Source organism: Caproiciproducens sp., from assembly GCF_053840905.1.
On the sequence record NZ_JBNLXQ010000002.1, the window covers coordinates 114,302 to 158,099 of the forward strand.

49 protein-coding genes (1 of these 49 only partly in view) are annotated in these 43,798 nt (G+C 52.9%); 17 read left to right on the forward strand and 32 right to left on the reverse strand.

All coding sequences use genetic code 11. The features are described 5' to 3' along the window. The 13 genes from ylxM to ACQGQ5_RS02325 form a co-directional block, all read right to left on the reverse strand. On the reverse strand, positions 1-253 hold the 5' portion of the coding sequence (ylxM, locus tag ACQGQ5_RS02265; RefSeq protein WP_455734977.1) for a YlxM family DNA-binding protein. 110 nt of this gene lie to the left of the window's left edge; 253 of the gene's 363 nt are visible here — the first part of the coding sequence; it begins with the start codon at positions 251-253; the stop codon falls past the left edge of the window. 127 nt (positions 254-380) lie between these two features. Beyond that, positions 381-1,007 (reverse strand): hypothetical protein, encoded by a 627-nt coding sequence (locus tag ACQGQ5_RS02270; RefSeq protein WP_455734978.1) that lies wholly within the window; start codon positions 1,005-1,007, stop codon positions 381-383. A gap of 61 nt (positions 1,008-1,068) precedes the next feature. After that, positions 1,069-1,482, reverse strand: a complete 414-nt coding sequence (locus ACQGQ5_RS02275) for an EamA family transporter (RefSeq protein ID WP_275712839.1) — start codon at positions 1,480-1,482, stop codon at positions 1,069-1,071. Positions 1,483-1,504: 22 nt separating this feature from the next. Next, positions 1,505-3,871, reverse strand: coding sequence for an endonuclease MutS2 (locus ACQGQ5_RS02280; RefSeq protein ID WP_455735139.1), 2,367 nt, complete (start codon positions 3,869-3,871; stop codon positions 1,505-1,507). Positions 3,872-4,095: 224 nt separating this feature from the next. After that, entirely contained in the window at positions 4,096-4,431 is a 336-nt protein-coding gene (locus ACQGQ5_RS02285) for a branched-chain amino acid transporter permease (protein ID WP_455734979.1), read from the reverse strand. After that, positions 4,428-5,072: an AzlC family ABC transporter permease gene (locus ACQGQ5_RS02290; RefSeq protein ID WP_455735140.1), complete on the reverse strand. Its 645-nt coding sequence runs from the start codon at positions 5,070-5,072 to the stop codon at positions 4,428-4,430. The genes ACQGQ5_RS02285 and ACQGQ5_RS02290 overlap by 4 nt, the downstream gene beginning before the upstream one ends. Positions 5,073-5,119: 47 nt before the next feature. Continuing rightward, positions 5,120-5,911, reverse strand: a complete 792-nt coding sequence (gene recO / locus ACQGQ5_RS02295) for a DNA repair protein RecO (RefSeq protein ID WP_455734980.1) — start codon at positions 5,909-5,911, stop codon at positions 5,120-5,122. Between the two features lie 235 nt (positions 5,912-6,146). Then, positions 6,147-7,070: a GTPase Era gene (era, locus tag ACQGQ5_RS02300; protein ID WP_455734981.1), complete on the reverse strand. Its 924-nt coding sequence runs from the start codon at positions 7,068-7,070 to the stop codon at positions 6,147-6,149. Between the two features lie 12 nt (positions 7,071-7,082). Continuing rightward, positions 7,083-7,565, reverse strand: a complete 483-nt coding sequence (locus ACQGQ5_RS02305) for a diacylglycerol kinase family protein (protein WP_455734982.1) — start codon at positions 7,563-7,565, stop codon at positions 7,083-7,085. A gap of 2 nt (positions 7,566-7,567) precedes the next feature. Then, the gene (gene ybeY, locus ACQGQ5_RS02310) at positions 7,568-8,077 is read right to left on the reverse strand and encodes an rRNA maturation RNase YbeY (protein ID WP_038323234.1); all 510 of its coding nucleotides are present in this window, start codon (positions 8,075-8,077) and stop codon (positions 7,568-7,570) included. 5 nt (positions 8,078-8,082) lie between these two features. After that, positions 8,083-9,042 carry a PhoH family protein gene (locus ACQGQ5_RS02315; RefSeq protein ID WP_455734983.1) on the reverse strand — a complete coding sequence of 320 codons (960 nt, stop codon included), beginning with the start codon at positions 9,040-9,042 and terminating at the stop codon, positions 8,083-8,085. Between the two features lie 124 nt (positions 9,043-9,166). Next, positions 9,167-10,348 (reverse strand): sporulation protein YqfD, encoded by a 1,182-nt coding sequence (gene yqfD, locus ACQGQ5_RS02320; protein WP_455734984.1) that lies wholly within the window; start codon positions 10,346-10,348, stop codon positions 9,167-9,169. A gap of 9 nt (positions 10,349-10,357) precedes the next feature. After that, positions 10,358-10,609 carry a YabP/YqfC family sporulation protein gene (locus ACQGQ5_RS02325; RefSeq protein WP_455734985.1) on the reverse strand — a complete coding sequence of 84 codons (252 nt, stop codon included), beginning with the start codon at positions 10,607-10,609 and terminating at the stop codon, positions 10,358-10,360. A gap of 110 nt (positions 10,610-10,719) precedes the next feature. On the opposite strand from ACQGQ5_RS02325, the gene ACQGQ5_RS02330 reads away from it, so the two are divergent. Continuing rightward, positions 10,720-11,781 (forward strand): nucleoside recognition domain-containing protein, encoded by a 1,062-nt coding sequence (locus ACQGQ5_RS02330; protein ID WP_455734986.1) that lies wholly within the window; start codon positions 10,720-10,722, stop codon positions 11,779-11,781. A 97-nt stretch (positions 11,782-11,878) separates the two neighbouring features. Then, on the forward strand, positions 11,879-12,100 hold the full coding sequence (locus tag ACQGQ5_RS02335) for a hypothetical protein (RefSeq protein ID WP_455734987.1): 222 nt from the start codon (positions 11,879-11,881) through the stop codon (positions 12,098-12,100). Between the two features lie 98 nt (positions 12,101-12,198). On the opposite strand, the gene ACQGQ5_RS02340 is transcribed toward ACQGQ5_RS02335, so the two are convergent. The 3 genes from ACQGQ5_RS02340 to ACQGQ5_RS02350 all read right to left on the reverse strand — a co-directional run bounded on the left by ACQGQ5_RS02340 (position 12,199) and on the right by ACQGQ5_RS02350 (position 16,266). Further along, positions 12,199-13,482 (reverse strand): MFS transporter, encoded by a 1,284-nt coding sequence (locus tag ACQGQ5_RS02340; RefSeq protein WP_455734988.1) that lies wholly within the window; start codon positions 13,480-13,482, stop codon positions 12,199-12,201. A gap of 28 nt (positions 13,483-13,510) precedes the next feature. Beyond that, the gene (locus ACQGQ5_RS02345) at positions 13,511-14,068 is read right to left on the reverse strand and encodes a winged helix-turn-helix domain-containing protein (protein WP_455734989.1); all 558 of its coding nucleotides are present in this window, start codon (positions 14,066-14,068) and stop codon (positions 13,511-13,513) included. 212 nt (positions 14,069-14,280) lie between these two features. Beyond that, positions 14,281-16,266, reverse strand: coding sequence for an FAD-dependent oxidoreductase (locus tag ACQGQ5_RS02350; RefSeq protein WP_455734990.1), 1,986 nt, complete (start codon positions 16,264-16,266; stop codon positions 14,281-14,283). Positions 16,267-16,448: 182 nt separating this feature from the next. Here ACQGQ5_RS02350 and ACQGQ5_RS02355 point away from each other — a divergent pair, with 182 nt between their 5' ends. Continuing rightward, on the forward strand, positions 16,449-16,988 hold the full coding sequence (locus ACQGQ5_RS02355) for a TetR/AcrR family transcriptional regulator C-terminal domain-containing protein (protein ID WP_455734991.1): 540 nt from the start codon (positions 16,449-16,451) through the stop codon (positions 16,986-16,988). Between the two features lie 179 nt (positions 16,989-17,167). Here the strand turns inward: ACQGQ5_RS02355 and ACQGQ5_RS02360 are convergent, their stop codons facing one another. Next, positions 17,168-20,359, reverse strand: a complete 3,192-nt coding sequence (locus ACQGQ5_RS02360) for a hypothetical protein (RefSeq protein WP_455734992.1) — start codon at positions 20,357-20,359, stop codon at positions 17,168-17,170. A gap of 257 nt (positions 20,360-20,616) precedes the next feature. Between ACQGQ5_RS02360 and ACQGQ5_RS02365 the strand changes: the two genes are divergently transcribed. Beyond that, the gene (locus tag ACQGQ5_RS02365; protein ID WP_455734993.1) at positions 20,617-20,913 is read left to right on the forward strand and encodes a helix-turn-helix domain-containing protein; all 297 of its coding nucleotides are present in this window, start codon (positions 20,617-20,619) and stop codon (positions 20,911-20,913) included. An 85-nt stretch (positions 20,914-20,998) separates the two neighbouring features. Here the strand turns inward: ACQGQ5_RS02365 and ACQGQ5_RS02370 are convergent, their stop codons facing one another. Next, on the reverse strand, positions 20,999-22,330 hold the full coding sequence (locus ACQGQ5_RS02370) for a DEAD/DEAH box helicase (RefSeq protein WP_455734994.1): 1,332 nt from the start codon (positions 22,328-22,330) through the stop codon (positions 20,999-21,001). Between the two features lie 197 nt (positions 22,331-22,527). Here ACQGQ5_RS02370 and ACQGQ5_RS02375 point away from each other — a divergent pair, with 197 nt between their 5' ends. From ACQGQ5_RS02375 to ACQGQ5_RS02385, 3 genes are all read left to right on the forward strand, one after another. Next, on the forward strand, positions 22,528-22,722 hold the full coding sequence (locus ACQGQ5_RS02375; protein ID WP_275712861.1) for a hypothetical protein: 195 nt from the start codon (positions 22,528-22,530) through the stop codon (positions 22,720-22,722). A gap of 27 nt (positions 22,723-22,749) precedes the next feature. Then, a complete protein-coding gene (locus ACQGQ5_RS02380) occupies positions 22,750-22,938 on the forward strand; it encodes a hypothetical protein (RefSeq protein WP_455734995.1) in 189 nt (62 codons plus the stop codon). A gap of 586 nt (positions 22,939-23,524) precedes the next feature. Then, positions 23,525-24,388 (forward strand): patatin-like phospholipase family protein, encoded by an 864-nt coding sequence (locus ACQGQ5_RS02385; RefSeq protein ID WP_455734996.1) that lies wholly within the window; start codon positions 23,525-23,527, stop codon positions 24,386-24,388. A gap of 75 nt (positions 24,389-24,463) precedes the next feature. Here ACQGQ5_RS02385 and ACQGQ5_RS02390 read toward each other — a convergent pair whose 3' ends face one another. Beyond that, positions 24,464-25,192 (reverse strand): LytR/AlgR family response regulator transcription factor, encoded by a 729-nt coding sequence (locus ACQGQ5_RS02390; RefSeq protein WP_455734997.1) that lies wholly within the window; start codon positions 25,190-25,192, stop codon positions 24,464-24,466. Positions 25,193-25,546: 354 nt separating this feature from the next. Between ACQGQ5_RS02390 and ACQGQ5_RS02395 the strand changes: the two genes are divergently transcribed. The 8 genes from ACQGQ5_RS02395 (at position 25,547) to ACQGQ5_RS02430 (ending at position 31,973) form a co-directional block, all read left to right on the forward strand. After that, complete coding sequence (locus tag ACQGQ5_RS02395; RefSeq protein ID WP_455734998.1) at positions 25,547-26,785, forward strand: BTAD domain-containing putative transcriptional regulator; 1,239 nt, start codon at positions 25,547-25,549, stop codon at positions 26,783-26,785. 215 nt (positions 26,786-27,000) lie between these two features. Next, positions 27,001-27,279, forward strand: coding sequence for a hypothetical protein (locus ACQGQ5_RS02400; RefSeq protein WP_455734999.1), 279 nt, complete (start codon positions 27,001-27,003; stop codon positions 27,277-27,279). Between the two features lie 27 nt (positions 27,280-27,306). Next, a complete protein-coding gene (locus tag ACQGQ5_RS02405; RefSeq protein ID WP_455735000.1) occupies positions 27,307-27,792 on the forward strand; it encodes a hypothetical protein in 486 nt (161 codons plus the stop codon). A 27-nt stretch (positions 27,793-27,819) separates the two neighbouring features. Beyond that, positions 27,820-28,479: a signal peptidase I gene (locus ACQGQ5_RS02410; protein ID WP_455735001.1), complete on the forward strand. Its 660-nt coding sequence runs from the start codon at positions 27,820-27,822 to the stop codon at positions 28,477-28,479. After that, on the forward strand, positions 28,476-29,135 hold the full coding sequence (locus tag ACQGQ5_RS02415; protein ID WP_455735002.1) for a SipW-dependent-type signal peptide-containing protein: 660 nt from the start codon (positions 28,476-28,478) through the stop codon (positions 29,133-29,135). The genes ACQGQ5_RS02410 and ACQGQ5_RS02415 overlap by 4 nt, the downstream gene beginning before the upstream one ends. Before the next feature lie 28 nt (positions 29,136-29,163). After that, positions 29,164-30,315 carry a TasA family protein gene (locus ACQGQ5_RS02420; protein ID WP_455735003.1) on the forward strand — a complete coding sequence of 384 codons (1,152 nt, stop codon included), beginning with the start codon at positions 29,164-29,166 and terminating at the stop codon, positions 30,313-30,315. A 108-nt stretch (positions 30,316-30,423) separates the two neighbouring features. Continuing rightward, positions 30,424-31,068: a TasA family protein gene (locus ACQGQ5_RS02425; protein WP_455735004.1), complete on the forward strand. Its 645-nt coding sequence runs from the start codon at positions 30,424-30,426 to the stop codon at positions 31,066-31,068. 83 nt (positions 31,069-31,151) lie between these two features. Next, positions 31,152-31,973 (forward strand): hypothetical protein, encoded by an 822-nt coding sequence (locus ACQGQ5_RS02430; RefSeq protein WP_455735005.1) that lies wholly within the window; start codon positions 31,152-31,154, stop codon positions 31,971-31,973. Between the two features lie 178 nt (positions 31,974-32,151). Here the strand turns inward: ACQGQ5_RS02430 and ACQGQ5_RS02435 are convergent, their stop codons facing one another. The 8 genes from ACQGQ5_RS02435 to ACQGQ5_RS02470 all read right to left on the reverse strand — a co-directional run bounded on the left by ACQGQ5_RS02435 (position 32,152) and on the right by ACQGQ5_RS02470 (position 38,107). Next, positions 32,152-32,409, reverse strand: coding sequence for an HPr family phosphocarrier protein (locus ACQGQ5_RS02435; RefSeq protein ID WP_275712882.1), 258 nt, complete (start codon positions 32,407-32,409; stop codon positions 32,152-32,154). A 67-nt stretch (positions 32,410-32,476) separates the two neighbouring features. Then, on the reverse strand, positions 32,477-33,541 hold the full coding sequence (locus tag ACQGQ5_RS02440) for a MupG family TIM beta-alpha barrel fold protein (protein ID WP_455735006.1): 1,065 nt from the start codon (positions 33,539-33,541) through the stop codon (positions 32,477-32,479). After that, complete coding sequence (gene murQ / locus ACQGQ5_RS02445) at positions 33,538-34,443, reverse strand: N-acetylmuramic acid 6-phosphate etherase (RefSeq protein ID WP_455735007.1); 906 nt, start codon at positions 34,441-34,443, stop codon at positions 33,538-33,540. Before murQ ends, ACQGQ5_RS02440 begins: the two co-directional genes overlap by 4 nt. Then, positions 34,443-34,790, reverse strand: coding sequence for a PTS lactose/cellobiose transporter subunit IIA (locus tag ACQGQ5_RS02450; RefSeq protein ID WP_455735008.1), 348 nt, complete (start codon positions 34,788-34,790; stop codon positions 34,443-34,445). Before ACQGQ5_RS02450 ends, murQ begins: the two co-directional genes overlap by 1 nt. Before the next feature lie 5 nt (positions 34,791-34,795). Beyond that, the gene (locus ACQGQ5_RS02455) at positions 34,796-35,098 is read right to left on the reverse strand and encodes a PTS sugar transporter subunit IIB (RefSeq protein WP_038323282.1); all 303 of its coding nucleotides are present in this window, start codon (positions 35,096-35,098) and stop codon (positions 34,796-34,798) included. A 27-nt stretch (positions 35,099-35,125) separates the two neighbouring features. Continuing rightward, a complete protein-coding gene (locus tag ACQGQ5_RS02460; RefSeq protein WP_455735009.1) occupies positions 35,126-35,800 on the reverse strand; it encodes a PIG-L deacetylase family protein in 675 nt (224 codons plus the stop codon). A gap of 17 nt (positions 35,801-35,817) precedes the next feature. After that, entirely contained in the window at positions 35,818-36,762 is a 945-nt protein-coding gene (locus ACQGQ5_RS02465; RefSeq protein ID WP_455735010.1) for a GNAT family N-acetyltransferase, read from the reverse strand. Further along, a complete protein-coding gene (locus ACQGQ5_RS02470; protein ID WP_455735011.1) occupies positions 36,755-38,107 on the reverse strand; it encodes a PTS sugar transporter subunit IIC in 1,353 nt (450 codons plus the stop codon). Before ACQGQ5_RS02470 ends, ACQGQ5_RS02465 begins: the two co-directional genes overlap by 8 nt. Positions 38,108-38,352: 245 nt before the next feature. Between ACQGQ5_RS02470 and ACQGQ5_RS02475 the strand changes: the two genes are divergently transcribed. Beyond that, positions 38,353-39,111, forward strand: a complete 759-nt coding sequence (locus tag ACQGQ5_RS02475) for a MurR/RpiR family transcriptional regulator (protein WP_455735012.1) — start codon at positions 38,353-38,355, stop codon at positions 39,109-39,111. Positions 39,112-39,245: 134 nt separating this feature from the next. On the opposite strand, the gene ACQGQ5_RS02480 is transcribed toward ACQGQ5_RS02475, so the two are convergent. Then, entirely contained in the window at positions 39,246-39,662 is a 417-nt protein-coding gene (locus tag ACQGQ5_RS02480) for a carboxymuconolactone decarboxylase family protein (protein WP_455735013.1), read from the reverse strand. Positions 39,663-39,797: 135 nt separating this feature from the next. On the opposite strand from ACQGQ5_RS02480, the gene ACQGQ5_RS02485 reads away from it, so the two are divergent. After that, a complete protein-coding gene (locus ACQGQ5_RS02485; protein ID WP_455735014.1) occupies positions 39,798-40,241 on the forward strand; it encodes an Lrp/AsnC family transcriptional regulator in 444 nt (147 codons plus the stop codon). Positions 40,242-40,397: 156 nt separating this feature from the next. Here ACQGQ5_RS02485 and ACQGQ5_RS02490 read toward each other — a convergent pair whose 3' ends face one another. The 4 genes from ACQGQ5_RS02490 to ACQGQ5_RS02505 all read right to left on the reverse strand — a co-directional run bounded on the left by ACQGQ5_RS02490 (position 40,398) and on the right by ACQGQ5_RS02505 (position 43,387). Further along, positions 40,398-41,279, reverse strand: a complete 882-nt coding sequence (locus ACQGQ5_RS02490) for a DegV family protein (protein WP_455735015.1) — start codon at positions 41,277-41,279, stop codon at positions 40,398-40,400. A 166-nt stretch (positions 41,280-41,445) separates the two neighbouring features. After that, entirely contained in the window at positions 41,446-42,258 is an 813-nt protein-coding gene (locus tag ACQGQ5_RS02495; protein ID WP_455735016.1) for a hypothetical protein, read from the reverse strand. 90 nt (positions 42,259-42,348) lie between these two features. After that, the gene (locus ACQGQ5_RS02500; RefSeq protein WP_455735017.1) at positions 42,349-42,918 is read right to left on the reverse strand and encodes a 50S ribosomal protein L25; all 570 of its coding nucleotides are present in this window, start codon (positions 42,916-42,918) and stop codon (positions 42,349-42,351) included. 250 nt (positions 42,919-43,168) lie between these two features. Continuing rightward, positions 43,169-43,387, reverse strand: coding sequence for a helix-turn-helix domain-containing protein (locus tag ACQGQ5_RS02505; RefSeq protein WP_455735018.1), 219 nt, complete (start codon positions 43,385-43,387; stop codon positions 43,169-43,171). Between the last annotated feature and the right edge of the window lie 411 nt (positions 43,388-43,798).

Below are 43,798 nucleotides of genomic sequence, written 5' to 3' on the forward strand. Positions count from 1 at the left end.
TGATGCGCTCCAGCCCGCTTCTCATTTCGCGGAAACGGCGGGCCAGGCCCAGGCGCTCCTCCATGTCCAGCAGCTGAAATTCGGCGCGTTTGATGGAATCGCGCACCCCCTGGCGAGTAATGCCCTGGTTGTCCGCGATTTCGGAAAGCGATAAATCCTCGTTGTAATAATATTCGATTACCTCGCGCTGTTTGTCGGTCAGCATATCCCCGTAAAAATCAAGCAATAACGATATTTCCAGATTTTTCGACATCCGATACCCCTCCGTTCAGCCTGTAAAGCAATTAACTTTACAGTTACGAATTATACAATAAAACGCGGCGCTTGTCAATAGGAAAAAAGGCCGAAGCGCCGCGCTTTTTATTTTTTACCGGGATCGATTACAGAATCGATTTCAGCTGCTCTTTCAGGTAATCCTCCAGTTTAGCCATATCCACAGAAAAATTCAGCAGGAATTTCCCGTCGCGGACCTCCAGCCCGCTGATGCTGCCGGGAGCGTCGTTCGGCATTCCATAGGTGCCGAACATCGGCGGCGGCAGGTACAGGACATTGCCCTCCCGCCCGGCGCCTTCCGGAAGGGAATCCGTGGCATGGGAAAGCGCCCACGCGGGGTCGACCGGCAAACGGCCGATTTTCAGGGAATTGACCTCGGCGCGGATCGTTTGTTTCGCGCTGTCCCAGCCGACCGTCAGGTTAGCGCTGACGCCCAGCTTCGTCCCTTTGTAGGAAACGGGCAGATAGGCGTCAACGGTGTTGTCGCTGTTGACGGTAAGCCGCACCCCGGAAACGGCGCGCTGTCCGTTCTGCGCAAGCTTTCGGGTCATCAGCGCGCCGGCCTCTTCCCCGGTCAGCTCCGCCGGCTTTCCGGTGCCGGCGGCGACAAGGAGCTTCGCGGCCGCCGCGGAAGAATCCGTTTCCCCGCCCGGCGCAAGGGGGGCGTTGGGGTCGTTCAGAGCCAGCGCAAACAGGATCCCGACGACCGCGAGCAGCAGAACAGGCACGGACACAAGAATGATCAGAGGCCCTTTTTTTCGGGTTTGCGTCGTTTTCAGGACAATCTCCCCCTCTTTACAGAATCAGGACGAACGTACCGGCAGTAATCAGAATTCCCCCGAGAATGGTCTTCATGTCTATTTTTTCATGCAGGAACAGAAACGCGAGGACAATTGTGATGACCACGCTGAATTTATCGATCGGAGCGACCTTGGAAACCGGGCCGATCTGGATCGCCTTGTAATAAAACAGCCAGGAAAGGCCCGTTGTGATGCCGGACAGGACCAAAAACAGCAGGCTTCTCTGCGTAATGTTTTTGATCCCGGTGTTCGCTCCGGTAAAAAAGACGATGCCCCACGCAAGAACCAGCACCACAACGGTTCTGACCGCTGTGGCGAGATTGGAATTGACATTCTCGATACCGATCTTTGCCAGAATCGACGTCAAAGCCGCAAACAGCGCGGACCCAACCGCGTAAACAACCCACATCACGCCGCCTCATCTCCAAATATTATTTTAATTCCACAATGGTAACGCCGGCTTCTCCTTCCCCGAACACGCCCAGCCGGTAGCTGCGCACGCTCGGGTGCCTTTTCAGGTGCTGCTGCACGGCCGCGCGCAGGGCCCCGGTTCCTTTGCCGTGGATGACGGTGAGCTGCTCAACGCCGCTGAGCAGCGCCGAATCGATAAACCGGTCGACATTCATAATGGCTTCTTCCGTCGTCTGCCCGCGCAGGTCCAGTTCGGTCGTCACCTTTGCCTGCGCCCTGCCGGTGACGTTCCTGGTAACGGTCCCGCGCTTTTCCTTCTCTTTTTTCCCCTGCACCAGCCGCAGATTGGAAAGCGGCACCCTCGTCTGGATGATGCCCGCCTGCACCAGAACGTTCCGGTTGTTTCCTTCCGGCAGCTGCAGCACCGTTCCCTGCTTGTCGATATCGTAAAGCAGGACGGTATCCCCTACCCGCAGCGGACGCGGCAGCGCATACGGGCCCTCGTCCTTTCTGCCGTGAACGGGATCGGCGGTTTCCTCCAGAACGCGCAGCCCGGCTTTCAGTCTTGCCTTCTGCTCCGCGGAAAGCGTTTTGTTCCGCTGTTTTTTCAGTTCTTCCATTTCGTTCAGAAGGGCGTCGATCTGTCCGCGGGTACGGGAAACCAGCTCGGAAGCCTGCTGACGCGCCTTCCCGATCTCTTTGTCCGCCTCGGCCTGGATGCCGCTGCGGATTTCCTGCGCCTCCTTCTGCGCCCGGACGGCTTCCAGACGCGCCTGCTCCGCTTTGGCGCGTTCGCCCTCCAGCTTCTGGCGGCTGGTTTCCAGGCTTTGGACCACGTCCTCAAACCGCGTGTTTTCACTGGATACCAGCTCTTTCGCGCGGTCGACAATTTCCTCTTCCATGCCAAGGCGCAGGGAAATAGCGAACGCGTTGGAGCGGCCCGGCACGCCGATCAGCAGCCGGTAGGTCGGCCGCAGCGTTTGTACGTCGAACTCGCAGCACGCGTTTTCCACGCCGTCTGTCTGCAGCGCATAGGCTTTCAGCTCCGCGTAGTGGGTCGTGGCGGCCACCCGCGCGCCCTTTTTGCGAAGGGCCTCCAGAATCGCCATCGCGAGCGCCGCGCCCTCGACCGGGTCGGTCCCCGCCCCCAGCTCATCCAGCAGAATCAGGCTGTTTTCATCCGCCTGACCGATGATCCGGATGATATTCGTCATATGCGCCGAAAAAGTGGACAGAGACTGTTCGATGCTCTGCTCGTCGCCGATGTCTGCCAGCACCTGACGGAAAACGGAAATCTCGCTGTTTTCCGCCACCGGCAGCATCAGCCCGCACATGGCCATCAGCGTAAGCAGGCCCACCGTTTTCAGCGACACCGTTTTCCCCCCCGTATTGGGGCCGGTAATCACCAGGGTATCAAAATGCACGCCGAGTTCAATGTCTGTGGGGACGACCCGGTACTTGTCAATCAGCGGATGGCGCGCCTTTTTCAGCAGGATTTTCCCCTTATCGTTCACCGCCGGAAGGCTGGCCTTCATCTTATAGCCCAGGCTCGCCTTGGCGAAAATCAGGTTCAGCTCCACCGCGGCGCGGTACCCGCTGATGATCCCGCTGGAAAAGTTGCCGGTTTCCGCCGAAAGCTCGGCGAGGATCCGCTCTATTTCCGCCTGCTCCCGCGACTGCAGCACCCGCACCTCGTTGTTGGCCTCGACGACCCCCATCGGCTCCACAAACACGGTCGCGCCGCTTGCGGAGGTATCGTGCACCAGCCCGGCGATTTCCCCGCGGAATTCCGCCTTGACCGGCACGACGAACCGGCCGCCGCGCAGGGTGACGATCGGGTCCTGCAGATATTTCTGATAGAGCGGGGAGCGGATCATTTTGTCGAGCTGTTCCCGGACGCGGGAGGACGCGGAACGGATTTTGCGGCGGATGGACGCGAGCGGAACGGACGCGTTGTCCGACATTTCCTCCTCGGAAAGAATCGCGCCGTAAATCCGGTCCTCCAGATATTTGTTGGGCATCAGGGAATCGAACCGCCAGTCCAGGCAGCTTTTTACCCCCGCGCTTTTCGAGCGCCAGTCCACGATCCCGCGCAACGTGCGCAGAACGCCCGCGATGCGCAGCAGCTCGGCCATGTTGAGCGTGCCGCCCGCTTCCGCGCGGCGCAGGGAATTGGTCATGTTGTACAGCCCGCCGAAGGACGGCGCGCCGAAGCGGGCCATCAGCGTAAAGGCCTCGTCCGTGTCGGCCAGAAGCCGCCGTACCTCGGAAAGGGAAACGGACGGGGTAAGCTGCAAAGCGAGCTCCGCCGCGTCCTCGCACGCCGTTTCAGCCGCCAGCAGCTTTCGTATTTTATCGAGCTCCAAAGCCCTGTAATGTCTTTGCATCGTATCTTCCATAAGTTACCTCTACCTATTTCTATGAAAATGAAGTTCTCTTTATCCATGATATAAAGGCCGCCGAAACATCCTCACCCCCTACCTGCCAAATCCCCTCCCATTTCAGGAAAACTGCCTATTTGCACTTTTATAAAAAGGGGAGGGGTCAGGGGTGGGGGCAAAACGCTCGAAGAGAAAGCGCTCCGGTCTCACCGGCATCGCCGGCGGTTTTGCTACACAAAAATAAACTGAGTGAAAAACATGTAAAGGAGCGTTCCTCCCCCAATGCTCAGAAGCGTATTGTGCTTCCACTTGTGCAGAAGGACCACCGTCGCCACGGAAATCAGCTCCGGCGCGCCGAACGGCGCCGAGAAAACGGAGATCCCCTTCAGGCAGTAGACGATCAGCATCCCCATCACCGCGCAGGGGAGCACCCTGCCCAGATAACGGACGAACGCCGGCGTTTCCTTCCCCTGCGGGAACAGGAGAAACGGCAGGGCGCGGGTAAACAGCGTGATCAGTGCGATCACGAAAATCAGGATCAGAGCCTGACCGGACGTCAGCGTCATACGGTTTCCTCCCTTTCAGCGGCTTTCCCGAAAAGGCCGAGGACGGCGGCGATCAGCGCCATGGAGGGCAGGATAAAATTCCCCGGCCCGAACACGGCAAGGCATAAAACGGAGCCGACCAGCCCGACAAGGGCAGGAAAATGGTTCCTGTTATTTTCCCACTGATCCACAAAGATAACCGTAAAAAGCGCCGTCATTACAAAATCGACGCCCTTTGTATTAAAGGAGACCAGAGAGCCGATCAGGCCGCCCGCCGCCGAACCGACGATCCAGTAAAGCTGGTCCAGAAGGGAAACCCAGAACAGAAACCGGTCCTCATCCACGCCCTCCGGCGCGCGGGCGCCGCACAGCAGGGAAAAGGTTTCATCCGTCAGGGAAAAAATCATGTAAGGCTTCTTCTTTCCCATGCTCCTGAACCTCTCCAGCATGGAAATCCCGTAAAAGGTATGTCGCGCGTTGACCATCAGGGTCATCAGCGCCGCCTGCAGCGGCAGAAACGGGCCGGACAAAAGTCCGATCGTCACAAACTGCATGGAGCCCGCGTAAATAAACACGCTCATCAGCACCGCCCAGTCCCAGCCGTACCCTTTGCTGTTCAGCAGGATTCCGAAGGCGGCGCCTAAAAAAAGATATCCGAGCATCACCGGAATGGTGCGCGGAAAAGCAGCGCGCAGCGCGTTTTTATGTTTCAAAAGGCTTTCCCCCAATCATTCTGACCGTTCGTTGATTCGTCCTCTGTTTTCATCCTTCTGTAAAATTCCAGCGTAGGGAAGCCGCGCTCCAAGGTGGATAAAACGTACTGCTCGCTCGCCGCGGAAAGCTCCTTCAGCCCCTGCTTTGACAGGCTGAAGGAAAAGAGCTTCTCAAAATCGGCGTAAATAATATGCCGCAGGCCGGTCAGCGCGCCGCGGCTCAGCCGGACGGCGGGCTCCGCGGAATCCGCAAAGCAGTCCCCGCAATCAATCAACCCCTTGCGGGGAAGGAAAAACATCTCCTCCGCCTCATAGCACGAGCAGCCGGAGCAGCAGATCAGATTGGGCATATACCCCGCGAGCGAGAGCATTCTCATTTCCACGATCGCCTTGAGCTGTGCGTTCGGCCTTGTCCCCTTGCACAGAAAGTGGAGGGAATTGAGCATTAAACGCAAAAAATCCCCGGCCTCGGCTTCCTGCGGCGCCAGCGCACCCGCCAGCTCACAAAAATATTGGGCAAGGGAAAGACGCTCGATATCCCTGCGAAGGTCAAAAAAAACTTCAATGGGCTGCGCGTCGTCAATTATGTATTTATCCCGCCCCTTGAAAATCGTGAGACGGGAATAACTGAAAAGCTGTGTCGCGGAAAGTTTGCTGTTTTTCAATTTTTTAGCCTGCTGCGCAAAAGCGCGTACAACCCCTTCCCCGCTTGTAAGTACGGTGACAAGGCGGTCGCTTTCACCCACGGAATTCTCCCTGATGATCAGGCCTTTGGTCTCTATCTGCATCCGCGCCCTCCCGCATCTGCCTTTCTTCATTACTGTGTTTGCATTGGCTGTAAATCAGATAATCGCTGATATTCCCGGTATGCTGAAAACAATTCCATGCTGTTTGCTCATCCATATTTTCCGCTCCCTTTTCATTTCCTGATTTAAGTATTTGCCTTAATTCAGCTTATATGAGCGGTAAATAAATGAATTAAACCCATAATCAGACAAATTTCACTGCAAAAATGTGCTTTGCCTAACCGTTGAAGGAGTTGCTGTCAAACCCAAGGCTGCGCAAAACCGCGGCGCGGTTGCGCCAGTCCTCTTTCACCTTTACCCAGAGCTTCAGGTTGATTTTACAGTCAAAAAAACGTTCCATATCGGCGCGGGCCAGCGTGCCGACTTTTTTCAGCATCGCCCCGTCCCTGCCGATAATGATTCCCTTATGGCTTTCCTTTTCGCAGAAAACCGTAGCCTCCATATCGGTGATGCCGCTTTTGTCCCCGCGCTCGCGCATGCTTTCCACCAGGACTGCAATGCCGTGCGGGACCTCTTTGCTGCACAGGCGCAGCAGCTTTTCCCGGATGATTTCCGCGGCCAGCACGCGCTCGGGCTGGTCGGTCAGCGTATCCTCCTCAAAAAAATGCCCGCCGGGCATCGCAAGCTTTTCCAGCTCGCCGGTAAGGTCCCCCACCCCGTTGCCGTCCATCGCCGAAACGGGAACCACGGCCTCGAAGTCGTAAAGCGCGGACAGTTCGGAGATCTGCGCCATCAAAACGCTCTTGTCCTGCAGCAGGTCGATTTTGTTGATCGCCAGCACCGCCGGGATTTCGATCGACTTGAACCGCTCGATCAGTTCCTGGTCCGCCGGCGAGATTTTTCTGCCCGCTTCCACTACCAGAAGGCAGGCGTCCACACCGGAAACGGACTCCGTAACGGAGCGCACCATGTATTCCCCAAGCTGATTGTGCGGCTTCAAAAGACCGGGCGTATCAATAAAGACCAGCTGGTATTCCCCTTTGGTCAGAACGCCCATGATCCGGGTACGCGTCGTCTGCGGTTTATTGGAAACGATAGCGACCTTCTGTCCGATCATCGCGTTCAAAAGGGACGATTTTCCCACGTTCGGGCGGCCTACTATCGCAATAAAAGCGGATTTTTCCTGTTTCTGATCCACCATGGACTCTTCTCCTTATTTCTCTCGTTTTTTTCTGATATAATCGCGGATGCCGGTGGGCCCCATAACGATATAAACAATGCTTGCCGCAGTCGCCGCAGCAAGCAGCAAAAGCGTGGGCGGGCTGGAGGCAAAATACCGGAGGATCCTTCCGAAGGCCTCGGGCTGCCAGAAAACGCACACGCCGACCGCAGCCGCGAAAACGGCACAGACCAGCACCGCGCCCGCCGCCATATCCTTGATAATGCGCACTACGGGGTGAAAGCTCGCCGCCGTCAGGTCGCAGAGCTCCTCCGCGACGGTATTGAACAGTTCGGCGGTCATCACCATGGCGGTTACAATCATAACAGCGGCATAGCTTGTCCGTGACATTTCAAAAAAGAACGAAAAGACAAATACATACAGTGCAGCCACCGTATGTATCCGCATATTCCGTTCATTATTGATGCAGTAGACGATCCCGCGAAAAGCATACCGAAAGCTTTTAAAAAAACGCAAGCTTATTCCTCATCCTCGTCCAATACATAGCTGCTTGTGCTGGGAAGGCCCAGCTGGGTCATGACCAGCTCTTCCTTCTCGCGCATATGGACCCGCTGGATCCCGCCGTTTTCATGGTCGTAGCCCAGCAGGTGCAGCATGGAGTGCACGGAAAGGTAGCCCACCTCGCGCTCAAGGCTGTGGCCGTAGCGTTCCGCCTGTTCCACCGCCTTTTCCATGGAAATGACGATGTCGCCCAGAATTTTCGCACCGGTGGAATGGTTGATGTCGTACACGCCGTTTTCCCCCATAGGGAAGGAAAGCACATCGGTCGGGACGTCCTTTCCGCGGTACTGCCTGTTCAATTCATGAATCTGCTCGTTATTTACAAAGGTGACGCTGATTTCTGCGGGCGATCCAAATTTTTCCATACGCAGCACAGCGTTGCAGCAGCGCCGAACCAGCATGCGCAAACCCGTAGGAATTTTAACCTCTTTCTGCTTATTTTCAATGATAACTCTCACTTTTTCCATGGCCTTTAATGCCCGACCTCCTCGTTTTTCTCATATGCTTTGATAATGTCCTGCACCAGTTTATGGCGAACGACATCTTTTTCATTGAACCGTACCTGTGCGATATCGTCAATGTCGCGCAGGATTTTCATGACGTCCTTCAGGCCGGACCTGCGCCCGTCCGGAAGGTCTATCTGGGTGATATCCCCTGTAATCACCATTTTGGAATTGAATCCCAAACGGGTGAGAAACATCTTCATCTGCTCCGGCGTCGTATTCTGCGCCTCGTCCAGAATAATAAAGCTGTCGTCAAGCGTTCTTCCGCGCATATACGCCAGCGGGGCCACTTCAATATTGCCGCGCTCCACATACTTCTGGTACGTTTCCGCGCCCAGCATGTCGAACAGCGCGTCGTACAGCGGGCGCAGGTACGGGTCCACCTTCTGCTGAAGGTCGCCCGGAAGAAAACCCAGCTTTTCCCCCGCTTCCACGGCGGGACGGGTCAGGATAATGCGGTTGACCTCCTGCGCGCGGAACGCCGTGACGGCAAGGGCCACGGCCAGATAGGTCTTTCCGGTTCCCGCGGGGCCGACCCCGATGGTGATCGTGTGGTCTTTAATCGACGTACAGTACTTTTTCTGCCCGAGTGTTTTTGCCTTGACCGGCTTCCCTTTGGACGTTATACAAATGCAGTCCCCCGCAAGTGTCCCGATTTTATCTTCGCTGCCTTCATTCACAAGGGAAATGCAGTAGCGGACGTTCTGCTCGCTTAACGCCTCTCCCCGGTTGACGAGGGACAGCAGGCTGTCGATTGCGCGGACGGCCGGCGCGACATCTTCCGGATCGCCGGAAACCTTGATTTCACTTCCGCGTCCGACAATGCCCACATGGTACTCTTTTTCGATCAGCCTGATATTTTCATCAAAGTTGCCGAAAAGAGCGACCGCCTGTTCCATGCGGTCAATGTTGATCCTTTGTTCAAACATTCTATCTCCTTTTGAAGATTTGCCCAGCGGTGGAAAACCTTCCCTCCGATAAATTAGGTCCATTATAACACAGTAAGCCTATTAAGTCACCATGATTCGTGACAAAAATATCATAAAAATATCATTATTTTATTAATATTTCCGATTCCCGGGCAATATTTTCTTCGCATTTTGCCTGAATGGTGTAAATCAGCTTTGCATCGGTAAATCTGGCGTCCTCGCTGGCGGAAATGATCTTCGCGTCCTTCAGTTCCTCCTTCTTTTTCTGTTCCATCCGCTCCTTTGCCTCGGCAAGCGCCCGCTCTTTTGTCAGCGTGATAGTTTCCGTTCTTTCCTCCGTCCACTTCTCCTCGTAAAAGCTCAGGGGCAGGACGGAATTCATCAGCTTCAGGTCCGTGCGGACGCCCTGTGTCCGGTAGTTTCCCTGCGGCTTTCCCGCAAAGGTGAGCGGCACGCGCGCGCCGAACAGGCACAGGCACCTGCGCGTGAGCGTTTTCCCCGTTGGCTTCACCTCGCTTCGCTTCAAATCGACTTCAGTCGAAAGGGTACGGGCGGTTTCGGCAACGATTTTCCCGGCCGCGTGCCTGAGCGTGGAGTAGCCGAGGTTATCCTCGACAACACAGCTGATCAGCAGCTGTCCCTCCACAACGGCGTCGCCCTCGCTGACCTGCGCGGTGCCGGTGTAAACGTCCATGGAAAGGATCTGGCCCGTACGGGCCGCCTTGATATTGCAGATCGTTTCGTGTTTGTCGCCGACAATCAGCGGCCGGTCGACCTTTTCCTCCAGACGGACCTCCGCGGAGCATCCTCTGGTGTTGACCGAGAGCCACCCGATCCGGGGAAATTTCAGCATGAGCTTCTGCTGCAGCATCTGGGGCTGTACGCTTGATTTCAGCACGCCGGGCGTGACGCCCAGGCGCACCAGCTCCGCCTCGATCTGTTCGGTCGGGATGGAGGCGTTCCCTTTGACCTCGATGCTCCAGACGTGGAGCGACAGCAGATGGACGATCACCATAAACAGAACGGCGCCCGCCAGAATCCCCCTGCGCCTGCGGATTCCCTTCGTAGCGAACGGAAAGCCGTGCCGCTCGCGGACTTTCAGCTTTGCGCCCGCTTTTCGCGCGCAGGGCCGCAGCGCGCGGTAGTTTTTTACGGCGACGCAGGCTCCTCCCTCTTTTCCCGCCGCGATATCCCAAAGATAGATCCCGGCACGGGCACAGTTGTTCAGAAAGCGTTCCTTGCTGCCGCCGACAACGGAAAACCGGGCGTAGCCAAGGAGCCAGCGCGTCAAATGTAAAGAAATCATCCCGCCACCTCACACAAGAAACTCAATTCCTGTCAGGAATCCCGTTACCACCAGGGAATCCGCCGTCAGGCATTTGATGACCAGGCCGCGCCCCGTGAAGCGCACAATCAGTTTTCCCGTCTTGATTCTGACCGCTTCGGTGTCGTATTCCAGCACGCCGCCGCAGCCGTCGACAATCACTTCCTGATTTCCGTTTATCTCCATATGAGTGGGCATCTGCATCGTTGACGTCAGCTTGCGGATATTGATTTTTTTCTCCAATTGAATCCCCGCCCTACATCGAATTTATCCTATAAAGCCTATGCGGCGGACGGCGTAAATATCCGCGCGGCGGCAGACATATATATAAGGTTATGAAAGGGTGGATCGTCATGAAAATAAAACAGGGTCTGCTGCTGACCGCGACGTTTCTGACCGCCTGCGCGCTGCTGATCTTTCCCGCGGCGGCGGCGGCGGGGGCTAAAAACGGAATCGGATACTGCCTGCAGATTCTTGTGCCCTCGCTGTATCCGTTTATGGTGCTTTCCGTTTTCGTGGTCAAAAGCGGGCTGTCGGAAAAAATCGGACGGGTGTTTGAGGTTCCGTGCCGCAGTGTTCTGAAGCTGCCGGGCAGCTGTGCCGCGACCATTCTGATGAGCGCGATCGGCGGATACCCGACCGGGGCGCGCGGCATCGCGGCGCTTTATGAAAACGGCTCCGTCAGCGAAAAACAGGCTTCCCGCATGCTCTGCTTCTGTGTCAATTCCGGCCCCGCGTTCGTCATTACCGCCGTTGGGGCCGGGTTTCTGCACGACGAGCGCTCAGGGGTCATCCTGCTGATTTCACAGCTTGCCGCATCCCTGATTCTGGCCCTTGTATGCGGCATCGGCGCGGAAAACGAGGCTCCCGCTCCCCGGGCGGGGAAAAAGCGCGTCAGGAACCGGGCTGCGGACGCCCTGATTCTGTCCGCAGCGGACGCGGCGCGCGCCATGCTCAGCATGTGCTGCTTTGTTATCCTGTTCGCGGCCTTCCTGAATTTGCTGCGCCAGTGGGCGGCGGGGCCGCGCGCCGCCGCGGTGCTTTCGGCTCTGCTGGAGGTAACGGGCGGCTGCTCCGACCTTGCGAAGCTTGGGGCGCCGCTGTGGGCGGTTTCGCTCGCGATCGGCTGGGGCGGCATCTGCGTCCATTTCCAGATTTTGTCCGCCGTTTCCAATATCCGTGTGAACCTGCCCCGTTTTATGCTGTTCCGCCTGCTCCACGGCGTTACCGCCGCGGCGCTCACCCAGGCTCTGCTGTGCATCTTTCCGGAGGATGTGGAAGTGTTCAGCACAACGTCCCAGCAGCTTGCGGGGGACTTTTCCGGCTCCGTTCCCGCCGCCGCCGCGCTGATCGCGCTCTGCGCCGCGCTGATTTTCAGTCTGCCGCGCGAAAAGCTGGAAATGAACGAAGAATAATGTTATAATAATATTGTCAGATTTTTGATGGAAAATGCAGGAATTTAAAAAAAGCAGCCCGCTTACGGCGGGCGGGAAATCCTATAGGAGAATCAAAATGTTTGGGAAAAAGAAAGCAAAGCTTTTCGGCAATCACATAGAGACGGACTGCAGGCACTGCGCAAACGGCTCCGATTTCGACGGCGCAAGCGTGTGCAGGCTCGGAAAATACCTCGACCCCGACGGCGGCTGCGGCCGTTTTGTCTACGACCCTTTAAAACGCACCCCCGTGAGCATGCCGGCGCTCAAGCCGCACAGCGCGGAGGAGTTCAAGCTGTAAAAAGGCCCCATACATACGGAAAACCGGCACCTGATATGGCGCCGGTTTCTTTTTGCCTTTCGGGAACGGACTGGAACGGAGGAAGCGACCGCTCAAAGTCACGGAGAATCACCGGATACTTTCTGATCCGTCATGCTGCCGGTACCATTTAAAAGTGACTGGGCCTGAGCGTCTTTCTTATTCAGGAAATACATTCCGACCGTACCCGCCGACACAATCGCCGCCACAAGCAGCCAGGAGGAGCGGTAACCGGAAAAGGACAGGACTCTTCCCATAACCAGCGGCCCCAGCGCGTTGGCGGCTCCCTGCAAAAACATGCGCGCCGCGTTGATGCGGCCGAGGTGGGCGCCGGGGGAACGCTCCGCAATAAATTCCCCGATATTGATCACGACTAAAATCTCCCCGAAGGTGTACAGCGTGCCGGCAATCAAAAAGAAGGGAATATTCTTCGCGAAGGCAAACAGGACATAAGACGCAAAGTAGCAGATTCCCCCGCCGGTCGCAACCGCAAGCGGATGGTATTTCATCGTCAGCTTCGTCAGCAGCGGCGTAAAGACAGTGCAGATCACGGGGTTGACGATGCTGATAAAGCTGTAAAAACGGGCTCCGTTCGATCCATACAGTTCATTGAACTGCAGCGGCAGCATAAAGCTCCATTGAATATAGGTAAAATCATAAATAAACAGAAATAAAAGAAAAAAGAGCAGCACCGGCGCGCTTTTCAGTACCGCGATTAAGGAAGCGCCCCCGCCGGTGTCCGTACGGCCGGCCGCATCGGCATCCGCTTGCCGGTCTTCTTCCGGCAGCCTGATATGCCGGGCGATCAGGCCGGTTGACAGCAGGCTTGTCACCGCGTCCAGGATGAACAGAAGCGGCAGGTGATTTTCAAACAGCAGCCCGCCGATCAGCGGACTGACCGCCATACCCATATTGACTCCGAGATAGATAAGAGAGTAGGAGGCCTTTCTGTTTTCCGGAACCGTGAGCCTTGCCACCATGGTCTGATACGCGGGGGAAGCGGCCACAAACAGGTCGGCGGCAATGATAATAAACACCAGCATCATGGTATGGTCTTTTGTAAAGCCGCACATCAAATAAAAAAAGGAACCCAGCGCCTGACAGAAAACCAGCATTTTTTTCTGGCCGACCGCGTCGATCAGCTTTCCGCCCAGAAGCAGGCACGGCCCCTGGGAGAGAAGCAGGAGGGCGGAAAAATTCCCCGTTTCCGTTTTTGACATGCCCATCTTCCGGGAGAGAATCAATGTGAGGAGCGGGAGCACAAAGGAACCGATGCTGGTGATGATGCGCGCGGCAAATAACAGGTAAACCTCCTTTGGCAGGCCGTTGTAGGCTGAAAAGCTGTCTTTGATTTTCAATTTCATAGCTGCTCCTGTTCTTAAAGTGAGATTGTTATTCTTCATCCCCGGTGCGGGCATAGAACAATGTGAATTCATAGGGCGCGGTTCCCTCCGCCGGCTGCGCGTGCGCGTCGCAGAAGGCGCGGAGCCTGTTCAGGACAGCCATATCCTGTTTGCTTAGATAGAGCGTCCCTGAAAGAAGTTCTCCGATCTCCGGAGAGGACGGCATGCCGGTTTTATCAGAGGAATCCATCGTGTCGGCCCAGCGGTTAAAATTCTCGCTGACATGGTTCTGCAGCACCGCGCGCCGGACGCCCGCCGCCTCCGCGGGCAGCTTTCCCAGACTGACGCTCACATTCGTCGCCCGGTAAAACTTCGCCGTAAAGCCGTGAATTTTTTCGGTGCGCGCAAGCTCCGCAAGACCGGCGGCTTCCAGCTCGGCAAGATGATGCCCCGCGCTGGACGGAGCAACCCCCAGCGCGTCCGCCAGCTGCTTTGCCGTCATTCCGTCTTGATTACGCCCCAAAAGGAACAAAATCTTTTGGCGCAGAGGGTGCATATAAGTTCTCAGTTCCTTTTCCGTGGTAAGATAAAGGATTTTCCGTTCCATATCGGCCTCCAACATAACAATAGTTGTTGTGTTTAGAATGATACCATAACATTTATTGTTATGTCAAGATAAAAATGAAGAGGCTGTCGCAAAACAGCCTCTTTCTTTTTCCCCGCCTCGGGAACGGATTGGAATAGGTTAAGCAGCCAGCAGCTTTATCCCATTGACATAAATTCCGGCCTGGTCTCAGACTTCCGTATTACGGAGCCGGATCATAGATTATTTGCAGCAAAAAAAGCAGTGGTGGTCGCGTTAACAAATTTTGCGGGTCCTGCGGCATCGCCGATTACCACGACTTCAATGCCCTCGTTCTCAAGCTGTTCAACCATTTCGGAGCCAACGGATTTTTGCCCGACTGCGGCCACGGCATAACTGGCCGGAACATCGATCGTCACACCGTCCTTGGTATATTTGACTGCGCTGTTGGTGATCTCCTGAACGACGGCTCCCGTTACAGTTTCGACCCCCGACTTTTTGAAATCATTCAGCATATCCAGTTTATTCGCCATTTCAAGCCCGGCGGCCAAAGTATTCATCATTTCCAGAATCGTTACCTTGTTTCCCTTTTCGGCCAGCAGCTCCGCTACCTCACAACCGACGATCCCTCCGCCGATCACGACAGTCTGCTTGTTCTGTGGGGCCGCGTCAGGATCGTTCAGGATATCCCACGCCTGCACGGCCAGTTCTTTGCCGGGAATCGGGATCATGAAAGGCACCGCGCCGGTGGCGACAAAGACAGCATCCGGATTCAAGGCCCTGATTTCAGACAGGCTTGCCGTCTTATTCAGCCGAACTTCCACGTCCTGCCTTCCAACCTCTTCGCTGAACCATTGGATCGCCCATTTGATGTAGGACTTGTGCGGAGGGACGCATGCAAGGTTCATTTGTCCGCCAAGCCGGTCCGCCGCTTCGAAGAGAACGACCTTATGCCCTCGTTTGGCCGCGGTTATGGCAGCCTGCATGCCTGCAAGACCACCGCCTGCGATTACCACCTTTTTGCTCTTTTCAGCGGGCCTCAGCTTAGCAAGTTCGCTTTCATAGCCCACGCTGGGGTTCAACGCACAGCGGATGCTTTGGCACTTTGCAAGATTTCCATAGCAGCTGTCCAAACAGGAAATGCACTTGCAGATCTCATCTTCTTTTCCTGCTTTAGCTTTGTTCGGCCACTGAGGATCGGTCAGTAAAGAGCGTCCCATCTCAATAAAATCGGCCGAACCGTTTTTCAGAACTTCCTCGCAGAAAGACGGTTCTCTGAGCATTCCGACAGCAAACACGGGAATGCCGACATGCTTCTTGATCAGCTCACTCATTCCAACCCGATCGCCCTGTTCATAGCGCTGGGTTTCCAGCAGGGCCGTGATGGTGGGAGCAAAGCCGCCGCTGACGTCTATGAAATCACAGCCGGCCTTCTCGCACGCCTGTGCCACTTCGATGCTTTCCTCGTCGGTGATGCCGTCGCTGCTCCATTTATGTACCTGCAGACGCATTCCGATAATAAAGGTCGGACCGCAGGAAATCCGGATCCCTTTTATTACGTTGAGCAGGAAGCGCATACGGTTTTCCAGCGAACCGCCGTATTCGTCCGTACGGGTATTGGTGCCGGGCGACAGGATCTGAGAAATCAAATAACCGTGCGCCGCATGAATTTCAACCCCGTCGCAGCCGGCCATTTGCGCGTAGACCGCACTCTGAATAAACTTTTGCTCCAGCTCTTTCATCCTGGCGGTGGTCAGAATTTCGTTCTCATGCTCAATCTCATCCGCGTTTTCCTTTAATTTGGAACCCTGCTGCACGCGCTCGCCGGTGTCTCTTTCTTCACTGATTTTGACCGGCTTCATGCCATCGCAGGTTGCGGAATCGGTAGCCATGCCTGCGTGATGAATCTGCGGGATCAGCAAAGCGCCGTACTTGTGGATCTCGCGCGCCATACGCTCCCAGTCCTTAATATATTTGAGCCCGTCCAGCCGAGACTGATTCGGTGTGGTCTTGCCCTGAGGATAATCGACACTGACCACCCCGGGAATGATCACCGCCGCGCCGCCTTTCGCCCGTTCTGCATAATATGCGATCTCCTGGTCGCTTACCGACCCGTCGGCATTGGCCATATTGTCCCCCATCGGCGACATGACAATACGGTTTTTGGTAGGAATCTGTCCCAATTTGCCTTTTTGAAACAAATGCGGATAGTAGTTCTCCATTGTCTATAACCTCCAATTTTTTCTTTAAATATCCATCTGATCCATCTATATTTTCTTGTTTATTGATTAACAAATCAATATATGATATTATTAATTTGTCCATATCCAGACGGAATCACGGATAAATCTATTTGTGGACAGATCGGCCATTATGTAAATTTTATGAAGATGGAGGTACTACTATGGGACTTGATATTCAGGCCATTCTTGCTGATACGCTGTTCGAGCTTTGCGATGAGAAAGCATTGTCTAAAATCACGGTATCCGATATCGTTCAAAAAAGCGGAGTAAGCCGACAGACCTTTTACAATCATTTCACAGATAAGTATGCTCTGATCGATTGGATATACAGAAAGAAAGCGGATAAAATTTTAGACGCATACAATGAAAACGGCGACTGGTTCGATTGTATACAGAATATCGTTGATCTTTTTTTGGATAATAAAAAATATTACACGCAAGCCTGCGAGCTTTCGGGACAAAATGCTTTTACCGATTTTTTCTATCAACATACGCGGGATTATTACATCAACTCCATTGCAAAGCGTTTCGGCCGCGGAGAACTGACGGACGAGCTGCTGTCCGCAATTCAGTTCAATTCGTTTGGGGCGGTCAACATCCATCTGCTGTGGGTCAGGGATGGGATGACGGTAGCTCCGAAGATTGCGACTAAAAGGATCCTGAATAATATGCCGGAAATTATGAGAAAGTATTTTATGTGAACTCATAGGGATCGGCTCCCGGCAAATGGCATAAAACAATAGTCTGAAGCACAAGAAAATGCGCCCCGAAACGGCTTGAAGGCCCAATCGCGGCGCATTTTTTGTGCATTATTGTTTTGAGAGGCTGTTTTGCAGCAGCCTCTTTCTTTTTTCCCACCGCGGGAACGGATCGGAACGGATTAAGCGACAGTGGCGACCGCAACGGGCGCTTTGTCGGAATTGATATAGAATCCCGCCGCCTGCCCGGATTTACCGACTGCCGTAACCTGATAGAAATAATCCTTGCCGGATTGCTTTAGGAGCTTCACCTGAAACACCTGGGAATTTCCCGAAACAAAGGCCGGTTTTTCATCAGATGTCAGTTTGAAAACATACGTTTTTCCGCGGGAAACCTGAATCGGCTTTGTGGTATCGCACTCTACAGAGGAAGCCGCGGCCCCCACTGCGGCGACCAGCAGCTTTATCCCATTGACATAAATTCCGGTCTGATCGCCGGGTTTGCCGACAGCCGTCAGCTTGAAGTAATAATCGCTGCCGGAAACGCTGACCAGCCGTGTTTCAAACACACCGGCCGTACCGGCGACAAGGGACGGAGCCGCGCCGTTCGTACTGGTGATCCTGAACTGATAGGCGCCGTTCACGCTGAAATCCATCGTCGTGTCGCTGATAAAGCCCGGAGCGGATGGAGTCGCGGGAGTACCGGAGTTGGAACCGGAACTGGAATGATGATCCGAATCATGGTCCGATCCCGAATTTTTCGGGGTTGAAATCAAGGCAAAGGCTGAAAAAGAGGACGTCGTAAAGGAAGCGGACTTGTGGTCCGAACTGAAGGTAAGGGGCAGCATTTCCGTCTCGTCCTCATCGATCATATGCTGGATTTTATAAATCTTAGAACTGTTATAGACAAAGGAGGCGGGAAGTGTGAACGTAACCGTTACGGGAATCACAGGCTCCATCTCCTCCGGCTCGCTCCCACTCTGCGCCACTGTAAGCTTCAGATCAAACGCGAGCAGTGCGCCTTCAACCGTCGGCTCCGACTGCTCCATTGTCAGGCTGACCTGAGCGTCTTCCTCATCTCCCGTGATTCCGGAAGCGAGTAAAAGCCCGGATACGGCAGACACTTCAGGAATCTTGTCGTTTTCATCCATTTCCTCGGGCGCCGCCGCGGTTGCACCTGTAGAAACCTTGTCTTTCGTCAGCTTCGCAAGCAGGGACTCCAGGTTATCGATTGCGTCGGCATCCAGTTTTTTCGTAACGTCCTCGCCGTAACGCTGAACGTTGGACACCGCGTCTTTGATCGCATTCGCCGTATCCGGATCGGTAACATCCGTATCGGCAGCTGGCAGAAGCGCTTTAACAGCATCTGCCGCTTCCGTAACAGCCTCGTCATAAGCTTCCTGACTTTGAATGGTATAGCAATACGCCTTGGTTTCTTCCGGGAACGAAACATAATTGTTATTGCCCCATGTCGTTCCATCACTGGCGCGTACCATGGTAAGGAACTCAATCTTGCTTTCACTCAGCTTTGTGGTGTCGAGCTTGATCCTCCATGTTCCTATACCTCCTGTAGCTTGCTTATAGGAAATGTTCTTATTTAGCTTATCTACAGAGGTAACTTTTCCCGTCTCGTCAAACTCAGCGCCTGCGGCTGCCAGAAGCTTGATTGTATTTTCTTTTTCTGTTTTCTTTTCCGCAGGAATCTGTCCGAGCAGCGCATTTAAACTTTCTTTAGTAAAATCTGCGGGTACCGACGTATCCGCCAAAAGATTCAACTGCACCGCTTCCTTGTAATCGCGATTTTCACCTGTTTTGTCGCCCAGATAAATATCGAGCTGCAGTTCGGAAAGGCTGATACCGCCCGTCGTTTTGAACGGGAAAACAAAAGACTGTGTTGTTTGAGCGGTCAGTGTCTGCCCGGATTTTCCCGCCGGGCCTTGCCAAGTGTTAAGAGGAAGCACCGCGCTCTCCGACGCTGAAGAAATGGAAAACCATACTTGCCCATTGTCTTTATCCGGATAATAGACGGATTCCCAATTTTCCGGAAGCTCAACAAATTTCCTCGCATCCGTTAAAGCCTCGTCATCCGTCTCCGGCTTGTTCGGGAAGTCCACCCAAACAGGCGGCGTATCTTTGTCCGATGGTGACTGAAATTCGATAGTGGCGTCATTTTCAACGGTTAACTTTATTGTATCCTTATCGCCGTCTTTGGGGTCTACATTAATTCCGCCCCACTCATTGTTTTTCAGCTCCAAATTGCCGTCGACCGTTACGGAAGCCTCATTGTCAACGAGCACACCAATTTTGCAATTTGAAACTGAGACATCTTCAAGGCATACCCCCTGCGTTTTGTAAGCGATAATTCCGCCCCGAGCTTTATTAGAACCGTCAATGGTCAGGTTGTGGAGGGCAACATCATGCGTTTGGAAAATATCAAGCACATGATTTTTTCCACTCAGATTACTTGCCTTAATGTCCTCGGCCGCCGTAATGGTGTGGCCCTGTCCGTCAATCGTAACGGGCTTTGTGACGTCTACGGTCGTCGCTACGGTAATATTACTGTCCAAGTAAACTGTTCCCTTGTCCGCAACCTTCTCCAGAGCCTCGGACAAAGTCTCAAAATGGTCTTCTCCCATCCCGCCTACATAGCAGACATCAGCAGCCTTTTCCGTGTCGAAAGTGTAAGATATTTCACTCTGAGGCTCGTCGTTCCCCTGCTGAAGGGCTTCGACAGTCAGGGTGTAGGTTCCGGGTTCCAAATCTGATTGAGGCGTTAACGTCATGTTTACAGTTCTTTTATCCCCGGAGTTGAATCCAACTGTTTTTGTGCCGTCCGTCTTGTTTTGAGTGAGTCCGTAAAAAATATAGTTGGAGTCATCAGGGTTTGGCAAATTGGTTTTAAATTGGGATTCCTCGTCTGCGTTCCAATCTGCTTTCTCACGCTTTGACCCATCCATATCATTGACAGGCGGGTTTGTTTCCTCTTCCTTTATAGTCTGAAGGGTCATAGCACCTTTTGTATCATTGTCTTCGTCCGAAGGTCCAAATACATCGGCAAATTTCAGTATGTTTTCATTGCTGTCCTTTATCTGGAACCTCAAATATGCCCCGTCGCTGTAGTAAGTATAGCCTGTAGGACTGGGGGTGCTGGCGTCTGCACTGCCAATGCCGGTCTCCGAGCTCCATGTAAAGCTTGTCTTCAAAAGGCCGCCGTCCCATGACAGCTCGTCTCCCTTTGCGAGTTCTGATTGGCTGTCTTTGGCCGGCTCCCCGTCTCCGGTGTCTTCCGCCGCAAACACCGCGGTTCCGGAAAAAGCCGTGACGGCCATGCTGAGCGCTAAAACCAAAGACAGCGCCCTTTTCTGAATCTTCATTTTTACTCCTTCTTTCTTTTTTCCGCGTATTAATGGAAACAGCCGTCTCCCCCCTTTCTCTCTGACGTACGCGCGCCTGCCGTTTTTTCTTAATCACAAATTTTATTATAATACTGCAATTTGCAGTATTCAAGTGTAAAAATCAACATTTTGCATAATCTAATCAGAGTGTTTCCCATTTACTTTTATACTATTTGATATCACAAATATTATTTAGGATGGTGTGAAAATTGAAGGGGGCATCTTTTGGAGAAAAATTGAAAGCATTGCGGACGGATTTGGACCTAAAACAGTCGGACGTGGCTCAAAAGCTGGGAATTTCCGCATCTGTTTACGGAAATTACGAGCAGGATAAACGCAGCCCGGATTATAAAACGCTGGCAAAGATTTGTGTTTTTTATCATGTCTCCGCAGACTATCTTTTGGACGTACCCACGGAAAACGGCTGCTTCAGCTCGTTGTCCGGTACGTTACGGTCTATGCATCCCGCAGACCAGCAGCGGGTGAGCGAATATGCTGAGATGCTGTATTTTTACCGAACGCACAAAAAATAAAAGGAGACAGGAAAAATCCTGCCTCCTTTGACCGGTCCGGATATTCCGGGCCGTTTTTCGGAGCGGAAGCCGAAGCGGACCGGTACTATCCCTTGCGGGGATACGTTTTCTTCCATTTCGGTTTCTCCGTATATTTTTTAACGGGCGGCCTGCCTTTCGCACTTTCGGCAAAACCGTTTCTTCCGGCTGCCTCTTTTTTGGCGGAGACCTTCTTTCTTGCTTCGCCGCCGGGCGCCGCGGTACGGCGGCGGAGCTCCGATTTCGGAGTCGGGGTGGTGATCAGCATGGGGTAGGGATTGTCCTGCGCCACCGGAATGGTTTTCCCGATCAGTTTCTGAATATTGCGCAGGTCCGGCTTTTCGTCGATGCAGCAGAAGGAAACGGCCGTACCGCTCATTCCCGCCCTGCCGGTCCGGCCGATGCGGTGCACATAGGTCTCGGGGACCTCGGGAAGGTCGTAGTTGAACACGCAGGACAACTCCTCGATATCGATCCCCCTCGCCGCGATATCCGTGGCCACAAGCACGCGGATGCTGCCGTTTTTAAAGCTGCTCAGCGCCGTCTGGCGGGCATTCTGCGATTTGTTCCCGTGAATGGCCTGCGCGTTGATATGGGCCTTTTCCAGCTCCCTTACCACCCGGTCGGCGCCGTGCTTCGTTCTGGTAAACACCAGCGCGGAACGGATGGACTCATCCTCCAGAAGAGAGACCAGAAGCTTCCGTTTATTATCCTTGTCCACAAAATACAGGGACTGGTCGATCCGGTCGACCGTTGTGGCCGGGGGCGTAATTTCCACCTTCGCCGGATCGGCCAGCATGGTGTCGACCATTTCTTCGATCTCTTTGGGCATGGTCGCCGAAAACAGAAGCGTCTGCCGCTTCTGCGGGATTTTGGCAATGATTTTTTTTACGTCCGCGATAAAGCCCATATCGAGCATACGGTCGGCTTCATCCAGAACGAGGATTTCCACATTTTTCAGCTGAATATATCCCTGATTCATCAGATCGTTCAGCCTGCCGGGAGTCGCGACCAGAATGTCCACGCCGCGGCGCAGCTTTTCCACCTGCATTTTCTGGGATACGCCGCCGAACACCACACAGGTATGCAGCCGGGTGTAGCGGCCATAGGAGCGAAAGCTCTCATAAATCTGAAGGGCGAGCTCCCTTGTGGGAGTCAGAACCAGGGAACGGATTTTCCTCGGTTCTTTCTGATCCGCCGGGCGGCCGCTTAAAAGCTGCAAAATCGGCACCGCAAAAGCCGCCGTTTTGCCGGTGCCGGTCTGTGCGCACCCGAGAAGATCCCTGCCGGCGAGCACAAGCGGAATCGCCTGCTCCTGAATGGGCGTCGGTACGGCATAGTTTTCTTTTTCAAGTGCATCCAAAATTCTGTGACTGAGGTTAAGGTCTTTAAAATCCATATTTACTCCTAATCTAATATTTTATAGATAACCTGGCGTTTTTCTGTTTTCACTACCATGTTCTATATTCTCAGTTTTTTAAAATTATAGCACAACTTTGTCCAATAGTCTAATGCTCCCCGGAACGCGGTCCGATACGGAGGGCGCGCATACTCTCGCCCTGAAAACACATACTAACCGCGAAGGGAAGTGCTTTCATGAGCAAAGACATCAAAAAGGCGGTAATCAACGAACTCGACCGCCGGATTGCATTGCTGAAGGAACACCAGTCCGAGCGGATGATCACCACCGGCGATCAGTACGAAGAGCTGAACCAGGCCCTGTCAAAGGTGATCGGCGTACCGCTGACGGGGGAACTGGAAAGCATCAGGGAATTCGTTCAAACGCTGTGAAATATCGATAACTTGCGGAGGTAAATTATGTCTGATAATGAATTTGCGAAAAATCTGGAAAACAATCCGTATTTTCTCTCGCTGCCGAAATTTGTGCAGGAGAGCATCAAACAGACCGGCCCCGACGTGCGTTCGGAAGAGGATCTGCGCAAAATCGCGGAAAATCTGGTCCGGGAATCCGAGCCGGGGAAAACAAGCGGCACGCCCCGGTCCTGAGTGGATCACACGGGCAGACGATAAAAATATCCCGTACCGGAGGCCTTCCGAAACTCATCGGATGCCTCCGGTATTTTCATAGCCGGGCATTCCTTAACCTCATATTGACAAGCTGTTTGCTTTTTTCATAGTATATGACAGAATCGTCGAAAGGAGTTGAGGATTAAAAATGTGTTGCAACTCTTGCTGGCGCTGGCGTCGGCGCAGATGGCGCCGGCGTCGCTGCCGTGGCTGTTTCTGATTCCGTAATTTCTGCCTCCTTAAAGTAACCGCGAACGTGTGGCGCCTGCTGTGACAGCGGGCGCCATCGCTTTTGCGCTCTTCCTTTCTCCCGCCGTTTGGAGTATCATCGCAGATGAGGTGATATCGTTGAAAAAAGGAGCGTCTGTAGCGGGCTTTATTCTGGGCATTGTCATCACCGCCTGCGGTGCGGCCGTGACCGTTTTATGCTCGCTGGGATTTGCAAAAAAAGACTGATTTTCTCTCTTTTTAATTCTGATAACCGGCGGAAACCCGAACCGTTTTGCCGAATCTCTAATATACTTTTATCAGGAAGGTCTGAATTTTTAGAGAGTCGGTGAAAAAGATGTCATTTGGGCTTGCACTTTCAGGAGGAGGAACAAAGGGGGCGGCTCACGCGGGAGTTCTGCTGGCGCTGGAAGAAGCCGGGATGCGCCCCTCCTCCATTGCCGGCACCAGCGCCGGGGCTATCGTGGCCGGACTTTACGCCACGGGGACGGATGCGCCGGCGCTGAAGCAGATGGTTACGGATCTGTCCAAAACAGGGATGTCCCTGTGTGACGCGGATTTTGTAAACCTTTTAAAAGCGGTGCCTCAGCTTTTGTTCCGCCATAAGATCGACATTACCGGGCTGTTCAAGGGAAACCGCCTGGAAAAGTTTCTTTGTGCGCAGACGGACAATAAAAATATTATGGACGCCGATATGAGAACCATTATTCCGGCGGTGGATATCCATTCGGGTGAAACCATTGTTTACACAAGCTCCCTGCGGAATGTCGCCGCCGTGGAAGGGGTGACGTGGAAAACGGATATCCCCATCTGCCAGGCGATCCGCGCGAGCATGGCGGTGCCCGCGGTTTTCCGGCCGAAGCTGATCGGCGACATGTGCCTGGTCGACGGCGGCGTGACCAACACCCTGCCGGTGGATCTTTTAATTGCGGCGGGCGAATCCAACGTTTTGGCGGTCGACGTCACCAAGGAGTACGAGGTGCCCGCCAGAATGAATATCATCGATATTACAACGCATTCCCTGTCCATCATGAGCACCCGTTTAAAGGAGTTGAGCTCCCACGGGGAAAAATTGCTGCTGAAGCCGCAGCTGCCAAAGGAATCGGGGCTGCTGACGTTTGAGCAGATGGAGCGGTGCATGGACGCGGGATACGAAGCGGCGCGGATGAGTATGTCCGCAATCAAGGCGATATTCAAATAATCCCCGGAATAAAGACGGTCTATGCAGCAGAAACGGTGTTCTCCAAAAAGAGAGCGCCGTTTCTTATCCCCTTTTTTAAATCATCTTTTCTTCTTCCAGATAGTTTTTCCACGCGCACAGCGCGTCCCGATATCTCCGGCGTGCAATCGGAATCACACCGCCGTCCTCGAGCACGAATTCATTTCTGCGCAAACGCCTCACGCAGGAAAAATTGACGACATAGCAGCGGTGGCAGGCATAGAACCGCCCCGCCGGAAGGCGCCTGAAAAAATCGGTCAGCGGCCCGGCGGCGGTCAGAGCGGAGCCGTCTCTGCAATGCACCAGAATGCTTTTGTTAAATACCTCAAGGTAAAAGATATCGCAAGCCGCCAGCACGGCAACCTCCCTTCCGGCGGTCTCCATCATACAGACGGAGCGGTCTTCATACTGTCTGAACGCCCGGCAGAGCGCCGCATGCAGCTCCTGTTTCCGCACGGGCCTGAGCAAATAATGAACGGGCGCGGCGGCATAGGCGGCCAGAGCGGACTTTGCGTCGGAGGAGATAAAAACGATCGGGGAACGCAGCCCGGAACCCCGCAGTTTTTCGGCAAACGCCACGCCGTCCTTTCCGTCCAGCACGGTATCCAGGAAAAGGATGTGATACTGCGTTCCGGGGCTCATGACCGCCGCCTCCAGCTGTTCGCGGGCGGTGTATCTGTCACAGGAAAAGGCCGTACGCCGGCCGGCCAGGATTTCCTCGATCATTTTCTGCAGCTGCACGGCGCAGTCCGGGTCGTTTTCACAGACGGCAATATGATAAACCATCCTTTTACCCCCCGATTCGCACAGCCGGATCTCTTTTCCGGCAAAATACGAATTTTTCTTTTCAGCATATCACCGTATCAAATTGTTGTCTATAGGAAAAATAGCTGAAAACATTTCGTAAAAATTTACCGTTTACTCTTTATATCAACCATTCGCGCAAAAGGATTTGTTATTTCAAAAATTTTCCATTATTATTTATTCAGATTAAATTAAGGAATTAACATATCAGAAAAACTGTTCTTTGGAATATGGTTGTTTGAATATTCTCGGCTGGTCCCTTCGGTTCCAGCCCTCAAAACGGACACGGATGCAGGGATGCAATCGGGCGGGTAGCCAAAGGATGGAGGAAATCAAATGTCGGTGGAAGTATTTACTTTGGGAGGCTGGGACTTACAGAAGGACGGCAGGTCTCTTTTTACCGGAAGCAGGAGGTCCCATAAGAGTCTGGAACTGCTGAAATATTTTGTGGCGAACAGGGGGAAGCGCCTTTCTCCCGACAGCATTGTGGAGAATCTATGGGACGACGCGGATCTGGTCGATTCCAAAAACACTCTTCGGACTCAGATTTTCCGCCTGCGCCAGATGCTGCAGGAGGAAGATCTGATCGGAAAAAGCGGGAATGACGATTTGCCTTTCAACCTCGTCTGCGACGGCGGCTTTTATATTTTTACCCTTGGAAAAGGCTGTACGGTGGATACGGACCTTTTTGAGAAAGAAATCCGCGAAGCCGACGCAAAGCAGCACAGTGACCCAAATCTGGCGATCGGCCACTATGAGCGGGCCGTCCGGCTGTATAAGGGAACTTATCTGGCGGAAATTTCCGGCTGCGAATGGACCTTTCCCCTTCACGCCCATTATTCACGGCTTTACGTACAGTCCCTGCTCCGGCTTTTCACGCTTCTGAAGGGGCAGGGCCGCCACACCGAAATCGTGGAGTATTTCGAGCAGGCCGTCTGCCATGAACCGCTGGAAGAATCTTTGCATCTTTGCTTTCTGGAAGCCCTTCTGGCCCTGAACCAATACAGCGTGGCGCTGAGCCACTACAATTATATTACCGAGCGGATGTCCCGGGAGCTTGCCGTGAAACCTTCCGCGTCCATGAAGAGCATCTACAGACGGATCACCGCGGGGGAACAAAACGTCCATCGGGCCGATCTGTCGGACCTGAGCAGGAATTTTTCCCAGTGCGACGATCCGGACGGCGCGCTGTACTGCGATCTGGAATATTTCCGTATTATCTATAACCTTGAAGAACGCCGCCGGATGCGCGGGAGCAGAAATACCTTTCTCGGCCTTGCGACCATTTCCGGCGCGGGAAACGATCTTTTCCCCGCCCGGATGGAAATAGCCTGCAAAGGCCTGAGACGGATTCTGGAAGACTCCCTGCGCAGGGGAGACGTCTTTACACAGTGGAACCAGTACCAGATGATCCTGCTGCTGACGGACACCAAGCAGGAAGGGCTGATTCTGGTCGGCTCCAGAATTCAGAAACAGTTTGAAAAGCAGGTCGGCAAAGGCTCCCTGACAGTCATGATGGAATTCACACCGTTCAGCGATGTGCCGTCGCATTATCTGGAGCAGATCAACCGATAAAATTCAGTTTTATTCGACGAATAGGAACACCTTGTTGAGGATTTTATCCTTAACGGGGTGTTCTTTTATTTCCTGTAATCGAACTGTGCCTGAAAGATAATTGGAAATAAACTCCTGTGTGCGGAAAATGAAATCCATTTGACCACATAATGAAATTGACGCCTGCTATAATGTGGACAAATCATAAAAGCAGAGAGAACACGGAGGACAATATCATGAAAGCTTATTCGGGGAAGAGTTTGGTGCGAACGGCTTCCGACACTTCCCCTACTTTTTTAATCAAGGTGGTGCGTTCCGACCATTACAGCATACAGGGCTATATCCGCTGGCTGGAAGAAGACAAATATGTCCCGTTCCGAAGCAGTCTGGAGCTTTTTCACCTGCTTGAAACCGGTATCTGTCAAAGCCGCGGGGAGCTGTCCCAGTTAAGATCGTGGGATTCCTGGGGCGAGAGTCGGGAAGAGGACCGTCCCGGCAAGAAGATCATAGGGTGAACAATACAGTGCGAGGAGGAATCGCGGATGCGCAGAGCTGGGCATTCATGGAGCAATCGGAAAAAAACACAGAAGTCGGATAATACGGTTGCCGGCAGAATAGGAAAAGCCCTTTTGCTGGCTGTCGTCTGCGCGGGCTTCCTGTTTTATACAATTCCCCGGATGCAAACCGGCGCCTATTTCACCGCCACGGCAAGCGCATCGATTGATTTCGAGATGACCGTAGGAGGACTGTTCGCCAACGGGGCGGCCGTACCGGACGCTCAGCTTGAGGACGCAACTTCCGCGGTTACCGAATCCGGCGCGCCGGAAAGCAAACCGGAAAGCGCCGCAAGCACGGCGGAAAGTACCGCGGAAAGCACGGCGCCGCAGTCCGAAGCGCAGTCCCGTCCCGAAACGCAGAGCACACCGGCCCAGGACGGGGATGCGGCGAAAACGGAGAGTACAAACGCAGACGTTCCCGGCAGTGCAGCGGGAACCGGGGATTCCGTTCAGAGCGGAACAGAATCTTAAAAACGGGCATACGCCCGGGAGGTAATTATGGAGACGGAAACAGGAACGGTTGAAAGATCGGAGCCACAGAATGACTCCCTGAAAATATTCCGAAAAATACTCAAGGCAATCGGAAATGTGTTTTTTGCCTTATTGATGGTCCTGATCGCTTTTATGCTGTTCTGCATGGTGCGCAGCAAAACGACCGGCGGCGCTCCGAAAATCGCGGGGCATTATATGCTGGTCGTGCTCAGCGGCAGTATGGCCCCCCAGTTTGATACCGGCAGTGTCGCCTTCGTCAAGCCGGTGGATGCCGCGGAGATCAAAAAGGGCGATATTATTACCTTCAAGGGTTTCGCGGGAAGCGATCAAATGACGACGCACAGGGTAGTTGGAATCAACCAAAAAACAAACGGCCTGGAATTTCTGACAAAGGGCGACGCGAACCACGCCAACGATCCCGATCCCATACCGGGAGAAGACCTGATCGGCAGAGTCAGCTTCACCCTCCCCTATCTGGGTTATTTCATGAATTTTGCCCAGACCGGAAACGGGCTGCTGCTGCTGATTATCGTTCCCGGAGTGCTGCTGCTTTTCTTCGAATGCCGCAGTTTATATCAAACTTATTCGAATTCTAAAAAGCAGGCGAAGGAAGAAAGCAGCTCAAAGGAAATTCTCACGCAAGCCGTTGGAAAGGAGGAACGATGATCAGAAAATCTGCTTTTATCAGCGTTCTCCTCGTCATTCTGACGGTCGGCATGCTGGGAGGGGCTACCTCCGCCTACTTCACCGACACACAAGCCCCCCAAGCTGAAATTACTACCGGCAACGCAGCGATTAAAGTCATAAAGACCGAATCCGGCAGCAAAAAAGAAGGCGGCTGCCACAAAGACGGTATGCAGGCAGAGGCGTCCGATTATCAGACGGAATGCCTGCCCGACTGTTGGGACGGGAGCCGCGAGTATTACGCCGTATGGACTATTCGGAATATGGGCAGCACCCCGGTCACCCTGCGGGCAAAGCTTTCCCAGAAGTGGGACAAAGAAAAGCCTTGTTTACCCATCCTGACCCGGCAGCCGGCAATAGACCCCAAACCGGTCGATGGATGGTCCCTTAAAAATTCAGTCTATTCTTACGTAACCAGAAGCAAAAATCCGGACGATCTTGTCGTGGTCCCCGGAGGAGAAGCCGTTTTTAAACTGAAATTTCAGGTAAAGGGCGGTGGGATTCTCCGGCAAAATTATAAACTGAAACTGAATCTGGACGTCATGGCTACTCAGGTGACGATGGACGCGGGCTATTCCACGATGGACGCGGACGAATCGCCGAACGGACAAGGAGAAAAGCAACCCCCACAAAATTAGAAAAAATGCAAGAGAGGTGGATGATTGAATGACCAAATCAAGAGTGAAACTTCTGACGGGGATCGTCGGGGTCGTAACGGCTGTCGCCCTGGTCGGCGGCGGGACCATGGCCTGGTTTACCGACAAAAAAGATATCGAGGGCTCCAAATTTACCGCGGGCACGGTGGAAATCCAAGCGGGCCAGTCCGTAGTGGAGGATACCGACGAATCGGGCAAACCTCTTTACTACGAAGACGTGGCGCCGGTAAGTGTTGCCAGTGTAACGAGAGGGAGCTACAAAAACGGCAATCCTCTTCCGAAGACAGGCTCCAGCAAGCGAAATAATCCGGATAAAGTTTTGGAAAGAGCGGATGGACAGGACGAAAATGAGATTTACACTATGGGCTACGGCGGGGAGATCGTCGTTCGGTTTGACAATGATAAACCTCTCCGGAAAGGCGACGTGCTGGTAATAGAAGGTACGTGGGGAAACAGCGCGTCAAACTATGTTGAAACCGCCAAGGTTTATGTAAGCGACGACAACGACGATTGGACTTATGCGGGAACGGTTTCCAATCAAACAAATCCAAAAGGCGACTACCATAAGAGCATGGTGCCCAACCCGATCGACACGGCTTACTATGTCAAACTGGTGGACACCACTCAGAAAACATTGTCGAATGGAAAAGAAAACCAAAGCGATGACGGGTTTGACATTGACTATATCTGCGGCAGAAACATCATCGACGAAGCCAACTGGAACCCGGGCGACATCAACAAGCTCGCGTTCTACGTCACCAATTCCGGAACCAAGGACATTGACGTGCGGGTAAAGCTGGAAGGCCACTGGGAAACATTCCAGAATGACAAGTGGCAGAAGGATGACAGCCTTACAAACGACGTGATCGACACCGTCGTCACTAATAATAAGAATTGGACTAAAGGTACCGATGGTTTCTACTATTGCTCCAGCAACAATAAAAACGGACTGAAGGGCGTCAACGGCGGCGAATCTCCAAACGCGACCGACACAATCGCCGTGCTCGATCTGACCGTTAAGCTCAGCGGAGATGCCGGCAACGAGTATCAAAACGCGAAGTATGTTCTGACCCCCACCTTCCAGGCGATTCAGCATTCTCACAGCGACGGCTGGAGCTGGGAAAACTTTGATACGGAGTACAACAATGTTCCCAAACCGTAAACGCAGTTCATGACGCCCGCTCCCGATCACGCGCAGGAGCGGAACCAAATCCCCGCGGAACGCGGATGATAGGTAATCTTAATAAATATTTATATGGAGGAACGAGAAATGAAATTCAAGACAAAAATTTTAACGAGTGTTCTTGCGGTCGGGCTGACCGTGGCATTGATCGGCGGCTCCACAATGGCGTGGTTCACAGACTCTAAAGAAGTCAAGGGCGCTACGTTCCAGGCAGGTACGGTAAGGCTCAGCGATGCTTCCGGCGAACTTACCCTTGAAGGATTCGCCCAGCAAAACATCAACCCCGGCGATGAGTTTAACGGAAGCCTGACCATTATCAACGAGGGGACAAAACCGGTAAAGCTCAGAATCAAGATTCCGGCGATCTCCTGGCTGGACGGCGAAGAGCCGACCGACCTGTCCACCAATAATGTAAAAGTTTTTCTCCCCGCAAATTGGGAAAAACACAGCGACGGTTATCTCTATTATACCGGAACGATCAGTGGCTACTCGCAGGGCGTTATCCCCGGAACACTGGATGACGGCACAGAATTCCCCGCCGGCACTTTAGAGCAGAGAACCATTTCCTTCGCGTTTACCGGCGTGTTCGACGGCGACCTTACGACGAACGCCTATCAGGGTATGATCTTAAATATGGGACCTTCTTCCGTTGAAGTCATTCAGGCTACCAACAGCGCGGCCTGGACAACGACTCCCGTTCCCCCGGCGATAGCTCCGGTACCGGCAGCTTAAGGATTGAAAATCAAGCAGATTCCAATAAACGGCACTTAAAAAAACCGTGCCGGTAAGGGATGGAAAAAGGAGGGAAATCGACCATGCTGAAAGCTTCGAAAACAATAAAATTTTTAATGGCGCTTCTGGTTGCCGCCCTCCTTGTCCCCGGGACGGTTTACGCGCAGGCGCAGAGCGTCGCGACGGGGTACCAGAACGACGGCCAAAGCAGCGGTCTGAGCGTTACCGCCCCGGACCCCGCGGCCGACGTCGGCAACCTGAACCCCGGCGACACAAAATCCTCCCGCCTGCTGCTGAAAAATACCGGCCGGAATACTCTGACGGTATATATGAAAATGCTGATCGAGTCAGAATCCGCGCCGAACGGCGGTTCTCTGGCGGACGGGATGACGCTGACCGTCAAAGACGGCGGCACATACCTGACGCAGGGAAAGCTCTTCCGCACGGCGGACGATGATTCCGTTCTGGTGGGCAAAATGAATCCGGGCGCGAGCAAGACGCTGGATTTTAACGTCGACCTGCCCGGCCAGGGAACCGGGAACCAGTATCAGGGCGCTTCCATGCAGGTAAAATGGGTCTTCACCACCACCTACACGACCACCAGCAGCGGGGGTGGCGGAGGCGGTGGAGGCGGCGGAGGCGGCGGAGCGGCGGCAAACGTCACTACGCCTACGGAGATCATAGGCGCGGAAAGTGTGCCGACGGTCGGAACCACCCCCGGGGAAGCAGTGGCCGTGGCACAGGAAACCGTTCCAAAAGCCAGCCCCGCCACCGGGGAACGATCCGTCAGACCGGTAGCCATTGTTGGAACAGTGGCGGGGATGATCGCAGTCTGCGCTGTCCTCTCCCTGAGAAAACGGTGGCAAAATCAAAATGTCCCGTCCGATAATCACAAGCACTATTAATGGCAGCATTTCCAGTTGATTATGCAAATGTGTTCGTATCCCTTCCCCGACGAAGGTGGGGAAGGGATACGTCTTATTGTGCAGATTAAAATGGATTTACTGTAAAACAGGAACTGCCCGTTAAACGGTACAGTTCCTGTTTTTATATAATAGATTGATCGATTCAAAAGGGGGATTCCTATAAATTTTCTTTCAATACCTTTCCCAGCGCGGCGATTGCCGCGTCTTCGTCCGGCCCTTCCGCCGTGACCCTGACTTCCGTCCCCTGCTCGATTCCCATTCCGATCACCTGGAACAGTCTGGTCAGGTCCGCGCTTTTCCCTCCCGCGTGGATCATACAGGCGGACTGAAAGCTTTTTGCCTGCTTGACCAGCATGCCGGCCGGTCTGGCGTGTACGCCGATCTCGTCACGAATGACATAGGTAATACTCTTCATGGCTGATTCCTTTCCTTACCGCCGCCGGAACAGATACTCTTCGGCGACATTTCCTGAAATAATTCCGTTATCCTTCCGGGCCGATGACAAACCTGATTCCCATACCGTTTTTGAGATAAGGCAGATACCGCAGCGCTTCCTCTTTCAGACGTCCGACCACGTTGATTCTCGGATCGGGCGGCAGCGGAACGCGCGCAATTTCCAACTCTCCCTCATAACGCAGGAAACCGGTGTTGGACAGCAGAATATCCCCCGCGCCGCACGCGGTCTCTTTTGCGGGCGCAAGCAGCCCGCGGTCCGGGACGGGGATTCCGCGCGACTCCACCGACCGGAAAACACAGTCGCTGGAATCCCGCCTGTCGTGATGAATCATTTCCGCAAGATAACGACAGCGGCGGTCCAGTTCCGCCGGCAGGCTGACAAATCCCCTGCTGAGATCCGCCCAGGCGTCCCAGGAGCTTTCCGAAAGGCTCACGTCCCCAACCAGCACCGTATCGCACGCCGCGTCCATAAAAAGCTCCAGCGCATTTTGGATAATATCCGCGCGGCGGCGGTGCGCCTCGACGGTCGGCAGCCCCTCGTACAGCGGCCCGCGCAGTATTCCGTCGCCCGGGACGAAAGCCATCGTTTGAAACCCGTATGTTTTGAGCTGCCGGTTAATCTGCGCAACAGCCGCCAAAGACAGCCCCGTCCAAGGCTTCGGGTAATAATTATGGCAGGCGGTAAAACGCGTCAGGTCCGCCCCCGCTTTCCGCCAGCCGGTGATCTCCTCAAAGGAAACCGTGGAAGCGTTGAACACGATCCGAAAGGTATGGGAAAGCTCCGCCGCCTGCCGCGGGGAATAGCCGTCGTCCAGACGGATATGGGTGACGCCCCAGTCCTGAAGGTCGTACAGGGAGCGGCAGCCGAGACGCTCCGCCGTGTCCGGCCCCACGTCCATCACCAGTTCCATCCCGTATTTTTTACAGGAGGAAAGTAGTTTTTTCGCGGAGGATTGGAGGCTGTCCCGGCTTTCTTCCGGAATCTGCAGAGAGGTAAACGCGCATCGGATCCCCGCCTCCGCCGCGCGCGCGAGGATCTCCGCGTTTTTTTCCTCCGCGGTGCCGCAATAGAAGCAAACTCCCGTATTCATTGCAGTTTCCCGGCAAGCGCTTCTCGGACCCTGCCGTGTGCACGGGCCAGCGCCTGCTCTCCCTTCTCCGCGGAAACGTTCAGCAGCAGCAGCACGATCGCGGTTTTGACCCTTCCGCCCGCCTCGCGCAGCGCGGTTTCGGCGGTTTCCCTGCCGCACTTGGCTGCCGCCATCACCATATTCTGTGCGCGTACGGTCAGCTTTTCGTTGCTGGCCTGCATATTGACCATGAGATTCTCATAGGTGTGTCCGATCTTCACCATACTGGCGGTGGAAATCATGTTCAGGATCATCTTCTGCGCCGTGCCCGACTTGAGCCGCGTCGACCCCGTCAGCACCTCCGGACCGACATCCGGCTCTATCGCCACATCCGCCTCTTTTCCGACGGCGGAGTCCCGGTTGCAGGCGATTGCCGCCGTACGGCACCCCAACTGCCTCGCGTAGCGCAGGCCGTACAGCACATAGGGAGTACGGCCGCTGGCGGCCAGCCCAATCACGGTGTCGCACGGTTTCAGCCCGATCCGTTTCAGGTCTTCCCCGCCCAGCGTACAGCTGTCCTCCGCGCCTTCAACGGCCTCAATCAGGGCGCCCTTCCCGCCGGCAATCAATCCGACGACGGTATCGGCGGAGACGCCGAACGTCGGCGGGCACTCGGAAGCGTCCAGCACGCCAAGCCTTCCGGAGGTTCCCGCGCCGATATAAATGATTCTTCCGCCGGACTGCAGGCTGGCCACGGTATATTCGACCGTCTTCGCGATCTGCGGCAGAACGGCGCGCACGCCCGCAATCACCTTTTCGTCCTCGCGGTTCATCACGGAGACGATTTCCATGGCGGACATGCGGTCCAGATTCATCGTTTCCGGGTTCCTTGCTTCGGTAGTAAAATGGGAAAGATCCGTCATTATAAAACTCCTTTGTCACTCATGGCCTGGTACAGCGCCAGAAATTCTTCCGCCAGAATGCCAAAAGCCTCCGCGCTCATCAATTGGTCTTCGGCGTGCGTCAAAAGCATGATCCGTTCATCCTTCTGAAAAACGGGGACATGATCTTCCCCGGACACTGCCCGGATCAGGTCCGCGTGAATATGGTGGCCTTTTTGAAAGGCGGCCTGCCCCTCGCGGATCAGCTCCTTTGCCTTGCCGATCTCTTTTTCGCGCGCCGCCTGTATCGCCTCGATATAAAAGCTCCGGGCGCTTCCCACTTCCGTTATGATTTCAAAAAGGACAGATTCTATATCCATTTCCTGCATATTTTTCAACACTCCATAATTTTTCTGGCTTGCATAAGGGCCTGTTTGCCGTCTACCATTCCGTAGATCCGCATATCAACGGCCTCGATTTTTTTATCGGGATATTCTTTTTTCAATTTTGACAGCATATAGCGCACCTGAGGCCCCAGTAAAACGACATCCGCACCGGGGATCACATTCGGGGCCTCCGCTACGCCGTAAGCCTGGATCTCGCAGGGAAAATCGGTTTCCTTCGCGGCATTCTGCATTCTGGAAACCAGCAGGCTGGTCGACATCCCTGCCACACACAGCAAAACTATCTTTTTCATCGTCATCCCTCGTTTCTGAAAATATATTTATTCGCTGTCTATCAGCGCGCCGTGCATATACGCCTTGGCAAAGCCGTGCTCCCCGGCCTCCACGGACCGGATCAGGGCCATGGAATGATAGTATTCGAAATACGGCATATCGTTGACCTCACCGTTAAAAATGCTGTATTTTCTGAGCCCCGCAAACCATTGATCCAGTTCCCTTTGGGTCATGGAAAGATATACCGTCGGGGTAAAACCCGCCAGGTCTTCGCAGTTTTCGCCGTAGAACAGCTGAATCTTCCGTCCCTCCCGCCGCAGCAGGCGCACGGCCTCCGTCACGGCCTCATACGTGTAATAATGCCTGGGGTGCAGGGTACCGCGGGCATGAGTAACGACACAGTCCGCTTCCTGCTCCCGCAGATAGTCCGCGAGAAGGGAAATAAACTTTCCCGTCTCCGGCAGCTCGCCGGAAAGGTAGTCCATCGCATAGCAGTCGCAGTCCAGCGCGGCCGCGGCCGCGGCGATCTCGCGGTGAAGCGCGAGATCGTATTCCTCCTTCTGTTCTTCCGTCGCCGTCGGGTCGGTCAGCCTTCCCTTTGTCACATGGACCAGCGTGCAGCGCGCGTGACGCGCCGCGTAGCGCATCAGCATCGGCCCCCCCATGATCTCCGCGTCCAAGGGATGCGCCCCGATACAGATTACCCGCTTATAGTCTCCCATATTCCGTCATCTCCGAATTAGATTTTTTTGCGGTACAGCTGATAGGTACGGTACACCTTCAGGCCGTGGCGCTCATAAAAGCGCATAGCGGCCCCGTGGGTCCAGAGGAAATAAAGGTAATAGATGCCGCGTTTCCTCATTTCCATCATCTGAAGGTCGATCAGAACGCCGCCGAGCCCCTCCGACCGCAGGGCCTCCGCCACACCGATCGGACCGAACCGCGCGTCATTCCCGTCGATCTTGCGCATACAGTAGCCGATGACGTGATCTTCCCGGTCCGTCGCAAGCAGGATCGTATCCTCAGCCTCCCGCTTGCGCAGGGCCAGCAGAATGTTGCGGACCCAGCCGGCGTCGAATTCCCGGCCCACAAAATTCAGAAGCTTTTCCATATACGGCATGGAAAAGGGATGAAAGGCAATCCCCTTTTCCGCCAGCTCTTCGATATGCTTTTCCGTTTTTTCGGGGAGAGTATAGGTAAAGAGGTCCCGCTGCATACTGACGGCGTCCGTCCCGCGCGCGTACCCGTTCCTGTCGAAAAAGGGCACGCCGCCGGGATATTGCAGGTCAACGCCGGGAGCAAAGTAATTGGGGCTGTAGGCGCACAGAGTGATTTCCTGTGTTCCCTCGGCTTTCAGCCTTGCCTCCTCCTCCTCCAGAAGCCTCTGCCCGATCCCCCGGCGCCGGTATTCCGGAAGGACAAAGAAGCTGCTGATCCAGCCCCGCTGCTCCTCCAGCCCCCGCGTCAGATAGGGATATTTTCTTCTGATTCCCAGGCTGAAGCCGGCCACATGCCCGTCAACGACGGCAGCCAAAGCCAGTTCGGGGTCGAAGTTCTCGTCAAGAAGAACCTCCTGGATAAAACGCTCCCGGGTAATCGTATCATAGAACAGGGAGGCATTCCAGCCGGAAACAATCTCATCGATGTATTCCTGCCGATAAGGGTGTATTTCTATTTCAGACATTCTTACTATCTTCCTTTTGATTTTTGTATTCTTTTTCCTCCGCGAGTTCCTGTTTCTCCATGACTTTGAAGAACGGCAGGAACATAAAGAAAATAATGACCATATTGATCAGAGTGATCACCAGGGCCTGCAGCTTAAAGCCGCTGCCGATAAAGGACGCAAGCGGGGCGGGCATTGTCCATACGACCATGGACACCATCGGCGGTGTGATCCCCAGAACGCCCAGAATGGCGTTGAGGATAAACAGCACGCTGAAGCCCAGCACCCACGGCACGAACATCAGCGGATTGAGCACGACCGGCAGGCCGTACATCACCGGCTCGGCAATGTTGAAAATCGTACCCGGCAGGGAAAGCTTTCCCAGGACCTTGAAGCGCTTGGCCTTGCTCATGGTGCAGAGCAGCGCAAGCGGGAAAACGGAGCAACGCACGTAGAAGTTGATCCACTGTTCCGTAAACATATACGGAATCACCTGATGCGCCGCAAAAGCGTTGATGTTGTCGGTGATCATCGTCGTCCAGATCGGCTGCATGACGGAAGAAACGATATTGGAGCCGTGCAGGCCGACAAACCACAGGATACGGTCGAGGAAGAAGCCCGCGAACTGCGCGACCGGTCCGCTGCCGCCAACCACAAGGTAGGCGCAGAGCTTGTTGAGCAGGGCCAGAAAATCAAAGCCCGCAAAGCCCTGACCGAGGATGGCGCAAACAACAACGACCACGGACACCGGAATCATGCTGGTGAAGGCTGCCGCAATCATCGGCGGAACGGATTCCGGCATCTTGATGGTGATTTTTTTGCCGATCAGGAAACGGTATACCTCTATGGCAAGAATGCTGATCAGGATGCCGCCGAAAAGGCTGGGTGAGCCGAGAACATAGGCGGGCCAGTCGAAATTTTCACTGAGCTTGGCAAAGTTAATAAAGCACAGGAACGCCACAAAGGATACGACCGCCGCCGCAATCGGACTGACGTTTTCGTCCTTCTTGTGATAATAATCTCCTAGAAAATATCCGTTCAGCACCGCCGTAATCAGAGCGAGCAGATTAATGGTTACAAAAACCACCTGCAGCAGCCACGGCCGGCAGGGTTCCACAACCGCGCTGATCGCGTTTGCGACACCGGGAAGGTTCAGGCCGCCGTCTTTTCCGAATAAGCCGCTCAGATTCAGGATCAGAGTCGCCGTCGCTCCCAGAATCATATACGGCATCAGCGTGACGAACGTGCGCTGAAGAGCCTCCAGATACCGGACCTGTGAAAGCCTCAGCAGCGGCGGCGCCACCTTTTCCTCAATCAGATTTGTCACACGGTCGAGAAGCCCGCTTTTTTTTGTCTGTTCCCCCATAACTGATCTCCTCCTTAAGCGTTTGTTTTTTTCATGTATGTACCTCACGAGAAAAACCGGCCGGTTTTCTAACCATAGTATAGCGGAACCGAAAGACAAAATCAATACATTTACCAAAAGTTTTGGGAAATTTCTTAAAATTCTGCGAAGTTTCCCAAATCCGGCATATTAACGACCGGATTCTCTCAAAATTTTTCCCTTTTGTGCATGTTTTATGATATAATACAAAAAAGAGGAGAATAAAAATGAATCCAATTGAACAAATCAAGCTCTGCGAGCCGCAGTTTACGCGTTCCGACCAGAAAATTGCGCAATACGTTCTGGAGCATCTGGATGTGATTGCTTCCTACCCCATTATTGAAATTGCGAATAAAGCCGACGTTTCCAAGTCCGCCCTGCTCCGCTTCTGCCAGAAGCTGGGCTACACCGGTTTTTCGGAATTTAAATACGAGGTGTCGAAACATCTGCTTTCCGGTTCCTTCAAGGACCCGAACGCCGTCAACGGCAGCAACGATATCGTCAATATTTATCTTTCCTGTATCAGCCATATCCCATCCCATATTTCGGACGGCAAAATCAAAGAGCTCTGCAGCCTGATCGTTCATGCCGATAAGATCAAAATTTACGGCGTTCATGAAAGCGGGCTCTCCGCCAGCTATTTTGCTTTCCGGCTTGCCTCCCTTGGGATTGACGCGGAAACGATCACGCTGCCGGGAGTTTTTAATGAAAAAGCCAGCTTTTCCGACGCGCGGGATCTGAATATCTTTATCTCTGTTTCCGGTATGACGGAATGCGTCGTCGAGGCGGCGGGCACGTCGTTCCTCCAAAAGGCGAAAACCGCTATGATTACGCAGAACAGCAAAGCAAAATACGCGAACCGGTATGACAGCCTTTTGATCATTCCTTCTCTGGAAACGGATAAAAACAAGCTGTTTCTGGACTCTCAGGCCATCTTTTACATCTGCATCGATCTGATTATCAACAAGCTTGCCGAGCATCTATAAAGGGGAACGTGCCTTTTACAATGCCCGTCAGGAGAGGGCGGTTTGGATAAAAGCTTGGTTCAGTATAACAAAAACGGAGTCTGTGCCGCGGCGCAGACCCCGTTTTTCGTTTTATACGGCAATGTGTAAACCACTCAAATTTGGCAGCTTGGCCCTAAGTCCAGTAAGGCTCCGAATCTTTGGCAAGCCGTGATAAAGCAAATAAGCGCCAAAAGCTCCGAAATCTCGCCGTCTGTAAACGTCTCTTTCAGCACGCCGGATTCTTCGTCACTGATATGTGTTGTTCTGCCGGACAGATCTGCCATATGGACAGCCAGCCGCGCCCGCTCATCCATTTCCGTTTTTGACGGAGCCCCCTTGGCCTTACAGTATTCACAGCCGTTATGAAAAGCCAGGGTGCGCCGGACTTCCTCTTTTAATTCTGCGGGAAACGTATCGCTGGAAAAAATACATTCTTCCAGAGAAGCCCATTTCTCCAATATTTCTTTATTATGCCCTAACAGCTGCTGAAACGGTGTAAGCCCGTTTTGTGAAAAAGAAATGATTGCCATAATTTTTCCTCCTAATAATGTGTTCCATTGACAAATCAATTATAGCAGGAATATAATAAAAACTGTATCTTATATGATATGATATTACTATATTTATATTTCTATTGATATATATATTTGAAAAGAGTGTTTTAAATGAAAATAGACGAAATCGATGTGCAGATTTTGCATGAGTTGCAGGCAGACAGCCGGATTTCCATAAGGGAGTTATCTAAACGAATCAATCTTTCACCGCCTTCTGTTACCGAGAGGGTGAGAAAACTTGAGGATCATAACATTATTGAGGGATACACCGTCCGTTTAAACAAAAAGAACCTTGGCTTTGCAATCGATTGTATCATTGAAGTCACAATGAGAGATGGACAATACGAGAAATTTAAAAGTTTTATTAAAGATTATAAGCACAGTGAATGGTGCTACAGAATTGCGGGCGCTGCGTGCTTTATCGTTAAATTGTCAGTCGCTTCTTTAGAGGATATCGAACAGTTTATAAATGCCATATCCCCATATGCTCTGACGAAGACGTCCATTGTTTTTTCAAAAGTGGAAGTGAATAGCAGTATCAATAAGTTTTTTTAAATTTCATTTTTCAACAATCTCTCCCACTTTCCCGGTACGCGGGCTATCTTTTTTTCTCCGTACCTGCGTTGGGGGTACTCTTCCACCATCCGCAAAAAACAGTCCGTCCAAAAGGCCGGACTGTTTTTTTTCCGTATTTACGCCGGGGTTCAGGCCCTAAGAAAGCGGATCTTCAATGAACCCAATTCCCGCCGCACCGGGGCCGGAATGCGCCCCCACAACAGCCCCAAGTTCACTGTGATAGATGGACCCCGAAAAATTTGTTATTTTTCTAAAATAATGAACGGCATAATCAATATCTTCCTGGAATTCTGCATTTTGAAAAGTAACAATCATTTTATTGAGATTGGTAATTCGTGAAACCGCGACGTCCACCATGGTTTTCAAAGAATGTTTTCTTCCTATTACGACCTTCACCGGGTGCACAACGCCGCTGATGAATTCACACACCGGTTTGATCTGGACGAGTTTACCGACAAAAACGGCGGCTCCTCCGATTCTTCCGCCTGACTGCATATATTTTAAACTGTTCACTACAAAAAGCGTATTTGTTTTTTCGACGATCTTATGAATGAGATCGATCATTTCCTGGAAACTTCGACCGCTTTTAATAATTTTAGCAATTGCAATTTCTAACGCGGCTTGTCCGCAGGCACAAGTATTGGAATCAATGACTTCGATCTGTACGTCCCTGTTTTTTTCCATAAAAAAGTTTTTTGCCATAATGGCGTCCTGAAAGCTGGAGGACAGCTTGGAAGAGATTGTTGTGACAATATAGTTTGTAATCCCCCTGGCATGTTCTTCTTCAAATACTGCCAGCCAATCGTTCATATTGGGAGCCGAAGTTTTGGGAACATCATCCGGATATTCGTCCATATGCCTATAGAAATCAGCTAAGCGATAATCAAGGTTTTCCCTGCGGTAATCGGTGTCTTCAAACTTCAAATAAAAGGGTACTTCTCTAATCTGATTTTGCTCAATGAAATCCCGCGCTAATCCCCCTGAAGAGTCTATAACCTGACATATCAATTCATTCATTTATCCGCACCCTTATAAATTAGTTTGTAGAACCCAGGCTCGTCATGCTCACTTACTTTTTGGAAGAGTTTCATGATTGATAATTTCAATTATATTCTCTGCTCTTATGCTTTTCAAGTTTATACTGGATTTTTCTGTAAAAAAACAAAAGCACACCGGTAAGCCGTCACTGCGCCGCTTTTGACCCGTTTTCTATCATATTGATTTCCATAAGAGGGCGCAGACGGTTTAATTTACAAAAATACCGGTAAAACGCAAGCGCCGATTCCTGCTGTTCCGTATTTTCAAGCAGCCGTGTCATTTCGGACAGTATGTGATTCATCACCGTGCCGGAACAATACTTAAAGGCCGTGTTTCCCCAGCGCGGCGTCGCATCCTGACCGAAATACTCCCAAAACAGCAGAACCTTCCCGGACGGGACGCGCATTCGATACTCCGGGTGTCCCTCGATCAGTCCGTCATGCACATCCTTGCCAAAAAAATCCTCTCTGACCATGAACGCGCCTATCATCCGCCGGTCCTGCTCCGGCCTCTCTCTCTGGCGTTCAGTCAGCAGGCATACCGAATTTGGCTTCAGTCTCTCCGCAGTTCGCGGCTGTCCTTTTGAATACCCGCTTAAATACCGTCCCGTCGAAACGATACAGGTCTTGCAGATCTGTTCCGCATGTTCCGGCATAATGTCAAAGGCGGCGTGCGAGTTGGCTGTTATGGGGAAATTGAGCAATTTTTGCCTGCGCTCCTGTTCTGCAAGCTCCGCCTGACGCTGCCGATTGAATTCGGCTTCCTTTTCAGCAATTTGTGCCGTGATATGCCGCTGCATATTCTTATCTTTCAGGACCAGGTACTCCCTGAACGCGTCCGGATAGATAAACTTTTTTTCTCCTTCAGGGAAGCTCACCGTTATTGTATCGGCAGTTAAAGCCGTAACGACACCGGGGCCGAATGTCTTATGCTTAATTGCCTGACCGTTAATATCCATTTTTCTCCTTTCTAATGTGAAAAAGAACTTCTCATCCCGACCTGGCGACCAGAGATGGAAGCTCTTTTCAAAATGCGGCGGAGATAAAGATTATTGCTCCGTACTCACATCGGCATCGGCTCGTTTTTTTTCGCTGATGCGCAGAACAATATTACCCGCATCGGCCTGCAGTTCGATTTTATCGCTTTGAAATTCCGGGATATCACCGATCGTAAGCGTTGTCCCGATCGGCATATTTTCAAGATTGACCGTAACGGTATCGAGCAGATATTCCGGTTCGGCGGCGTGAGGAACCTGCATCTGCATCTGCTCCAGAACGCCCGGCACTTTTTCCTTGTTGATAAGCACAATATCGGCAACGCTGTTGAACTTTTTTCCCGCCGCCAATACCTGGAAGCTGACATGGACTATTTCGTTGTTCATGCTGTTATATTCCAAATCCTTAATGAGCGTCGGATAGGTTTTCCCATCTACCTGAATATTCACCTTGCTTCCGTTGCGCTTGGTTCGCAGGAGTTGCCTTGCCGTCCTCTGATCGATCTGGACGGAGAGCGATTCCTTCAATCCTGCGCCATAGATAACGCACGGCACAATGCCTGAACGCCTCAGTTGCTTGGCCTTTGCGGCCGGGTCGCGCTTTTGCGCCAAAATGGTATTCATCTTAGCTCCTCCTACTAAAAAATTTTTGGTGTCTTGTAAAAAAGAAGGGCTTTTTATAGTACGCCAATCAGCGCAATACCAAAAGCCCTTCTTAAAGACGGTTCTTTTATATTTGATTCTGTTAGTCAGTATAACACAGATTTGAGAAAAAAGCAAATCTGTAAGATTTGTCTTACACGTCTAACGTGTGGGTTTGGGATACAAAAACAAAGACATGGTGTCTGGTACTATACTGCTGTTTTGGCTTGAACTACCGGTTGGTTTTCTTATTGTTGGTACGCCCTAAAATATAGTCTACGCTAACACCGTAGAAATCCGCCAAAGCACAAAGGACGTGCGGTGGAACCATCCGCTGACCGCTTTCATAGTAGGCATAGCTGCGCTGAGGTACATTGATTGCTCTGCCGACTTTTTCCTGCGTTAAATCCGCATCCTCGCGCAGAGAACGTATACGCTTATATTTTTCCATTAATATCACCGATACCAGTATAGATAAGAACAATTTGTTCTATTGACATTTTGAACATATTGTTCTAAAATATACTTTAGGTGAATAGAATGCCAGATTATAAAGAAATGTATTTGAAGATGTTACAGGCATCCGAACAGGCTGTCAATATCCTGATTGAGGCACAACGAGAATGTGAGGAGCTTTATATATCCTCGCCGCAGCCTGGACCCCACGCAATTCCGTTACCATTAGAAAACAAAAAAACTTGAATGAGCTATCATTCCACAGTTCACTTTTTGAAAACGTACGGAGTTATTATCTTGCTACCTCGTCTTGGAGCGGGAGAGTGGTCGTACATTCGTCCGCGTTCCGCGAGTCCCTGCTTTTTTCCCGGTGCGCAGGCCACCCCTCTTTTTCTCCGCACCTGCG

Excerpts from the sequence above, each read along its gene's own strand:
- ACQGQ5_RS02505 (WP_455735018.1), bottom strand. The coding sequence starts at position 43,387 with ATGGAAAAATATAAGCGTATACGTTCTCTGCGCGAGGATGCGGATTTA.
- ACQGQ5_RS02460 (WP_455735009.1), bottom strand. The coding sequence starts at position 35,800 with ATGGGAGACTATAAGCGGGTAATCTGTATCGGGGCGCATCCCTTGGAC.
- ACQGQ5_RS02350 (WP_455734990.1), bottom strand. The coding sequence starts at position 16,266 with ATGGAGAACTACTATCCGCATTTGTTTCAAAAAGGCAAATTGGGACAG.
- ACQGQ5_RS02485 (WP_455735014.1), top strand. The coding sequence starts at position 39,798 with ATGAAAATAGACGAAATCGATGTGCAGATTTTGCATGAGTTGCAGGCA.
- ACQGQ5_RS02415 (WP_455735002.1), top strand. The coding sequence starts at position 28,476 with ATGATCAGAAAATCTGCTTTTATCAGCGTTCTCCTCGTCATTCTGACG.
- ACQGQ5_RS02440 (WP_455735006.1), bottom strand. The coding sequence starts at position 33,541 with ATGAATACGGGAGTTTGCTTCTATTGCGGCACCGCGGAGGAAAAAAAC.
- ACQGQ5_RS02420 (WP_455735003.1), top strand. The coding sequence starts at position 29,164 with ATGACCAAATCAAGAGTGAAACTTCTGACGGGGATCGTCGGGGTCGTA.
- ACQGQ5_RS02330 (WP_455734986.1), top strand. The coding sequence starts at position 10,720 with ATGAAAATAAAACAGGGTCTGCTGCTGACCGCGACGTTTCTGACCGCC.
- ACQGQ5_RS02475 (WP_455735012.1), top strand. The coding sequence starts at position 38,353 with ATGAATCCAATTGAACAAATCAAGCTCTGCGAGCCGCAGTTTACGCGT.
- ACQGQ5_RS02380 (WP_455734995.1), top strand. The coding sequence starts at position 22,750 with ATGTCTGATAATGAATTTGCGAAAAATCTGGAAAACAATCCGTATTTT.
- ACQGQ5_RS02410 (WP_455735001.1), top strand. The coding sequence starts at position 27,820 with ATGGAGACGGAAACAGGAACGGTTGAAAGATCGGAGCCACAGAATGAC.
- ACQGQ5_RS02490 (WP_455735015.1), bottom strand. The coding sequence starts at position 41,279 with ATGAATGAATTGATATGTCAGGTTATAGACTCTTCAGGGGGATTAGCG.
- ACQGQ5_RS02455 (WP_038323282.1), bottom strand. The coding sequence starts at position 35,098 with ATGAAAAAGATAGTTTTGCTGTGTGTGGCAGGGATGTCGACCAGCCTG.
- recO (WP_455734980.1), bottom strand. The coding sequence starts at position 5,911 with ATGCAGATAGAGACCAAAGGCCTGATCATCAGGGAGAATTCCGTGGGT.
- ACQGQ5_RS02465 (WP_455735010.1), bottom strand. The coding sequence starts at position 36,762 with ATGTCTGAAATAGAAATACACCCTTATCGGCAGGAATACATCGATGAG.
- ACQGQ5_RS02450 (WP_455735008.1), bottom strand. The coding sequence starts at position 34,790 with ATGCAGGAAATGGATATAGAATCTGTCCTTTTTGAAATCATAACGGAA.
- ACQGQ5_RS02285 (WP_455734979.1), bottom strand. The coding sequence starts at position 4,431 with ATGACGCTGACGTCCGGTCAGGCTCTGATCCTGATTTTCGTGATCGCA.
- ACQGQ5_RS02360 (WP_455734992.1), bottom strand. The coding sequence starts at position 20,359 with ATGAAGATTCAGAAAAGGGCGCTGTCTTTGGTTTTAGCGCTCAGCATG.
- ACQGQ5_RS02335 (WP_455734987.1), top strand. The coding sequence starts at position 11,879 with ATGTTTGGGAAAAAGAAAGCAAAGCTTTTCGGCAATCACATAGAGACG.
- ACQGQ5_RS02405 (WP_455735000.1), top strand. The coding sequence starts at position 27,307 with ATGCGCAGAGCTGGGCATTCATGGAGCAATCGGAAAAAAACACAGAAG.
- ACQGQ5_RS02290 (WP_455735140.1), bottom strand. The coding sequence starts at position 5,072 with ATGCTCGGATATCTTTTTTTAGGCGCCGCCTTCGGAATCCTGCTGAAC.
- ACQGQ5_RS02500 (WP_455735017.1), bottom strand. The coding sequence starts at position 42,918 with ATGAATACCATTTTGGCGCAAAAGCGCGACCCGGCCGCAAAGGCCAAG.
- ACQGQ5_RS02345 (WP_455734989.1), bottom strand. The coding sequence starts at position 14,068 with ATGGAACGGAAAATCCTTTATCTTACCACGGAAAAGGAACTGAGAACT.
- ACQGQ5_RS02280 (WP_455735139.1), bottom strand. The coding sequence starts at position 3,871 with ATGCAAAGACATTACAGGGCTTTGGAGCTCGATAAAATACGAAAGCTG.
- ACQGQ5_RS02400 (WP_455734999.1), top strand. The coding sequence starts at position 27,001 with ATGAAAGCTTATTCGGGGAAGAGTTTGGTGCGAACGGCTTCCGACACT.
- ACQGQ5_RS02390 (WP_455734997.1), bottom strand. The coding sequence starts at position 25,192 with ATGGTTTATCATATTGCCGTCTGTGAAAACGACCCGGACTGCGCCGTG.
- yqfD (WP_455734984.1), bottom strand. The coding sequence starts at position 10,348 with ATGATTTCTTTACATTTGACGCGCTGGCTCCTTGGCTACGCCCGGTTT.
- ACQGQ5_RS02275 (WP_275712839.1), bottom strand. The coding sequence starts at position 1,482 with ATGTGGGTTGTTTACGCGGTTGGGTCCGCGCTGTTTGCGGCTTTGACG.
- ACQGQ5_RS02425 (WP_455735004.1), top strand. The coding sequence starts at position 30,424 with ATGAAATTCAAGACAAAAATTTTAACGAGTGTTCTTGCGGTCGGGCTG.
- ACQGQ5_RS02315 (WP_455734983.1), bottom strand. The coding sequence starts at position 9,042 with ATGTTTGAACAAAGGATCAACATTGACCGCATGGAACAGGCGGTCGCT.
- ACQGQ5_RS02395 (WP_455734998.1), top strand. The coding sequence starts at position 25,547 with ATGTCGGTGGAAGTATTTACTTTGGGAGGCTGGGACTTACAGAAGGAC.
- ACQGQ5_RS02480 (WP_455735013.1), bottom strand. The coding sequence starts at position 39,662 with ATGGCAATCATTTCTTTTTCACAAAACGGGCTTACACCGTTTCAGCAG.
- era (WP_455734981.1), bottom strand. The coding sequence starts at position 7,070 with ATGGTGGATCAGAAACAGGAAAAATCCGCTTTTATTGCGATAGTAGGC.
- murQ (WP_455735007.1), bottom strand. The coding sequence starts at position 34,443 with ATGACGGATCTTTCCCATTTTACTACCGAAGCAAGGAACCCGGAAACG.
- ACQGQ5_RS02495 (WP_455735016.1), bottom strand. The coding sequence starts at position 42,258 with ATGGATATTAACGGTCAGGCAATTAAGCATAAGACATTCGGCCCCGGT.
- ACQGQ5_RS02435 (WP_275712882.1), bottom strand. The coding sequence starts at position 32,409 with ATGAAGAGTATTACCTATGTCATTCGTGACGAGATCGGCGTACACGCC.
- ACQGQ5_RS02430 (WP_455735005.1), top strand. The coding sequence starts at position 31,152 with ATGCTGAAAGCTTCGAAAACAATAAAATTTTTAATGGCGCTTCTGGTT.
- ACQGQ5_RS02385 (WP_455734996.1), top strand. The coding sequence starts at position 23,525 with ATGTCATTTGGGCTTGCACTTTCAGGAGGAGGAACAAAGGGGGCGGCT.
- ACQGQ5_RS02375 (WP_275712861.1), top strand. The coding sequence starts at position 22,528 with ATGAGCAAAGACATCAAAAAGGCGGTAATCAACGAACTCGACCGCCGG.
- ACQGQ5_RS02370 (WP_455734994.1), bottom strand. The coding sequence starts at position 22,330 with ATGGATTTTAAAGACCTTAACCTCAGTCACAGAATTTTGGATGCACTT.
- ACQGQ5_RS02470 (WP_455735011.1), bottom strand. The coding sequence starts at position 38,107 with ATGGGGGAACAGACAAAAAAAAGCGGGCTTCTCGACCGTGTGACAAAT.
- ACQGQ5_RS02340 (WP_455734988.1), bottom strand. The coding sequence starts at position 13,482 with ATGAAATTGAAAATCAAAGACAGCTTTTCAGCCTACAACGGCCTGCCA.
- ybeY (WP_038323234.1), bottom strand. The coding sequence starts at position 8,077 with ATGGAAAAAGTGAGAGTTATCATTGAAAATAAGCAGAAAGAGGTTAAA.
- ACQGQ5_RS02355 (WP_455734991.1), top strand. The coding sequence starts at position 16,449 with ATGGGACTTGATATTCAGGCCATTCTTGCTGATACGCTGTTCGAGCTT.